This is a genomic window from Brevibacterium picturae (assembly GCF_900105045.1).
Taxonomy (GTDB): Bacteria; Actinomycetota; Actinomycetes; order Actinomycetales; family Brevibacteriaceae; genus Brevibacterium; species Brevibacterium picturae.
The window spans coordinates 1711625-1767429 of record NZ_LT629739.1; the positions used below are offsets into that span (position 1 = coordinate 1711625).

The following is a 55805-nucleotide window of genomic DNA, read 5'->3' on the forward strand; positions in this document are numbered from 1 at the left end:
AACATCGTCAACAATCCGACGTGGATCAGCTCCGGGAGGGAGTAGTGCCAGCCTTCAGCCCACAGGCCCGGGAAGTTCGAGGACGTGGGAGTTGCGCAGCCGCCACCTGAGCACGCTGATGCCCAACCGGGTTCTGTTGTACCCGGTGAGCGGGTCGTAGCCGAGGCAGCGAGCGAGCTGCTCGACTCTGCCCTGCACGGTGCTGTGATGGAGACCGAGGTCTCTGGCCGCCTGCCTGATCGTCGGTGCCTCGAGGACAACACGCACCGTCGACTCCGCCCACGGTGCTTCCATGATCTCGTCGATGCGGGCGGCATCGGGGTCGACAGCGTCGGGCGATTCGGCGAGCAGTTCGACGAGGCCGCCGAAGTTCTCCGCGCGCACGAGGCCCTCCTCGGGAGGACGGCTGAGACGCAGTGCCACCACGGCGGCGCGCAGCGAACGGGGCAGGTCGCCGATCAAGCCGACGGGGCCAAGGCCAGCCGGTGTCACGGCGATGTTCTCAGCTTGGTCGGCGACGATGAGGACCTGCAGGGCGCCGTACTCGCTGGCGACGACATCGGTGGGACCGGCGGGACGTCTGTCGAAGACGGCAAACAACGGAGCGACGAGCACCCGGTACCCGTGTCCGGCCACGAGTCCGAGCCGAACCGCCGCGGCAACCCGCTCCTCGGTGGGCGCGGTGGTGTCCAATGCGAGCGCCACGTCCCGCGGAGTCTCCAGCTGCTGTCGTTCGAATCCGAACCTCACCCCGATGGCCAGGCCGAACCGTTCGAGGATGAGGTCGTCGTTCGGCAGGGCTTGCCCCTCTCTCTCGAGCCAGACCTCGGAGGCATCCGGCAGGACCAGTGCGCTCACCTCGGCGGGGCGGGCACCCGCGCCCGGGCTCCCTGACGGATCGATGCGCAGCTGTCTGCTCCTGTCGCCGTTGCGAAACCCTGCCGGGCAGCCGGCAAGGGCCGCGGCGGCCGCGGCGAGGGCACGGGAATTGACCTCGCCGACCATGAGTTCGTCGAAGCAGGCGATGACGCGCAGGCCAAGACTCGCCTGGGGGTCCAGGTTGGCTATGCGACCCAACAGTTCCTGCACGTCATCGCCTCCTTGCGGGTGTTCGTCTCATCGCGGAGTCGATTCGCACCGCGATGCGAATCAGCCCTTCAGAGCATCGTAGACCGCTGTCTCCATCTCGAGATACCCCCCGACGGATTCGGGGTCTGCGAAGGGGAAGATCTGTGTGGCCCAGTACCCGCCGATCTTGTTCTGTCGGTCGAACCAGTAGTAGAGGTTGGCAAGACCCGCCCATGCGGCGGCGCCGGCCGGGCGTCCGGTCGGGGCGTCCTCCTCGTTGATCATGAACGTGTATCCCCAGGTTTTCGGCATGCCGGGGAAGAATTCCGCATCGTTGGACAAGCTCGGGATGACTCCGGGCAGCAGTTTCACCCGAAGATCGCCGAGGTGGTTCTGCGTGGCCATGTCCACCGTTTCGGGGCGGAGGACGACGGTTCCGTCGTCGGCTGCTCCGTCGTTGAGCCACATCCTGATGAACTTCAGGTAGTCATCGACGGTCGAGAAGAGTCCGTGGCCGCCCATCTCCACCTCCGGTTCGGGCAGCATGAAGTCGGTCGCCGCGAGTTCGCCGTCGGTGCGCTGGTGCATCGTGGCCTGCCGCTCCTGCATCGACGCGGTCGGACGGAAGGTGCTGTCGTCCATGCCCAGCGGTTCGAGGACTCGGGTGCGCATCGCCTCACCCAGAGTCTTTCCGGTGATGCCTTCGATGACCTGGCCGGCCCAATCCATGTTCGACCCGTACTCCCACTGGGTGCCGGGATCGAACAGCAGCGGAGTCTCCAACGCCTTCCTGGTGGCGGTGACGATGCTCGGCTGGCCGTGTTCGCGGGCGAGTCGTTCGTACTTCTCGTTGAAGAAGTCGTAGCCGAAGCCGGCGGTGTGCAGCAGCAGCTGCTTGGTCGTCGGTTCGCTTGCCGGAGCCCGCAGAATCGGGGAGCCATCGACGTCGAAGCCCTCGATGACCTGCACATCGGCCAGGCCGGGGGCATATTCGCGGGCCGGTGCGTCGAGGTCGAGGTCGCCCGACTCCACCAGCTGCAGTGCCACGGTGCCGGTCAGGGCCTTCGTCGTGGAGAAGATCATGAACACGGAGTCCGTGGTCATCGGCTGCGGATCGTCGAGGGAGCGGACTCCTGCAGCAGTGAGACTGATGGTCTCCTTGTCGGTGGTGACTCCGGCGACGACGCCGGGGACCCCGCCGCTCTCGACCTTCTCTGAGGCCACACGAGCAACGGCATCATTGACAGCTCGGTTCTGGGACATGGTTGTGCCTTTCGGTCAGTCGGCCAGGACCTTCTCGATCCAGGCCATTCGGGTGCTGATCATTCCTTGCGCAAGGTGTGTATGGGCGGCGAAGATGTCGAAGGCGTGGAAGCCTCCGGGCCACACGTGCAGCTCCGCTTCGCTGGCGTCGTTCCAGAGGGCCGAGGCGTAGGCGACGGCTTCGTCCCGGAAGATCTCAGCCGAGCCCACGTCGATGTACGCGGGCGGCAGATCGGTGAGGTCGTTGGCACGCGATGGTGCGATGTAGGGCGAGACCGCCTCGGTGCGGAAGTCATCGCCGAGCATCGCCTGCCATCCGGTTTCGTTGCTCACCCGGTCCCAGACGCCGATGCCGTCGAACTGATGGGTCGACGGTGTGATGCCGCGGTCGTCGAGCATCGGGTAGATGAGCAGTTGGCCCTTGAGCTTCGGTCCGCTCCGGTCGCGGGCCGCCAGCGCCATTCCGGCGGCCAGTCCCCCTCCGGAGCTGGCTCCGGCGACGATGAGTCGGTCGAGGTCGACCCCGAGACGCTCGGCATTCTCAGCCGTCCACTCCAGGCTGGCGTACATGTCCTCACGGGCGTAGGGATCCTGGAATTCGGGGGCGAGGCGGTATTCGGGACTGATGAGGATGGCCCCGATGCGCTCGACCCAGTCGAGGTTGAGTCCGAGTGCGCTGAAGCGGTCACCGAACATCAGTCCACCGGAATGGGCGTAGACGATCGTGGGGCGGCGCCCCGTGTCACCCGCGCGCCTGAAGACCGACACGGTGATCGCCTCGCCATGGTGTCCGATCACCTGATGTTCTGAATGTTCGACACTGCGCCCCTTGAGAGTCTCCGCGAGAGGCTCGGACGCATAGGAGATGCGCATGAAATCGATGAGAGACGGGGTGATGGTCGGCGGGAAGACCCCACCGACGACGGACAGACTCGCGGCAAGTTCCGCGTCGAATCGTGACCGTCGTCGTGTCATGTCTCTAAGTATGCAGACTCCGACTCGGTGCCGCTACCGCCACGACAACGCGATTACCGATCCTTCACCCGCCAATTGTCGGGTTGGGTTTCCCAGCCTCGCCTCAGCCCAGTAGCCCCATCACCGACTCCTTGACCTGGAGGACGGCGAGGAAGCCGAACAGCAGGAAGCAGATCGTCAGCAGCACATTCGACACCTCCTTGTTCCGCAGCGCCGCCGGCACCGATGAACGGTTGAGGATGACGAGGAGCGCGATCGCGAGCACGGGCAGGATGAAGGCGCTGATCGCGGCGTAGACGAGGACCAGGGTGACCGGTTTGCCCAGGCCCATGATGACCAGAGTCGCGATGGAGAGGTAGACGATTGTGCCACGGAACTCGACCGACTTCGCCGACATCTCGTGTTCGGGCTTGTCCTGATACGGGAAGCGGCGCAGCACCCGAATGCAGTCGGCGGTGACATAGGCGATGCCGGAGAACCCGCCGAGCACACTGGTGTAGACCACAGCGAGGAAGCTGATGAGGAAGACGATGCGACCCGGTTCGCCGATGCGGGTGACCAGACTGTCGGCAATGGCGAAAAGCGAGCCGTTGTCGGCGATCGTGAACCCCTGCCCATAGAGGATGAAGGCACCAACGGCACTCATCGCCACGGCGAAGACGAACACCAGTGCATAGCTGATGAACAGGTCGATGCGCACGACGGGTTTCCATTCGGCGTCGCGCCAGGACTTCTCGCGGATCCAGAATGAGTAGGCCAGTATTCCAGTGGCCCCGCCGACGCCGCCGATGAGTGACATGACGGTGATGATCGACCCGTTCGGGAAGGTCGGGGCGATGGTCTCGACGGCCACGGCTTGCGCTTCCTGCCCTTGGAACACGGAGATCGCGAGGGCGAGGATGCCGAAGAACATGATGACGCCGAACCCGATCATCGCCTTCTCCACCAGCCCATAGCGTCCGATGCCGACGAGGATCGCAGCCGAGAGCAGGACGACGACAGCGGTCGGCCAGAACGGCAGGACGGGGAAGAGCGCCTGCAGAATGTTCGTCGTCACGGCGATGACCCCGGCGCCGAAGAAGAGGCCGACGAGCAGTTCGGCGATGAGGAACAACGTCGGAAAGAGTCGACCGCCGAATGAGGTCAGGTGCGACAGCAGAGAGCGGTCACCGCTCATCTGGAGCCGGGAGACCGCTTCGGAGAGCACGAACTTGAGGATGATGCCGACGGTGAAGACCCAGATGAGTGCGAGCCCGTACTCGGCCCCGGAATTCATCGTCGTGATCATGTCCGAGGCTCCGACGCTGGCCAGGGCCAGGACGATGCCCGGTCCAATCAGCCGCAGTCGTCCGGTCAATGTTGCCGGCGCCGAGGTGGTGGCGCCCTTCGTCTGCGGTGTGATCTCGGCGGACATAGGCGGGGTGGGGCTCCTTCACGTGTGTTCGTCGACGACGGCACTGGCGTCGTTCGCACGGACGTCGTTCGCTCAGGTGAGTATGGCCGATTTGTGAGATTCCCACGGTCTGGTCTCAGTACCCGGGAAGCCACCCTGCAGCAATGTCGGAGATGCCTGCTTGAGTTCATTCTATCGTTTGGGCCTGGGCTCCGTTGGCAGATTCCGTCTGTATATTCGACGCATGACTGACGCACTCGACAATGGACCGTTCTTCCATGGCACCAAGGCGCAGCTGGAGGCCGGTGATCTCCTGACAGCGGGGTTCAATTCGAACTACCACCCCGAGGTCGTCATGAACCACATCTATTTCACTGCCCTGCCCGATGGCGCCGGACTCGCCGCGGAGCTCGTCGCCCTCAATGAGACCCCTCATGTCTACGAGGTTGAGCCGACCGGGGAGTTTGAGAACGACCCCAACGTCACCGACAAGAAGTTCCCGGGAAACCCCACCCGCTCCTACCGAAGCACTGCACCCTTGCGAATTCTTCGTGAGGTCACCGATTGGAAGCGACTGACCCCAGAGGAACTCCAGACCTGGCGCGACAACCTCGCCAAGCTTGCCCAGGACAAGACTGCCGAGATCATCAACTGAACCGAATCCCTCGCCCGACCATCCAGTATTTTGCCGCAACCATCACGGCCGACGGCACAACAGGAAGGAAAACGACGGAATGCCCCAACGCGTCAGCATCAATCCGCCTGGAATCAGTCACGAGAATCCGATACCCGCCGCCAGCCGCATCGGTCCGTTCCTCGCCTCCGGCGTGCTCACCGGCAAAGATCCCGAGACCGGGGACCTGCCAAGCGACCTGGCCGCTCAGGTGGCCAATGTCTTCACCTAGGTCCGCGGCGTCATGGACATGGCCGGTGGCAGCACCGACGACATCCTCAAACTCACCGTCCACCTCGTCGACTACCGTGATCGGGCTGCGTTGAACGAGGAATGGGAGGCAATGTTCCCCGAACCTCAGAGTCGGCCGGCTCGTCAGGTGATGGCGGCCCAACTGGATCGCGGTGCCCTGATCCAGGCCGACCTGCTGGCAGTCCTGCAGTAACCAGCAGGCTCTCGCGCTGTTTCTCGCCACGCGAGCAGTCCCGACGGCCTCCTCTGCCCGGAGTACAGTGATCCATCGTGAGTGTTGCCGCTGTTCCACATGGTCCGACGCGTCCCCCGTTTCCCGTCTCCGTGGCGGCGTTCGTCAGCAGCTTCGATCGTTTCGCCATCAGCCCCCTCGTCGTGCTCGTCGCCCACGACCTCGGTGCGACTCTCGCCGAGGCGCTGACGATCGCCAGTGCCTACTTCCTGGCGTACGGCATCAGTCAGCCGGTGTGGGGAGTGCTCTCCGACCGCCTCGGGCGCGTCCGGCTGATGAAGGCAACACTTCTTGCCGCAGCCGTGGCGGGAATGGTCGCGACCTTTGCCCCGAATCTGACGATCCTCGTCATTGCCCGAGCCTTGTCAGGTGCATTCTACGGAGCCGTCGTCCCCACCTCGATGACCTATGTCGGGGACACAGTCGCCGAGGCGCATCGGCAGCCCGCATTGACCGATCTCATGGCAGCGATCGCCGTCGGAACCGCCAGTGCCACAGCTCTGGCCGGAGTCCTCGCGCACTTCGCCGACTGGCGAATCGTCTTCGCCATCCCCGCTGTCCTCGCGATCGTCTGCGCCCTCGGACTTCGCAGACTGCCGGAACCACCACGTGAGGAGCAAGGCGGAGTCCTCGCGGCCATCCGAGCCGCGATCACTCATCGGTGGGTTCTCATCGTCATCACCTTGGCTTTCATCGAAGGTGCTGTAGTCCTCGGCGTGCTGACGCTGCTCGCACCGGCCCTGCAGTCACAGGGCATCGGCGCGGCCATCGCCGGCCTTGCCACCGCTGCTTACGGGGTCGGCGTCATCATCACCACCCGCATGGTCAAGGCCCTCAGTCGCCGTCTGAGCATGCCGCGGCTCATCGCCATCGGCGGTACCGCCACGGTGATCGCCTTCGGACTTCTCACCATCCATCTGTCGACGCTGACGGTCATCATCGCAGCACTGCTGCTGGGAACGACCTGGTCCTTCCATCATTCCTCGCTGCAGACCTGGGCCACCGGGGTCCTGCCGCAGGCACGCGGAACCGTGGTGTCACTCTTCGCCGGATTCCTCTTCGCCGGCAGCGCACTGGGCACTGCAGTCGGCGGATCCCTCGGCGAGGACAATCGCTGGACGCTGCTGTTCGCGATCACCGGCATCGTGGCGCTCGCCCTGACACTGATCATCGTGTTCAGTCGTCGCGTCTACGACGGACCGCAGAGGAACTGAGTCGCGAACCTCCAGACTGCCGTGGTCACCGTCCGAAGAACTCCTTGCACGCTCGCCGGACACGCTCAATCGCCTCGTCGTCAATATCCAGGTGCGTGACCCAGCGCAGCTTCCCGTGTGCACTGCCGGTGATGATGTCACGGTCGGCGAAGAAAGTGGAGAAGGCGTCCATATCGACGCCGTCCGGGGACAGGAAGACCATGTTCGTGCGTGCCTCGCCTGCCCCCAGCTCGGGGAAGTCCGCGAAGATCTCAGCCAGTCGTTTCGCCCGGTCGTGGTCTTCACGCATGCGGTCCACATTGCGCTCGAGCGCAAAGATGCCGGCCGCGGCGAGGACTCCAGTCTGGCGCATGCCCCCGCCCAGAGTCTTGCGGATGCGCTTGGCCCGCCCGACCAGTTCCTTCGACCCGACGAGCAGCGCACCCACAGGGGCGCCGAGGCCCTTCGACAGGCACAGCGAGACCGAGTCGAACCGGTCAGCGATCGCCGAAGGATCAGCGCCGGTGGCAACGGCTGCGTTCATGACCCGTGCCCCGTCGAGGTGCGTCGCCAGACCGTGGCTGCGCGCCAGCTCTGTCGCACCCTCGATGTAGTCGGCAGGCAGCGGCAGCCCGTTGAAGGTGTTCTCCAGCGTCAGCAGCCGGGTGATCGGATTGTGGAAATCATCGGGTTTGATCGCCGAGGTGATCGCATCGAGATCGATGATCCCATCGGGCTCGTTGGGCAACGGCTGCGGCTGGACCGATCCCAGCACCGCCGCTCCCCCGCCCTCATCGCGATAGGCGTGTGCGGTCTGACCGACGATATATTCGTCACCGCGCCCGCAGTGGGCCATGAGCCCGGCGAGGTTGGCCTGCGTGGCCGATGGGAAGAAGAGGGCCGCTTCCATGCCCAAACGTTCGGCGGCCATCGATTCGAGCCGATTGGTCGTCGGATCTTCGTCGTAGACGGCATCGCCCACCTCGGCGTCGGCCATGGCCTTGCGCATTCCGGCGGAAGGTCGGGTGACAGTGTCGGAACGGAAATCGCCGTGGGGCATCACTGTGTCGTTCATGCGATCAACGTATCTCACGAGCTCAGCTGGTCTCTGTGCGCGGGCGCGCAACCGGGTGGTTGCTGGCGATTGAGATGCGGTTGAACGCGTTGATCAGCGTCACCGTCCATTCGACCGCAGAGATCTGTTCAGCGGACAGGTACTCGCCGGCCTCGGTGGCGAGCGCATCGCGATCGGCTGCCTTGTCGATGATCGTCAGCGTCTCCGCCAGCAGCAGCGCAGAACGTTCCTGGTCGTCGAAGACCTCGGCCTCACGCCAGGTTGGCAGCAGGTCGAGTTTGAGTTCCTCGACACCGGCTTTCCGGGCCGCCGGCGCGTGGATGCTCAAGCAGGTACGACAGCCGTTGATCTGCGAAACCCTGACGTTGACCAATTCGAGGAGTCCATCGCTCAGGCCCTCAGCGCGGGCAACTTTCCGTGAGGCGGCCGCTGCCTGAATCATGGCCTTGTAGACCTCGGGGTGAACCTTGTCGATGTAGGGACGGTTGACGTTGGCGCGTGACACTCTTCAGGCCTCCCGTTTGATGAGGTCGATGTCGGCACCGGTGGCCTTGCGGAATTGTCCGCCGCGGGCCAGATAGTCGTCACCGGTCTGCTGGAGCTTCGTGACGAACAGCGGGCACACCGGCACCACTGTCACGCCGTGCTCACGACTGCCTTCCAAGGACTGGGCGACCAGCACCCTGGACAGGCCGCGCCCGCCGAAGGCCTCATCGACCTCGGTGTGATGGAAGATCCGCTCCCCGTCGGCTCCGGTGAGGTAGAAGGCGCGACCGGCGTCCGTGCCGGCGGCGTCCCTGATGACGTAGGCGCCGCGGGCTTCATCGTGTTCGACGGTGACGGTCTCGCCGGTTTTGTCCTTGAGTTCTTCACTCATTGCTGAGGCTCCTTGTTCTCGGGTTCGGGCTTCACAAAGGCTCTGGGGGTTCGGGTCAGGATTGGACGTGCGGGGGCGGGTTTCTGCGCGCTTTGATGCGAACGTCGGGCAACCTCGGCGCGGGGAGCCTGGACATGCCCTCGGCGTTGCGACCGGGACCGCCCTTGCCGACGTATCCGTCGACGGCCCCGAAACGCTCGCCTTCGGCCTGCCATTCCTCGCGGTATCGGGCGATCTCCTCATGGGTGCGGCCGATGAAGTTCCACCACATGAGGATCTCTTCGTCGAAGGGTTCGCCGCCGATGATCACGATGCGGGCATCGGCCTCGGCGCGGTTGCTGATGCGCATCTCGGACAGGCCCACACCGGTGTAGCCGAGGGCATTTGTGGGCAGGGGGACGTCTTCGACGGTGATGTCGCCGGAGTCGACGAGGACTCCGTGTTCGAAGCTCTCATTCACTGGCAGGTCGAGCGTGGCACCGGGTCGCAGGCGCACCTCGGCGCCCATGAGCGGGGAATAGGTGGCAACGGGTGAGCGCGTCCCCCACAGCTCGCCGAGGAAGACGAGCATCTCACCACCGTCGAAGGAGGTGACCTCGGGGGCGAAGTGCTCGAAGTCCCTGGCATCCTTGTGGCGCACGGAATCGGGCAGGACCACCCACAGTTGGACGCCGTGCAGTGCCGTGGTGTCCTCGGTCGAGACCTCTGAGTGACAGATTCCGCGGCCAGAGGTCATGAGGTTGACCTCCCCGGGTAGGACCATGCCTGCGTTGCCACCGGAGTCGATATGTTCGACGGTGCCCTCGAAGAGCCAGCTCACCGTCTGCAGGCCCGTGTGCGGGTGCGGGGCGACATCCATGCCGCCCGAGGTCGAGACATCGTCGGGGCCGTAGTGGTCGACGAAGCACCAGGGGCCGATGAGCGAACGCTGGCGCTGCGGCAGGGTCCTGCGCACGGTCATGGCACGCGGTCCGCCCAAGGGAACATCGCGGGCCGTGAGGATCTCGACCGGGGCCCTGCCCTCCTGAGCGCAGTCGGGTCCCGGAAGCCCTCTGGGGCCGCAGACGACCTCTTCCGGCTTCGTCTCCACGTTGCTCATATCGACCCCCACCCTCGCATTCACGATCGGGACACACGTCGAGGCGCAGCGTCCCAGCTCAGACACCGCCAGTCTTGCACATTGTGCTCGGAATGCCAGCGGGGGTCAGGTTGCCGGGGCGGTTGGGCCGAAGCCGCGCAGAGGAGGATTCAGATGTTCTGCTTGACGAATTCGACGTCGGCCTCGGTGGCCCAGCGGTACCGGCCTCCGATGGCGAGGAAGTCGTTGCCATGCTCTTTCAGTCGCTCGGCGAACAGCGGACAGACCGGCACTATTGTGACCATTGTGTCGCTGCTGGTTTTGAGCGCATGGGAGACAAGGATCTTCGCCAGGCCTCGTCCCGAGAATTCGCTGCCGACTTCCGTGTGATACATGATCCTCTCGGTCCCCGGACCGGGACCGGCGAGGTAGTGGGCTCGTCCGGCCACCTCCCCGGAGTCGTCCCTGACCACGAACGCCGAGTTCTGTTCGTCGTGTTCCACGCTTACCTTGGCACCGGTGGAATCCTGCACTGTTTCGGACATGCTCCAGCCTCCTCGAACTACGTCACTTCCATTGTGCACGTCTGGAGCCGGTCTGCCCATCCCTTGTGGTTCGAACGTCGAGCGGAATCCGCTTCCGCCACGGCCACCAGACGTTCCGGCCGATGTCGTGGACGAGTGCCGGGACGACGAGTGAGCGCACGAGGATGGCGTCGAGGAGGACGCCGAAGGTGACGATGAAGGCCAGTTGGAACAGGAACATCACCGGGATGACGGCGAGTGCCGCGAAGGTCGCCGCGAGCACGATCCCCGCCGAGGTGATGACCCCGCCCGTGGCCACCAGCCCTTCCAGCACCCCCTTGCGGGTACCGACCCGCAAGGACTCCTCCCGCACACGCGACATGAGGAAGATGTTGTAGTCGATGCCCAGCGCGACGAGGAAGACGAATGCGTACAGGGGCACCGAGGGATCGGCACCGGGGAAGCCGATGACGTGGTTGAAGACCAGCGCGGAGACTCCCAGCGCCGTGCCGAAGGACAGCACCGTCAGGGCCACGAGCAGCAGCGGGGCGACGAGCGAGCGCAGCAGCAGGATGAGCACGATGGTGATGACGACGAGGATGAGCGGGATCGCCAAGGCCCGGTCCGCCTCGGCGGTGGTGTTCGTATCGAGGTCGACCGCGGTCTCCCCGCCGACCAGGGCCTCGGAGTCGGCCTCGTGGACGACGTCGCGGATGCTCGTGACCGTATCCTCCGCAGCGAGGGAGTCCGCGGGGTCGGTCAGTGTCGCTTCGAGGAGAACCTGACCGTCGACCTCGGTAGGTGCCGGGGGTGAAGGTGGAGGCGTCGAGGTCGAGTCGGGTGCGCCCTGGCCCTGCGGTGCTTGACCTTGCGGTGCCTGCAGCTGCCCGTCATCGTCGATGGCGATCGTCCCGCTGGGTGACTCTTCGGCGACGACGGTCATCGATTCGACCCCGCCGAGGCTGCCGACCGCCTTCGCCGCATCCTCGAGCTGGTCTTTCGCCACCACGATCTGTGTGGGTGAGCCGGATCCGCCCGGGAAATGCTCGGACAGCACATCTTGGCCATCACGGGCCTCGGAGTCGCCGAGGACGAAGTCGCTCTGCGCGATGCCCGAGGCCTTGAACTGGGGGAACGCGATGAGCGGGAGGGCAAGGAGGACGACGAGACCGATCCAGATGATGCGCGGACGCTTAGCGACCACCTCGGCGATGCGAGTCCACAGACCTTTCTTCGCTGGTGCGGAGCTGGTTGTGCGCACCTGCGGGCGGAAGGGCCAGAACACGGCCCGGCCGATGACCATCAGAGCCGCGGGCAGGAATGTCAGCGCCGCGAGCATCGCCACCAGAATGCCGATCGCCGCCACCGGGCCGAGCGCACGAGTCGAGGCCAGGTCGGTCAGCAGCAGAACCAGAAGACCGGCGATCACGGTCCCACCAGAGGCCGCGATCGGCTCGACGACGCCCTTGAACGCAGCCAGTCCGGCTCTGACTCGATCCCGTTCGGTCAGCAGCGCATCACGGAAGCGGGCGACCACAAGGAGGGAGTAGTCAGTGGTGGCGCCGACGACCAGGATGAACAGAATGCCCTGAACTTGGCCGTTGATGAGCAGGATTCCCGCATCCGCGAGGTGCCAGATGACGAAGATCGAGGCCGAGAGCGCCGCCACCGAGGTGAACAGAACGATGACCGGCAGCAGAGGCGAACGGTAGACGATGATGAGGATGACGAAGACCGCGATGAGCGCGACGAGCAGGAGTATGCCGTCGATGCCCGCGAACGCCGAGGTGAGATCCGCGGAGAATCCGCCCGGACCGGTGACGTACACATCCGCCGAGGTGGGCATGGAGTTGGCGTCGCCGGTGGGGCTGTCAGCGGCAGTCGCGATTGGGAATGTTCCAGCGATGATCGAGCGGATCTGCTCGACGTCATCGGCCGTGGTGTCTGTCGAGACCGGGAGGATGAGTTCGAGCGCATCGCCGTCCTCGGAGGGGATGACCGGCGAGGCGTCGGCTGCCAACAATCCCTCGTCGTCGAGTCTTTCGGCCAGGTCTTCGAGGTCAGTCGTACTGTCCTTGCTCAGCCCGTCCTTGTCTTCGAGTACGACGATGGCCGGGACATAGTCGAGGTCACTGAACTGGTCGATGAGCGCCTGAGCCTTCGTGGACTCGGCCGATTCAGGCAGGAAGGAGGACCGGTCGTTCGTGGCGACCTCGGAGATCTTGCCGAAGTAGGGGCCACCGACTCCTGCAATGGCCACCCACGCGACCAAAAGGACGGCGAAGAGTGCGATGAGAGAGCGACGTGCGGGAATGGGTGCGCGCTGCTTCGTGGGCTGAGCCGAGTCGACGGGGATTTCGGATTCGGGCCGGTGCGGCTCCGGAGGGGTGCTCGTGAGCAGGTGGCGGGGCATGTTCTCAGAGTACGCCAGTAGTCGACCTCGGAAATTCCTCCGAAGCTCATCACTTGGGTATTGAACCATTGGTACAGTACCAGTATGGACACAACAGCACAGGCACCGCAGACAGCCAATGCCCGTTCTCTCCTACTGCCCTATACTCTGACGCTCATAGCCGCCATGATCATCATCCAGTTCGTCGTCGCACTGACCGGCGGTGCAGTGACGATCCTCGCCGGCGCCCTCACCGCGGTCGTCGCCATCGGCATTGCGGTATGGATCGTGATCAAACGCCGGAAGCTGCTGCATGTGCGGTTCGGACTCGTGATCGCCCATGTCATCGCCTATGTCGCAGTGACGACATCCTTCAACGCCCACGCCGTCGTCCGTGCAGTGGTCGCCGGCAGCGACAACGATGTCCAGGCAGTGGCGCACTCACTCCTCGGCTCCTCGTGGTTCGGAGCAACCTTGGTGATGAGTGCGGTTTGGGGCCTCGGACTGCTCATTCACCTCCTCGGCTCGGTGCTCGGCCGCGGCTGGGAGGACTGAGGTGGCATCGCAGCATGGCGACGCGACAGAGCCGCTCACTGAAAGCGAAGAGTGGCTGAGCCATAAGGTCGACAGCTGGGTCGAGACCTACAAGAAGTCAATGCTCACACCGGTCACACTGACCATCGTCGCCGAGCATCAGCCGATCGGAGTCGCCGCCATTGCTGAGAAAGTCACCGCTGCCACCGGCTGGCACGTGACCGAGCGCGGTCTTTACAGGACCCTCAAACGGCTGCAGGATTCTGGGCTCCTGGCCAGTGCCGATACCAGCGCCCCGAGGACGGGAGCGAAACGGAAGGACCTCTCGCTCACGCCTCTCGGGACGCGGTATCTTGCCGGGATCGCGGAGAATCTCGTGGACTTGCCGGGTGGTGTTCCCGGCAAGGAGTGTACTACCTCGCCTGCCGCCCCCTCGCCCATAGAGCCAGCACCCCATCAACAACAAGGAATCCCAGCACACTGATCCCCACCATCGGCAGGAATACCCCGATCGCCACAGCCGAAAGCACAACCGCAGCCACCGACCACCAATGTGCGTTGGCCAGCGCACCACGAACAGGCGTGACGCCGAAGTTCCGGCTCGGATCGTGCTTCGGTCGGCGCTGCCACCACATCACATAGCCCCACACGACCATCGACGCGATCCCAATTGCTAGGCCGACGAGCACGATCTGGCTGGCCAGACCGAACATCGTTCCCATGTGCAGGTCGACGCCCCACCGCGCCAGCTTCGAGGCAAACCCGTAGTCGGAGAAGTCGACACGATCGGTGATCTCCATGGTCTCGGCATCGATCGCCAGGGCATCGATCTCCGTGGGGAAGCTGCGCTGGATCTCCTGGACCACCCAGGCCGAATCATCATCGGCCGGCGGCAGGATCTCAACGAGGCCAGTGTTGACGTTGATGTCGCGTGCCATAGCCAGGGTCATGTCGAAGTCCGCGGGATCGACTCCGGAAGTATCCGACGCATCCGTGCCACCATGACCCGCGTGGCCTTCGTGCCCGGTGTGCCCCTCATGTCCAGCGTGACCGCCGACGTCCGACTCCCCCGCCGAACCACCGCCGGACTCGGCGGAGCCTCCACCCAGTTCCGTCGAGACCGCTGGCGTCGACCAATCCAGTGCCGCTCGCAGCTTCGTCACATTGTCTCCGCCTAGCTGGGACCAGGTGATGCCGGTTGCTGACAGGAACAGCATCCCGATCGCGGCCCACACCCCCACCGAGGCGTGCCAGGAGAATGTGCGGCGCAGCCCCTTGTGCTTCATCGACGGCCGCAGCAGCGCAGTGGCCTTCCTTGCCCGCCGGGCGCGCATTACCCACAGGCACAGTCCGGCGACCGCGATGATGCCCAGCCAAGACGCGGCGATTTCGCTGTAGTACCGCCCGAAATTGCCGAGGTGGAGGCTGCCGTGCAGCTGATCGACCCAGGTTCGCAAGGGCAGGGATCCCGAGGTTCCGTACACGGTCAGGTCCCCCTTCACCTCGGCGGTGGTGGGGTCGATGAAGATCGCCCGGGATTCGCTCTCGCCCAGGTTCGGGTCATCGAACATCACCCGGGTCGTGGCGCCGGGTTTCGGTGCCGGGCGCACCGCGCTGATGGCCTCCGCTCCCCCGGTGTAGGTCGTGGCGGCCGTGACCTGGTTAGCCAGCGGCAGGGCGGGGCCCGTCGCCGAGGTGGTCAGTTCATCCGCGTAGACGACCTTTTCGATCTGCGGGCTGATTGCGTACAGGGCGCCGCTGAGTGCGGCGATGAGAATGAAGGGACCGACGAAGATCCCTGTGTAGAAGTGGAGTCGGCGCAGGAGTTGGCCGAGCCAACTGGTGCCGCGCGGTCGCGGATGGTCCTGCCGGTTTTCGGGCAGGGATGACAGAGGTGTGGTCATGGTGAAGCTTTCTGTGAAGAGCGCTCGGCGAACCTGAAATTTAGTCAGGCGAGCGCGCGCCAGCGGATTTCCGCCGACGCTGAGGTCAAAGATGGTGGGGTCAGAAAGCTGCCACGGGTGGTCCTCTGGTGAGGACAGGAGAACGGAGAACACCGAGGTAGCGAGGGAGAATTCGGGCGACGCCGAGGTGGGGCTTCGGTCCGTTCGGAACCGGCATCGGTCGAACCGCAGTGGGCAGGAGCGCGTGGATGACGAGTCGGAGGAAACTGCCGATCTTCGCCGGCAGCGCTTCCGACCAATAGATCATGGCGATTGTGAGGACAGCGGCGACGAGGTGTGCCGACAGCATTCCCGGTGACGCGTGCGCATGCATGCTGGCCCCGGCATCTGACGCGAAGACGGATCCGGACATGGCCTTCGGACCCGAATGGTGCATCGCATGTCGCTCAAGTGCGTTCGCAGGACTGTGGCTCCCAGTCATCGGAGCAAAGACTGAGAAGAGCAGGTGGAAGAGCGACTGGCTGACCAGCACAGACAGGGACAGTCTGGGCAAGGAAAGTCTGCGACCGGCGAGCAGAACGCAGACCAGCATCGACAGTACCAAGGGCACCACGACGCCCATGGTTGAAGGCAGCGCGCCGCCGCCGATCATGTGGGAGGCCAGTGCCACGAACGTGGCGAAGACAGCGGCCGCGATTCCCCGCAGAGAACGCTGGTGCCTCAGTCCACGCTGGTACTGCGGCGCATGCAGGTCCTCCGGCTCCGAGCTCACAGGGAACATTCTCACACAATCGGCGGGCCCACCTCGGCGATGGCGGATTTGCTGGAAATCACCGGAACGCCGACTCGTTGGCTTCCAGTCGAGGAACCGCGACTCCGAGGCGACGGGCGTCGGCGAGGACATCGCGAGGGTAATCTGCCTGCGCCTTGTAGTTGTTGTGTCCGGTGTTCTGGGCCTGGGTCATGATGAAGGTGAACAGGTTGTCGCCGGTCAGCAGCTTCTGCATAGCGAAACCGATGACGCTGGCGGGGATGAATCTTGCTGCTGCTGCGCCGAACCGTGAGGTCCCGCCTTTCGCTGTGAGGACGGGGATCATCTCTCGGATGAGACGGACGACTTCTTTCAGTGCGGGGCGCGATCGGACGAGTGCGTCGAAGCTTCCCATCCGCAGCCATCCGACCATGATTCCGGCGTCGAGGATGAAGTGGAACCAGAGCCAGCTGCGGAAGTCTGCGATGTCGGAGATTGAGAATTCGGCGTCCGTGAAGAGTTCACGGACGACGCGGTGCCGGTCGGTGCGGCTCGACCCGTCGATATCGCCGAGGAAGATGCTTTTGACGAATCCACCGTGCAGGGTGCTGACGTCAAAGCCACCTCCGCCACCAGGGTATCCCCACGTGACCTGCTCGCGGGGCAGCCGCGAGATGGCAGCGGCAGGGTCGGCCCAGACGTTGTTGAAGATGAGGATTGTGGCTCGGCCGACTCGGGGTTGGAGGAAGTCGACTGCGCTGTCCAGCTGGTCGTGGTTGACGCTGACGATGATGAGGTCGTAGTCGTGGTCCGGTTCGAGGTCCTCTCGCAGCGTGATGGGCCAATTCTCCTGAACCGGCTTCCCTTTACTAGAGGCACGGCCGTCCCTGATGTCCACGTCGACCGAGGAGCCGAAGTCGGCGGCACGTCCGGGGCGCACATAGAAGTCGACCTCGTTCCCTGCCTTCTCCAGGGCCCATCCGTACAGTGTCGAAATGACTCCGCGGCCGAACATCAGAATCTTCATGTCTGCGTCTCTTCTCTGCGCCGTTCGGCGCTCGTCAACTATCCACAATATGTGGAAGGTGGTTTCCACTTACATGTAGATTAAGCAGTGATTCCATCGCCGCATTCCGTTTTTCCGGAAGTGAGAGAAGAAATGGCCGAAACGACTCAGATCGAAACTCAACAAGTGCCCGCGCAGAAGCTGCGTGCGGATGCCGCCGACAACAGGGCACGTATTCTCACGGTGGCTCGGGAACTCTTCGCCGAACGCGGCATCGATGTGCCAATGACGGCGATCGCTCGCCGAGCAGGGGTGGGCGCGGCAACCTTGTTCCGACGCTTCCCCGACCGCCGGTCCCTGATCACCGAGGTGTTCGCCACCCAGCTCACTCATTGCGAAGCGGTCCTCACCAAGGCTGCGGCCGATCCTGACCCGTGGCGCGGATTCTGCTCATTCGTCAAAGCTCTCGGCCGGATGCAGATCGAGGACCGTGGGTTCACCGAGGCGTTTCTCTCGGCATTTACCGAGGGTCAAGGAATCGATGAGAAGCGCATGCATGCGGAAGCCGTCTTCGCCGACCTGGTGGAACGTGCTCAGAAGGCAGGTAGGCTCCGACCTGACTTCGACCCCAGCGATCTCATGCTGATCTTCCTAGCCAACGGCGGCGTCAGCGAGGCTCCGCCCGAGCATGCCCAGGACCTTTCGCGACGACTCATCGCGTACCTGGTCCAGTCGTTCGAGTCACAGGGTTCCCCAGCCACTCGGTCGTTGCCGACCCCGAGCCGCATGGGGCTGGGCGAAGTGTTCACAGCGGCTCAGTCGCACTAGCCGCGGAAAACGCTCACATCTCTTCGTGGGTCAGCGGGTCTCTGCCCTTCATCCGACCGCGCTCAAGACCGGAGATGGCATCCACCTCGGCGGGGGTGAGGTTGAAGCCGAAGATATCGGCGTTGAGCTTCTGCCGGTCGGGGTTGGCCGACTTCGGGATCGACAGGCTGCCGACTTCGAGGTGCCAGCGCAGGACCACCTGAGCCGGCTCGACTCCGTGGGCAGCCGCCGCCTCGGCGATGGGGGCTTCGTCGAACAGACCCTGGTCGCGGTACAGCGGTGACCAGGATTCCGTCTGGACGCCGATGGATCTGTGGAATTCGATGAGCTTGCTCTGCGGGAAGTAGGGGTGGAGTTCGATCTGGTTGACCGCCGGTGTCACGCCGGTTTCGTCGATGAGCTCCTGGAGCATCGCCTCGGTGAAGTTCGAGACTCCGATCGAGGTCACCAGTCCGCGTTCGCGCAGTTCGATGAGGCCGCGCCAGGTGTCGACGTACTTGCCGACGCTCGGGTTGGGCCAGTGGATGAGGTGGAGGTCGAGGCGCTCGAGTTGGAGCCTGGCCAGGGATTCCTCGGTGCTGGCGATCGTTTCGTCGAAGCCGTGGTGACGGCCCGGGACCTTGCTGGTGATGAAGAGTTCGTCCCGGCCGACTTTGGAGTCGATGACGGCTTGGCCGACTTCGCGCTCGTTTTCGTAGTTGACTGCGGTGTCGAGGAGTCGGTAGCCGTTGTCGATGCCGGCGATGATCGCGCCGACGCCCTCGGCATCGTGCATGGCGTAGGTGCCGAGGCCGATCTGCGGGACGCTGGCCCCGTCGTTGAGTTCGAGGGTCGGAATCGCTGAGCTGTGCTCTGAAGTGGACATGCCCCAACCCTATGACCGCTGAGGTGGTTCCGGCCAGGGGCTGGAAAACCTACATTGAACCGTCAATTCAATTCGCAGATCTGTCATTGGAGTCAATGGCTGAAGAATCTATTCAGCCCCTCACGCAGTCACGTCTTTGTATAGATTGTGGAACACATCTTTTAGTTCTTTGACTGCTTCGAAAGCTGGGAACGCGGCAGAAGCACTTCCCAACAGCAAATTCGCCCACCGCCATACTGAAGCGAGAGATTTTCGGGTGCCGTCGTTCAGAAACCAGCGGGCTGCCCTACGCCAACCGGCGGTTTTCAGCTCTAAATCTGCTCCCACTAGACCTGCTTTTTCCAGCTCCTCAGCGTCTGATTGGAGCAGCCCTTTTAGGATTCCGCGGCGAGAGTTGTGATAGTTGAAGCTCTCTCTAAGCTTGGACAAAATAGCTTGATCAACCGCACCCGAGTTCCCGTCTACTGCCCTGCCGGCGGCATGCTCGTTATCTAGGACTCTCCGGTGATTCCGGAATGCCCGCCCGGCGACTGGCGAAACCTGCTCACCTTTTTCTAAATGGATCACGACAGCTTCCATCAGATCCATGACTTCATCCAAAAACTGATCCAAATCCCCTGTAATCTGCTCCGATTCAAGCAAGCGGTCCAAGCTGTTCTCAACCACGTCTACGGCCCTCCCAATTCAACTGTTGAATATGAACTACGCACTGCAAGCGTTTCATTGCATATAGCAACTCATGACTATCTAGTTCCGTCATTTTGACTTGTAAGTTTATACAATACTCACCCAGTCACGGGTTCCAGTGTGATGCTGGGTCTTGCATCTAGTTGGGCATTGTCTGTCAATGCCAGGTGGTTCGCCGCTCACATATCAACGGGTGTGCCGCTTCAGACGACTGTGCCCTGTGGAGTTTTTCCGTCGAGGACATCGATGATGGCTTGAGCCGCCGCGACCCCGGCGCGTTCGCGTGCCTCCAGCGTCTGCCCGGCGAGGTGGGAGGTGATGACGACGTTGCTCATCGTTCGCAGCGGGTTGTCCTCGACCATGGGTTCGCGTTGCAGAACGTCGAGTCCGGCGCCGGCGATCTCGCCTGTCTTGAGCGCTTCGACGAGAGCAGCTTCGTCGACGAGGGAGCCGCGTGCAGTGTTGATGAGGATCGCCGAGTTCTTCATCGCAGAGAGGCTCGCGGCGTCGATGATCGGGTCACCCTTGCCCGCTCTGCTGTGGAGAGACAGGTAGTCGGCGGCTTTGATTGTCGTGTCGAAATCGGCGAATTCGATGCCCGATGACTGCTCGGAGTCGGGGTGGGCTGTGGAGACGAGGACTCGCATTCCCAGCGCAACACCGAGGGCAGCGATCGCTTTGCCGCTGGGTCCGTATCCGATGACGCCGAGACTCTTGCCCCGCAGTTCGGTTCCGGCCTCGCGTGGCCATCCGCCGTCGTCCACTCCAGCCAGCACGGTGTTGAGTCGGCGAGCGCAGGCGAGCATGAGTGCGAGCGCCAGCTCGGCGACGGCGTGGTGGTTGACCCCTGGTGTGTTGCACACGCGGATGCCGAGCTCGGCCGCCGCATCGATGTCGACGTTGTCATAGCCCACCCCTGCCCGGGCGATGACCTTCAGCATTGGGGAGGTCGCGAGCATGTCACGCGCGACCGGTTCACTCGCAGCGATTGCACCGACGGCTCCTTCGAACAGAGCCAACTTCTCTTCGTCCGTGCGAGTTCCGCCCGCCGGCGAGTAGACCGGTTCGAGGCCGCGATCTCGCAGCATCGTGTCGACGGTGTCGCCCGGGCGGAGGTAGTCGGTGGTGATGACGATGCGGTTGTTCATGTGTCCGAGAATATCCGGCCTCTCGCTGGCCGCGTCACAGTACCCAGCTGGCGGACGAGGGGTTGCCTAGTCCTTCGCGGGCAGTTCAGTCTTTCACGGACAATTTGCGGACAAGACCGGCAGGTGCCGTATTCCGGTAGGAGTCGGTGAGCAGGTCACTGAGGTCATCATCGTCGAGGGTCTCGAGTTCCAAGCCGATCCAACCGGTGGGACCCAGGTACATGGGAACGAAGGCATCCGGTCGCTCCATCAGCACCTCGGCGTCCATCGGATCGGGCAAGATGAGCAGCGCTTGCGGATGCTGCTCCATCCCACCGGTGACGAGCTTCCGAGTGCCTCCGAAGTGCGCGAAGATCTTCTTCGTGAAGAACGCGGGCCGCCCATGCGAGGTCTTCTCCTGCGCCTCGGGAAGGCTCAGCGCGGCCTTTCTCAGGCGGGCCAACTGCGGGTCATCGTCATCGAACATCTGCGGATGCGCCATGAACCCACTTTATTAGCGGTCACGGTCACGGGCTAGGGACGGAGCCGAGCCGAGCGCTCAGGCGTGGCCCTCACTGGTGTACGTGTCTTTGAGGACGGCGTCTGAATCCTCCGATTCATCGACGTAGAAGCGCTCTGCGACATCTTGCTTCTCGTACATATCAAGGTATTCGTCCGCGATCTTATCCGGCGAGAAATAGGTGCCTTCTTCGATCACTCCGGCGATCGACAGCATCCCCGCGTACACGCCCTGGTCCGATAGTTCTTCGTGGAGGCAATGAGCGTAACTGCGCAGTCCTGACTTGCCGATGCTCAACGTGGTGAGGATCGGTGTCACGGTCAGTTCGGAAGCTCCACCGCCGGTGAAGAAGATCGCCCCCTGCTGCCGTTCGACCATTTCGGGAATCACCTGCTGTGCGCTGGAGATTCCGCCGATGATATTCACCTGCATGTGCTGATTCGCAATGTGGGCCGTGGTCTCAGCGGCGGACATCGGGGCGATCACACCGGCGTTGTAGATGAGCACATCAATGGGGCCGAACGTTTCTCGCACCTGTGCGAATGCATCCGCGATCTGTTGTTCGTTCGTGACGTCGGCAGCGAAGCCTGCGCTCTTGATATCCATCTCAGACAGGGAGGTCTGGAATTTGTCGAGGCTGTCTTGACTCCTGGCGATCAACGCCACGTTGAAGTCCTTCTTGCCGAACTTCTCAGCAAGGCTGAGGCCGAGCCCTGGTCCTGCTCCCACAATCACTAAAGTGCTCATCTATCAATCTCTCTACGGTGCAGAATCTGCGGCATGTGCCATTCATCGCCAACCCTGATTCTGGGCGGAATATTCCACTTGTTGCAGTGCTCGGTTACTTCACAACCCCAAGCACCTCGTTGAGAGCTTCCGTCGCCGAGGGGTGGGTGTAGATCGTGTCGCGCAGCTCGGTGGCGGTGACATTGTGGCGCATCGCCAGGGCCACGGTGTTGATGACCTCCTGCGAGTGCACGTGGACAAGAGCGGCGCCGAGGATGTGGTCAGTTGCCCCATCGACGACGAACTTCACGATGCCGCGCGGGTCGCCTTCGATCTTCGCCCTGGGTGCTGCGGCAATGTCGGCCATCGCCTTTGCTCCGACCTTGACGTCATAGCCCTGCTCGCGGGCGGCGTCTTCACTCAGCCCCACACGTGCCACGGGCGGGGTGAGGAACACCGTGTACGGCACGGCGCTGCGGTCCGCGGTCGTCCGCTTGCCTTCGCCCAGCAGCTGATCGGCGAGGATCCGATTGTCATCAAGGGAGATGTAGGTGAACATCGGTCCGCCGTTGACGTCACCGACGGCAAAGACGCCCTCGGCCGAGGTGCGCAGGTGATCGTCGACGGTGATGAAGCCGCGCTTGTCGGTCTCGATGCCGGCCTTGCCCAGCCCCAGCCCCTCGTTTGTCGACGCGCGGCCGACGGCCAGGAGGACCGCCTCGGCGTCGATCTGCTTCTCTTCGCCACCGACCTCGTAGGTCACGGTGGCCTGATCGGTTCCATCGGCGACGGCGGTCACGGATGCTTCGTTGATGATCGTGACTCCGTCATCGGCCAGGGACTGAGCGACCACCTCGGCGACGTCGGCATCCTCATTGGCCAGCGGACGCTCGCCCCGGTCGAGGACGGTGACCTCGGAGCCGAAGTGAGTGAACATCGACGCGAACTCAAGTCCGATGTACCCACCGCCGACGACGACCAGGCGCTTGGGGAACGGGGTGACGTGCTGCAGGGCCTCCGAATCGTAGATGCGACCGCCGAGCTTCGCCCCGTCGATGGGTGGGATGTTCGCGAGCGAGCCGGTGTTGACGACGACGGTGTCCGCGGTGATCTGCATGGTGTCGTCACCGCCGGTGACGAGGACTTCGCGGTCGCCAGTGAACTCGGCACGACCGGAGACCAGGAGAACTGAGTCGAGGTCGTCGAGCATGGAGAAGTTCGTCTTCCGCATCGCCCCGGTCAATGTGTCGCGGCGCTTCACAGCCTTCGCGAAGTACTCGTCAGTGTCGTCGTCATCGCGTTTGTTCTCCGCGTCGTGGACCAGGATCTTCGTGGGGATGCAGGCGATGTTGATGCAGGATCCCCCGATCACGGCATCCGACTGCTCGACGACGGCGACGCGCTTGCCGGCTCTGGCCATGGTCCCGGCCAGGGTCTTTCCACCCTTGCCCCAGCCAATGACGAGGAGGTCTACGTGCTCGTGCGAATCGACGTCGTGATTGTGCTCGGCCATGATCGGTCCTTTCCAGCAGACGATGCGTTGGTTGTGAGCCTACTCCGGAGCGGTCAACCTCAGATGTCGCCGAGGTTGGTCGACGTCAGGGCCATCGAGCTGGGGTTTCCCCGGGTGGAGTTCATCGTGAAGCTGGCCTTCCACGGGAGGTAACGGTCGTCCGAGGACTCGATCAGTGCGCCCGCGCCGGTGAATGCCCGACGCCGGACCCGCAGCAACGGTGTGCCGACGGGAACCTCGAGCAGTGCGGCATCGTCTTCGTTGGCGCCGATCGCATCGATGGTTCGTGAGGTGCGGCTGATGTCGACGCCCTGGTCGATGAGTTCCTGGTAGATCGACCCGGAGTCGGTATCGAAAGCGAGGACGTGGCGCCCGAACTCGAGGGGATAGTTCAGGCGCTCGACCATCGTGGGCACATCGTCCATGAGGCGGAGCCGGAAGACGGAGACGACCGGGTCACCGTCTGGGATCCGCAGGCTCGCGGCCAGCGACTTCTCGGCAGGCCTGCGGGTGACCCACTGGGTGCGCTGGCCTGGCACGATGTCGGCATTGTGGCACCACTGGGAGAAGGAGATGATGTCGTCGAAGGACTGGGTAGGCACATTGTCCAACACGACCGTCCGACGTCCGCGACCCGAGGAGATCAGCCCTTCGGTCCGCAGTGTCGACATCGCCTGTCGAACCGGGCCGCGGGAGCTGGTGAACTTCCGGGTCAGCTCGGCTTCCGAGGGCAGTTCGTCGCCAGGCTGGAAATACCCCTCGCGAATCGCTGTTCGCAGATAGTGGGCAATCTCGTCGTACTGCTGTCGCGTGCGCTGCTGAGTCATGTGTGCTGGCCTCGTCGGGGTCGGGGATGGGGACACGTGCTTCCAACTGTGCTGCCGTGGTGCTGTGCTGCTCGAGGTCGTCGTGCTCTCCGATCGGCGGCGTCTCTTCCTTCCTATTCGGGGCGAATGAACCGGGAGTGCCGGCCGAGAAGCGCAACGTCACGTTCAGGTGAACAATCGCCAAACTTGTACATACATGTGTTCATCGTACGACAACAAGCGACCAAGATGGGGGAATGTCGAAAACTGATCTCATCATCGTAGGTTCCGGAATCCTGGGCCTGGCCACCGCATTCCGCGCACACCGTCAGGGCCGCAGCGTCCGTGTCATCGACCGTTCCGCCCGCCCCGTGGGCTCATCGATCCAGAACTTCGGGCACGCCTGCTTCACCGGGCAGGCCGACGACTCTCAGGATCTGGCGATGGCGTCTCGAGACGGCTGGCTGGAAGCCGCCGCCGCGACCGGGATCTGGGCGGCAGAGACCGGGTCCTTCATCCCCGCCATGACCGAACCGGAACTGCGCGTCCTCCAGGAGTTCGCCGATCACCGGGGTCCGGATCAGGCGACGATGCTCTGCGCCGAGGAGGTGGCGGCGGCCATCGGGAACCCGAGCCTGGGCGCCATCGGTGGGGCTCATCTGCCACTGGACATGCGCGTCGACCCACGCGAGGCCGCTCCAGCCCTCGCCAGTTGGCTGGCCGGAGAGGGTGTCGAGTTCACATGGAACACCACCGTCACCGAGGTGGCCGACGGCACCGTGTCCACCAACCGCGGCGATGTCCACGGTGAGCAGGTCGTCGTCTGCCCCGGCTACCAGCTCACCTCCCTGTTCCCGGAGATCGCCGAGGCGCACGGGGTGCGAATCTGCACCCTGGTGATGTCCTTGATCGAGCGACCGCAGCGAATCCCGAGCGGGTTCGCCATGCTCACGGGCACCTCGCTGGCCCGCTACGACGGGTTCGCCGCCATGCCGGGAGCATCGGCACTGCGTGAGGATCTGACGGAGCGGGAGCCGGGGCTCGTCGACGTCATCGCCAACCTCATGGTCACCGATATCCCCGGCGGACTGCTTATCGGCGACTCTCACGCCTATGACCTCAGCCCCGAACCATTCATCGACGCACGCGTCGGGGATCTGCTGCTTAATCGCGCGACCAGCATTCTCGGCATCGATGAACCCGTGGTTCGCCAACGGTGGCTGGGCCAGTATGCCGACAGCACCGAGACGAACCTGATCCTCGAGCGCCCTGACGCGCGAACGACGGTCGCCGTGGTCACCTCGGGGATCGGGATGACTCTGTCGTTTGGGATCGCGGACCGCATCCTCGGCGAGGAAGCGGGCGCCTCGCAAACGAGACCGGCACCACATTCACAGTCCCTCGCCCCAACCGCCGATGAAGTTGTCATGTCCGATCAGTGAACAGGATCGAATTGTATAGACATGTTGTTTCGAGATGTCGAAGAATGAAACCAAGCGATCACCCCGACCACTCGAAAGGCAGGCCGCCCATGGCCCTGTTCCCACGCTTCCGCTCCCGCACCGTCCGCTCACTCACGGCCGCAGCGCTCGCACTCCCGCTGCTCGCCGCTTGCGGTTCCTCCGGCGACGACGGCGACACCATCACCTTTGCCGCAGTCCCCGCCGAGTCATCGTCCACGTTGGAATCGACCTTCGAAAACGTCACCGCACTGCTCGAGGAGGAGACCGGCAAGACGGTCGAGTTCCAGAATGCCTCCGATTATGCAGCGGTGATCGAAGGAATGCGGGCCGGCCAGATCGATGCCGCCTCGTTCGGTCCGTTCGCCTATGTCATCGCCAAGGACTCCGGCATCGACATGGAGCCCGCGGCTGCTCCGACGAGCGATCCGAAGAAGGATCCGGCCTACACCTCGCTTGCCTACGTCAAGAAGGGCTCGGACATCAAGGGCCTGAGCGATCTCAAGGGCAAGAAGGTCTGCTTCGTCGACAAGGCCTCCACCTCGGGCTACCTCGTGCCGATGAAGGGGATCATGGATGAAGGTCTCGACATGGAGAAGGACATGGAACAGGTCCTGACCGGCGGTCATGACGCCTCGCTGCTGTCCCTGGACTCCGGCGAATGCGATGCGGCCTTCGCCCACGACACCATGCTCAAGACGCTCGAGGAATCCGACCAGGTCAAGCCCGGCAGCCTGGAGCCCGCATGGGAGTCCGAGCCCATCACCGAGGACCCGATCGCTGTCAACAACGAGTCTATGGACCCTGAGCTGGCCAAGCAGATCACGACCATCCTGCGTGAGAAGGCCAACGTTCCGGCCATGGTCGACGCCGGCATCTGCTCCTCCGAGGACGACTGCGTCCTACCTGAGGAGATCGAATACGGCTACAAGCCCGTCGAGGACTCAGACTTCGATTCCATCCGCGACATCTGCGATGCCACCCAGGCAGATGCCTGCAAGAACGTCGGCTAGGAGACGCACTCATGACCACTGAACTCCAGCGAGAGATCGACGATATCTACTCAGTCCAACTCGACCATGTGACAAAGGACTTCGGCGGCGGAGTCCTCGGACTCGACGACGTCAACGTCGGCTTCCGCACCGGCCGGGTCACCGTTCTGCTCGGCCTGTCCGGATCGGGCAAGTCGACGCTGCTGCGCCACATCAACGGCCTGCACTCCCCCACCTCGGGCACGGTGCGTGTCCTGGGCCAGGACGTGAACTCGGTGGGGAAACGAGGGCTGCGGGAGCTGCGCCGGAACATCGGCGTGATCTTCCAGTCCTTCAACCTCGTCGGCCCCATGTCTGTGTTGGAGAATGTCTGCGCCGGGCAGCTCGGTTCACTCAAGGGACCGCGCATCTCGCTGATGATGTACCCGAAGTCGGTGCGCCGCGAAGCCATCGAGAAGCTCGACCGGGTCGGCTTGGCCGATCGTGCTTATCAGCGTGCGGATACACTCTCCGGCGGTCAGCAGCAGCGCGTGGCCATCGCCCGGGCGCTCATGCAGCACCCGACGGTTTTGCTGGCCGATGAACCGGTGGCCTCGCTCGATCCCGTCTCCGCGCTCGACGTGATCAACCTGCTGCGCCAGATCGCCGAGGAGGACGACCTCACCGTCATCGCCTCGCTCCACCAGGTTCAGCTCGCCATCGAGTTCGCCGATCGGATCATCGGCCTGCGCAACGGCCAGGCGGTCCTCGACCGCACCACGCAGGGCCTCAGTGCTGAAGAGGCTTCGACGATCTATTCGAGTGTCTCCGGCATGGACATCTCCGACGCCGAGGCTGGGGCAGGTTCCGCATCCACGTCCACTTCCGATTCCGATTCCGTCCGCACCCCGATGTCGAGCGGTGTCACCCGCTGATGTCCATGCTCACCGAGGCCCCACCTGAGGTTCGCGAGGTCCCAGTACGTCCGCGTCCGGCCGGGTCCAGCCTCGCCGCCGCGCTCGTCATGATCTCCTTGGTCGTCGGGGGCGTGTGGTCCGTCGGTGCGCTTGGCATCGATATTGCGACGATCGTCGATTCCTTCGACAATGCGGTGAACTTCTTCGCCCGCATGTTCCCCCTCGACTTCCCACCTGTGGCAGAGACCCTCTCCCTGGTGTTCGAGACCTTGGCCATCGTCTTCCTTGCCACGCTCCTCTCGGTCGCACTCTCCGTTCCCGTGGCTCTAGCTGCGGCCAGACCGACTCGGTGGGGTGTCACCTCGCAGTGGGTTGCTCGCGCACTGACGGTGCTGGCTCGGGCAGTCCCCGATTTGGTGCTCGCGATCATCTTCCTGCGCATGTTCGGGCTCGGAGCCACGGCCGGCATCATCGCCATGGGCATCCATTCGGTCGGCATGATCGCCAAACTCTACGCCGACGCGATCGAAGAACTCGACGACGGCCCACGCGAGTCCGTGGAGTCCCTCGGCGGCAGTCGCGCACAGCAGATCATGGCGGCCATCCCCCAGACCCTGATGCCCCAGCTCATCGCAACGGCGCTGCACAGGTTCGACATCAATCTGCGCACCTCGGTGCTGTTGGGTTATGTCGGCGTGGGCGGCATCGGATTGGCGATCGCCGATTCTCTGCGGACGCTGGACTATCAGCGGGGCATGGCTCTGGCGGTGCTCGTCCTGCTGCTGTGCATCGGCCTCGAGCTCGTCTCCGGCGCTATTCGCGCTGCGCTGATGAGATCGGCTGGGCAGAGGATCACCGGAGGCACCTGGGTCGATCGGCTGCTCAACCACGGCCGCGAGTCCGGTGTCAACGATCTCCACCTGACACCACCGTGGAGTTCGGCCCGGATCAGACGCTTCCTCTCAATCGCACTGATCGTGGTCTTCACTGTCGCTGCCCTGTGGCGCGTGGATGTGTCCTGGTCGGCACTCGCGCAGGGGATCCTCGACCTGCCGCAGACCCTGGCACTGTTCTTCCCGCCATCGGCCGGCGGGTCCATGTCCAACCTCTTCGAACAGCTGCTGGTGACGATCCAGATCTCGCTCGCGGCCACGCTCATCGGTGCTGTTCTCGCACTGCCGATCGGCATCCTCGCTGCCCGCAATGCCGTGGCGAATGCCTATGTGCACCAGACGTTCAGGGTGATCATCGTGATCGTGCGCGGCATTCCCGAGCTCATTCTCGCGATCATCTTCGTCGTCATCTCCGGTCTGGGCGAGGTCGCCGGCACGCTGGCTCTGTCCATCGGGGCGATCGGCCTGCTCTCGAAGCTCATCGCCGATTCGCTTGAGGAGACGGACACTCAGGTGCAGGAGGCGATGCGGGCCACTGGTGCCAGCGAGGCACAGGTGTTCTTCTCGGCCACACTGCGCCAGGCGGCACCGGCCTTCGTCGCCCACACGATGTACCTACTCGACAACAACATCCGCTCGGCCACGCTCCTCGGAGTCGTCGGCGCCGGAGGCATCGGGTTCCTGCTGCTCAATGCCTCGCGCGTCAACCAGTTCGATGTGGTCACCATGGTCCTCATCCTCATGGTTGCCGTCGTCCTGGCCGTCGAAGCGCTGTCGATGTGGCTGCGCAAGGCCGTGCGCTGACGCCCAGCCATTCGCTGGTGCCCAGCCGTCAGCTGGCGCTTCTGCGTTTTCACATACCCCGTTTCACATACCCGACCCAACACACTCTGTCCCAGTTAAGAGGAGAAACAGCATGATTGAACTCGCCATCTTCGACATGGCCGGCACCACCATCGACGACCGTGACGAGGTCTACCGCGTTCTGCGGGAGGCCACGGAACGCGAAGGTGCGAACTACACGGACGAGGTGTTTCAGAAGTGGATGGGCACGGAGAAGAAGTGGGCGATCGAAAATCTGCTCCGCCTCGGCGGTGTCGAGGTCGATGACGAACTCCATGAGAAGACCTGGGAATGGTTTCGGCAGGAACTGCGCCGCACCTACACCGACAATCCGCCGAAGCCGCTGCCCGGGATCGAGGAGGCGCTGGCGACTCTGCGCGAGCAGGGCATCAAGGTCGCTCTGACGACCGGATTCGCTCGGGAGATCGCCGACCTCATCTTCACCTCCATGGGATGGCAGCAGGGCGAGACCTTCGACGCCTCCTCCTGCGGCGACGAGGTCGAGGCCGGACGGCCAGCACCCGACATGATCGAGACGGTCATGAAGGAACTCGGTGTCGAAGACACGGCCGCGGTCGTCAGCGTCGGCGACACCTCGGCGGATGTGCAGTCGGCGCTGCGTGCCGGAGTCACCGCGGTGGGTGTGCTCACCGGCCACCTGAGCCGGAAGGACTTCGCGGCCGAAGGTGCCCACCTGGTGCTCGATTCCGTTACGGGGCTTCCCGATGCATTGGTCGACCTGCCAGCTTCGGATGCAACCTCGGCCCCGGTGAACCAGTGACGGCGGAGGTTCAAACGCAGGCTCAAGCACAGTCACCGGTTCAGGCTTCCCCGGCCGACACCTCGGCGGATGCTGAGGTCTTCGCGGACACGGTTGAAGCCGTCGTCTGGCTCGGCGGGGATCAGTTCGAGACCCAGTCCTTCGACCGCCCTGAACTGGCCGAGGGTGAGAGCCTCATTCGCCTGACCACCGCCACCGTCTGCGGCTCGGATCGGCACACCGTGCGTGGGCGTCGGCCAGGAGCATGCCCCTCTGTGCTCGGGCACGAGGGTGTCGGCGTGGTCGAGGATTCGCGGGCTGGGCTCCCGCTTGGCCAGCGTGTGGTCTTCTCGGTCACCTCGGTGTGCGGGACCTGCGAGAACTGCGGGCGCGGGCTCAGCGCAAAATGTCAGTCGGTGGCCAAGGTCGGGCACGAATCCACCGACAGCGGGTGGGCACTATCGGGCACCTACGCCTCCCACATCCACCTGCCGGCCGGCGTGGCAGTCGTCCCAGTGCCGGATTCTGTGCCAGACGCCGTGGCCACCACGGCAGGGTGTGCTGTCGCCACCGTCATGGCGATGCTCGAGGCCGCCGGTGACCTGCGGGGCCGTCGAGTCTTCGTCAACGGACTCGGAATGCTGGGGCTCACCGCGGTGGCCGCCGCGCAGTCCCGCGGTGCCGCCGAGGTGCTCGCCTTCGATCCGACGCCGCAGCGCCAGGACCTTGCCCTGTTCGCCGGGGCGAGCACGATCCTGGAAGAGGAGGTGCCGACAGACGTCGATGTCGCCCTCGAGCTCTCCGGCACCACCGCTGGCGTGGAGACCTGCGTGGCCAGCCTGGGAACCGGCGGGACCGCAGTTCTCGCCGGAAGTGTGAGTCCCGGACCGAACATCGAGATCAATCCCGAACAACTTGTGCGAGGGTGGCGCACCATCACCGGTGTGCACAATTTCGAACCACACCACTTGCAGGAAGCCGTGGACTTCCTGGCCGCAGACGGCGGGAACATGCCGTGGGACCGCATCCTCGGCGGCCCGATCGGACTGTCGGACCTGGCGCGGGAATTCGCCGAGCCCAGCAGCGGACTGCGGACGGTGGTCGATATCGAGGGGTGACTAGCCTCGCGCCGTCGCCAGATCCTCCCGGAACGCGCGGCCGGCAGCACCGATATCCCCCGCCGAGGTGATGAAGCGGAATCCCTGTTCCTTCCGAACCTTGGCTTCCGTACCGTCACCGCAGTGGATGCCTGGGACGATGCCGGCTTTGTCGGCTGCTGTGCGTATCCGCACGAGCGCCTCGGCGTGGGCGTCATTGGGCTGACCGGGCAGTGCGTCGACGGCGAAGGCGAGGTCGGCGGGACCGACGTACACGCCGTCGATGCCTGGGACTTCGCAGATCTTCTCGACATTGGCCAGACCCTCCTTGTTCTCGATCATCACGAACAAGAGCGGACGCTCGTCTCGGGTGTCCTGGACCGCCTTGTGCATGAGTTCGGCGGTCGGACCCCAGGAGCGGTCACCGCCGCGGCTCGGGTAGTCGAGCGCGGAAACGGCAGCTTCGGCCTCGGCGACGTTGGACACGAGCGGAACGATGACGGCTTCGACGCCAGCGTCGGCGAGCATGCCGATCTCGGTGAAGCGGTTCGCCGAGACCCTTGCCGTGACCAGGGCGGATCCACTGGCCCGGATGGCATCGGTCAGGCGCAGAACGTCGGTCGGGCGCGTGAAACCGTGCTGCATGTCGAGGCACACATAGTCATAGCCTGCGGCCGATCCGACCTTCGCCAGCTCCTGGCTCGTCGACATCATCCACAGCCCGTTGTAGATCTCTCCGGCGGCGAGGCGAGCGCGATGCGATTCCAATGCTTGAGTCATATGTGCATCGAATCACACGCGGCTCACCGACGCCAGGGATGCCCGGCATCCGGATGAACCCCGGGCTGCATCAGATTCAGGCTCGGCCCACGAGCTCGTCGAGAGCTTCGAGGATGTGGCGATAGGGCTTCCCCGTCGCCCGGGTCATCCCGATCTCACACGTCCTGTTCGTCGACGCGTGAATGTCCGCGCCGATCGACTCAACCTCGGCGGCTTCGTCCTTCGTCGCCGAAGCGGTGAGCTCGGGATGGAGCATGCCCCGGTCCCCTGCGAAGGCACAGCAGCCCCAGGAATCGGGCACGCTGACCTCCTCCGCGATGGACCCGGCGAGCGCGCTCAGGTCCTCGTTGATTCCCAGCTGGGTCGACGAACATGTCGGATGGAGGGTGATCGAGAGCAGACGGTGTTCGGTCGAGAGTGCTCCGCGATCTTGCAGCGCAGGGAGCAGAGTCTGCGTGGCGAAGGCCACGGCGTCGATGATCTCGAAATCCTCCGCTGCGTCCTTGTCGGTCGACTCGGTCGCGTCGCCGAGGAGCACACGCAGTCCCTCTGTACAGGAGGACGCATCGCAGACGACGGGGATCCGTCCGCCATCGGTGGCCGCCCACAGCTCTCTGCGCACATACTTGCGCATCGTGGCATATCCCTCGGCCATCCCCTTCGACTTCCACGGGGTGCCGCAGCACAGAGAGGGAATGCCCCGCGGCGTACGCAGCGAGATCCCTGCTCGTTCGCACAGGCGGCGGAAGGCACCGGCAACCCCATCACCTCTGCCGCCGTCTTCGGGCCCGAACATCGTGTTCGTGCAGCTGGAGAACCACACGACGTCCGGATTCGACGCCGAGACGGCCACACGCTTAGACCCTCCGGCCGGAAGATCAGCGGAGTAGCTGGGCACAGTGTCATCACCCAGAAGTCTGCGACCGATGCCCGTGGCCGTCGCGGGAAGCTGCGCAGGCATCGCCTTCGCGGAGCTCAATGCAACTCCCCCAACAGAGCTGACCAGCCCCCACGCTTTGGCGGCAGTGTTCCAGCCCGTCTCTTCGATCGCGTTCGTGTTCTCCTGCCGCAGCCTGCGCACAAGATCCCCGGTGTTGATGAAGACCGGGCACGCCGTTTGGCACATGCCGTCGACGGCGCAGGTGTCGACCCCGTCGTAGTCGTATTCACTGCGCAGGGTCCGGGTCAGCTCCTCGTCCCCTGCCGCCTCGGCGCGGGCGATCTCGCGTCGCAGAACGATGCGTTCGCGCGGGGTCAGCGTGAGATCGCGGCTGGGACACACGGGTTCGCAGTACCCACATTCGACGCAGCGGTCGACCTCCGCCTCGGTGGTCGGTGTGGTCTTGAGATCGCGCAGATGCGCCTTCGGGTCGTCGCTGAGCAGGACACCCGGGTTGAGCAGGGACTGCGGATCGACCAGCTCCTTGACCCGTGTCATCACTGCGTAGAGATCGTCACCGACCTGGCGCCTGACGAACGGTGCCATGATCCTCCCGGTGCCGTGTTCGGCCTTGAGCGTTCCCCCACGTGAGAGGACGAGGTCGACCATCTCCTCGGTGAATGCCGCGTACCGACCGAGGTCGAAGTCCTCGCCGCCGGTTCCACTCCCGAATTCCTCGGTGATCATGAAGTGGATGTTGCCGTCCTTCGCGTGCCCGAAGATCACGGCATCGGCGTAGTCGTACTGGTCGAACAGCTCGCTCAGAGCAGTGCAGGTCTCGCCGAGGCGGTCGACCGGAACCGCGATGTCCTCAAGCAGTGCCGCGGTGCCCGAGGGACGGTTGCCGGCGACGGCTGTGAACAGCCCTTTGCGGGTGTGCCACAGCGCCGATCGCCGTCGCGGATCGATCGTGAGCTCGGCTGGTCGGCTCAGTGAGAATGCGTCGAAGACCGGCAGCGCCGCAGACACGACCCGGCCGAGGCCTTCCTCCGTCTCCTCCTGGAATTCGACGAGCAGGGCGCAGTGCGAGTCCACGTCGAGGTCCCGGATCTCTTCTGGGCACTTCTCGTCTCGCTGGGCGACCCGCAGACTCGTGGCGTCGAGGAGCTCAACGGTGGCAGCACCGGTGGCGATGATCTCCGGGAGCACCGAGGTGGCCGTGGGCAGATCGTCGAAGACGAGCAGACCTGTCGAGGCGTGGGCCAGCAGCGGCACGGTGCGGAAGGTCGCCTCGGCGACGAAGGCGAGTGTCCCCTCGCTGCCGATGACCAGATGTTCGAGGATGCGCACCGGGTCATCGTGGTCAAGGAACGAGTTGAGGCCGTAGCCCATGGTGTTCTTGATGGAGTGGAGCTGCGTGATCCGCGCGACCGCCTCGGTGTCGGCCCGGATCCGATCTCGGAGTTCGGCCAGACCCGCGTGGATAGCTGGTTCCCGTCTCCGCAGCTGCCCATCAGCGTCTGCCGCCGAGGTGTCGAGAACGGTTCCGCTGGGCAGGACGAGCACGGCCGAGTCAAGCGTCTGATAGGTGTTCGCTTCGATCCCGCAGGCCATGCCGGAGGAGTTGTTGGCGACGACTCCGCCGATGGTGCAGGCGATCTCGCTGGCCGGGTCCGGCCCCAGTTTGCGCCCATGCCGCAGCAGCCGCGCGTTCACAGCCCTGACCACGGCCCCGGGTCCGCAGCGGACCCGGGCACCGTCGTCGAGGACGTCGATGTCCCTGAAATGCCTTCTCGTGTCGACGAGCACCCCGTCCGAGACGGACTGCCCGGACAGGCTGGTCCCACCGGAGCGGAAGGTCATCGGCACCCCGCTCCGCCGCGAAGCCGAGAACAGTGCCGCCACCTCCTCACGGTTCCTCGGCTTCACCACGGCCTGCGGTGTCAGCAGGTAATGGGAAGCGTCGTGTGCGGCGGCCAGCCGGTCGCTGGCGCGGGTGCCGACCTCATCGGCTGCGGCCCGCAGATGATCGATGAGTCCCGTGTCGGCGGGAGAAAGCAGGGACATGTGGTTCCTTCCTAAAGCTGCTGAGTCCGCAGCTGTTCGGCGATGTATTCGGCCTGCCGGATCGCCAGTGCGACGATGGTCAGAGTCGGATTGGCCGCCGCGCTTGAGGTGAAGACCGAACCGTCGGAGATGAAGAGGTTCTTCACATCGTGGGAGCGACCCCATTTGTCGACCACGCCGTCCTCAGGTCGTTCGCTCATTCTCGCGGTGCCCAGATTGTGCGTCGACGGATACGGCGGTGTCCGATGCGAGGTCTGCGCCCCGACCGCCCTGTAGACGCTCTCACCTGCAGCGTAGCCGTGTTCACGCATTGCCAGGTCGTTGACGTGATCGTCGTAGTGGACGTTCGGTACGGGAAGACCATGCTGATCCTTGACCGTGGTGTTCAGTGTGATCCGGTTGGACTCCTGCGGCAGGTCCTCTCCGACGATCCACATGCCGGCCGTGTTGAGGTAGCGATCCATGAGCGCGGCGAAGTCAGGACCCCAGGCACCGGGCTCGACGAATGCCGACATGAAGGCCGGGCCCAGTGCGATCGTCTCCATGTAGTAGCCTCCTGCGAATCCGCGGTCGGGATCGTGGATCGACTCATCGGCGATGACGCCGGCCATGGTCTCGCCCCGGTACATTCGCACGGGCTTGTCGAAGTGCCCCCACACTGTCCCGGTGAGGTGGCGCATGTAGTTGCGTCCCACCTGGCCCGAGGAATTGGCCAGACCATCGGGGAAGCTCGGCGTCGCCGACAGGAGCAGGAGTCGAGGTGTTTCGATCGAGTTGCCGGCCAGACACACCAGCTTGGCGGCCTGCCGCTGCAGGTTGCCGTCCCCGTCGAGGTAGAGGACCGCATCGGCATTGCCCTGGGAGTCGTGGGTGATCTGCACGGCCTGAGAATCGGGACGAAGATCGAGCAGTCCCGTCTCTTCTGCTCGCGGAATCTCACGGACCAAGGTCGACCACTTGGACTTGTTCTTGTCTCCTTGGAAGTTGAATCCGTCCTGGATCGAGGCCGGTCGGCCGTCGTACTCTTCGGCGTTGGTGGCATAGGGGCCGGTGGCGTAGTAGCGGTATCCGACTTCCTTGGCGCCGTTGGCAAAGACCTTGTAGTTGTTGTTCGCCGGCAGGGGCGGACGTCCGTGGACGTGAGTCGAACCCATCGATTTCTCGGCTCGGTCGTAGTACGGAGCCATCTCTTCGAGCGTGATCGGCCAGTCGAGGAGATTGGCTCCCTCGATGCGTCCATAGGCGCTGCGGGCACGGAACTCATGATTCTTGAAACGCGGGGTGGCTCCGGACCAGTGGGTCGTCGTGCCTCCGACGGCCTTGACGATCCATGCCGGCAGGTTGGGGAAGTCCTGCGCGATTCGCCATGATCCTGTCGTCGTCCGCGGATCCAGCCAGGCCATCTGGTTGAACGCTTCCCATTCGTTGTTGACGTAATCGTCATGTCCCAGATGGGGACCTGCTTCGAGGACGACGACGGGAATTCCCTTGGCCGTCAGCTCATACGCGAGGGTGCCACCTCCGGCGCCTGACCCGATGATGACGACTGCCTCGTCGTTCTGGTCGATGCTGTAGCCGGTGACACTGCCACCGGACGCTGGTTTCGCTGCCATCATCTCTTCACCTCGCCCATGTCGGCCTGCTCAGCGCTCGGCTGATTCGTCGATTCGTCTGCCACGTTGACCGTCTGCGGTCCCAGGTGCGCACCCGGGCCGAGTTCCGGCAGGTCCTCGCCTTCCGGATAGAGGATGCGCGGTTCGGGCAGCCAGTCCAGATCGTTGAATCCTCGATTGACATAGCCGCCGAGGTCGAACGACGGTCCTTGGTATCCCAGGATCTCCCACACCTCTTCGTCGTCGTAGAGGCCGAGTGCCGCGGTGCGGCGAACGAATCCGAAGAACTCCGTGCCTTCGACCCGGCGCAGCACCCGCAGGGCTTCGTCGTCATTGAGTGAGCAGAAGCTCTTGTCCGAGAGCTGATCAAGTGACTGCAGACCCTGGATCAGTGCCACCCGGAACCAGGTCTCAGCGTCGGCTTCGACGAGGATCTTGTCGGCGGTCCGTTCATAGGGTCCATCGGGAAAATTCTCATGTGGAAACGCCACACGCAGAACTCTGACGAGTGTTCGCCGAGCTTCATCGGTCATCTCCATCGCATTCAGCGACGGAAATTTGGCGGGGAATGCCATCTGGTGCTCCTTTGCTCCTCTTCTGGTGTCCCGGTGCTGATGTCTCGCTGGTCCCGGGCACCTTTGCCGAACCGGTCACAAGCAACCTATGTGATCCGTGACACCAGCCGCTATCCTTATTCTCGCGAGGCGATAATCATAGGAGCGCAAATGTCGAACAGTGCAGTCATCCATCGGACCTTCTCCGTGCTCGAGGCGGTGTCCGCTTCCGGCAGCGCCTCGGCGAAGACCGTGGCCGACCGTCTGGAGATCCCTCTTCCCACGGTGTATCGCCTGCTCCACGAACTCGAAGACTGCAACTACCTCGCCTATCTCAAGGAAGACAAGTGCTTCGAGCTCGGGCCGAAGTGCTTTGAACTCGGCCTCTCCTTCCAGCAGCGTCTCGTTGCACCGCACCCCATCCGCCAGATCACCGATGAGCTGCATCGCAGCTTGGGCACGGCCGCCTATTTCGCGATCTATCGCGGGTCGGACATTCTGCTCACCTACTCCTCCGACTGCGAGAAGCATCCGCGGCTCCGTCCCTTGCGCTTCGGCTTCCATGAGGCTGCCCACGCGACCGCCTTCGGCAAGATCCTGCTCTCGGCCATGCCCGAGGCCCAGCGCACCGAGTACCTCGATGCGCGTGGGATGCAGGTGCTCACTCCGCATACGATCGTGCGGCGAGATCTCCTCGACATCCATCTGGAAGAGGTGGCCACCAGGGGCATCGCGTGGGAGCACGACGAGTTCCTGCCACGGCAGACCTGCGCCGCGGTTCCCGTCCGCAACGGCACCGGCATGCAGGTCGGAGCGATTGCTGTGAGCACCCCGTCGAGCAAGGCGAACGGACGCATGAAAGTACTCGAGTCGACCCTGCGTCAACATGCCGGACTGTGTTCGAGGTATCTGCGTAGCGGCACCCGCCGAGAGGCCTCCTGAGGCACCCATTTCAGTTTCTCATCACATGAGAACGCCCGTGTTCTCTTCGGTCCGTTCCCACACAGACTGATCTTGCTCACTCAAGGACGAGACGTGAAGGGGTACAACTATGAACACGACCAACAGCATCGCCGTCGTCACAGGATCAGCACGAGGAATCGGACAGGGCATCGCACAGCGCCTCGGCGCCGATGGACATCACGTCATCGTGGCCGACCTTCCCACAATGCAGGAGGGGGTACAGGAAACGGTATCGACCATCGAAGCCGCCGGCGGCAAGGCCACCGGAGCCGAGGTCGACGTCACCGATCAGGCCTCGGTCGAAGCACTGGTGGCCACCGCCGTCGAAGTGGGCGGAAAGCTCGACGTCTTCGTGGCCAATGCCGGCATCGCCCAGGTCGAACCCCTGATCGACTATTCCAAGGAGGATTTCGAGAAGATCCTCAACGTCAACATCACCGGCGTGTTCCTGTCCTACCAGGCCGCTGCCAAGCAGATGATCGAACAGGGCAACGGCGGAAAGATCATCGGCGCGGCGTCGATCGTCGCCTTCCGCCCGTTCGCACTGCTCTCACCCTATTCGGCCACCAAGTGGGCTGTGCGAGGACTGACGCAGGGCGCCGCGATGGAATGGGCGAAACACGGGATCACCGTCAACGCCTACGGACCAGGCATTGTGGGAACCTCGATGTGGGATCTCATCGATGAGAAGCTCGGAGAACAGGAGGGATTGGCCAAAGGGGAAGCAATCAAGAAGTACGCGGGAGACATCCTCCTCGGACGTGTATCGGTTCCCGAGGATGTCGCGAACCTCGTATCGTTCCTCTCCAGCGAGGACTCGGACTACATCACCGGCCAGACCATGCTCGTCGACGGCGGCATGCAGTTCTCCTGAGACACACCGCACCTCAACCAGCACCAGTGTCGGCGAAGACCCCGCCGACCCAATCAGCTACGAAAGGATCCACATGATTTTCATCGTCGTCAAGTTCCAGGTCAAGCCCGAGAAGGCCGAGGAATGGCCGCAGATCACCAAGGAGTTCACCGAGGCGACGCGAGCCGAGCCGGGAAACAAATGGTTCGACTGGTCACGCAGCCTCGACGACCCCAATGAATACGTGCTCGTCGAAGCCTTCGATGACGACGCTGCCGAAGCGCACGTGAAGTCCGACCACTTCCAGAAGGCGACCGCAGACGGCGGACCGATGAACAGCGCCCTCGTGTCCACTCCGAAGATCATCTCTCGCCAGATCGACGGCGAGGGCTGGGACGAGATGGGAGAGCTTCAGGTCGACTGACCCCTGCTGGTCTCCCGGCACGGAGCCCCGACGCCCCTGTGTCGGGAGATCAGGCTCGGGCCTTCACCTCCGGCAGGTAGCCAGCTTGCTTCTCCACCCACTCATCGAGGATCGCAGCGCGCTCGTCGAATTTCGCCGTCGGGAATGAAAGACCAGCGGTGGGAACACTGGCGCCAAGTTCCACGAGGAGCGGCCTCAGTGTGAAATCCACGGCCAGCTGATGTGCGGGCGAACCGATGGTGAAGACCGGGATCGCAGTGACGCCGTGCAGTCCACCGGCGTCGAAGCGGTCAACAAACGCCTTGAGCAGGCCGGTGCAGCTCGCCTTGTACGTGGGCGTCGCGATCACGGCGTAGGTCGAAGTCTGCAGCTGGTCGGTGAGCGCGCTCAGCTTGGACGACTCCCACTCGAAGATCTCATCGGTCACCTCGCCGAACTCAATGGTCGAACCGGTATCCGCGCCGGTCAGAGCCGCGATGCGCTCCGCAAGATCTTCGGCGATCTGACGCGTCCTCGATCCGGGATTGGGGTTGCCGACGACTGCTGTGATTCGTGATCCCATGGGTGTTCCTCTCCTCACATGCTCACCGGCTGGAGGCGATGATGAGCACAACACTAAGAGGGGCCGGCAGAGGCAGCGGGATCACTGTTCATCTGACGTCATGCGCGATGCTTCTCGCACCGTACTCGGACCCATCGCCGGATCGGGCATGGCGCTCTACATGGCGGGGGGCCGCACCCGAGCAGCACCTCATGCCCCACCACCCCTCATTCAGACCGACGTGCCCCCAGCGCCAACCGCGCGATATCCCTGAGAACTGCGAACTCTTCGCTATCCTCGAGCAGCGTCTTGAGCTCGACCGCGGCCTGACCCAGCACGGTCCGGTAGACGCCGGCGACATTGTCCGGCTCCCGGGTCAGAGGGTAGGACACACAGAGGGCGAGGATGGCTCCACCGACGGTGAAGGCCACACTCGCCGAGGCGGTCCCCTTCACGCGTGCCTGCTTCGTGGCGTAGAACTCCTGCGGGTTGCCCGGCCCGCACAGCGCCAGCGCGGCAGAGCCGCCGTCGACGAGAGGGAGGACGGTGCCGACGCTGCGGGAGACGCGGAGTTCATGGTCGGCTTCGACGTTGCGTACGCACACTCTGTCCTCGCCGACGCGAACCCACAGCTGCACCGATTCGCTGGTCAGAGTCCGCAGGTGTTCGAGCACCGAATTCGTCGTCGCGATGCTGCGACGGCCTGGGAACGGTCCCAGACGCAGCAGTCCATTGGTGTCGCGGACGATGAACCGGTGGGTGCGCAGATCGGCCAGGAGCCGATAGGTCGTGGACTTGGAGTAGCCCAGGCGACGGCATACCTCGGCAGCGGACATCGGGGTGTCCTGCAGTGCCGTGAGGATCGCAGCACTGCGATCGATGACGCCGATCTCCTTCGCCGAGGTGTCAGAGATGTCAGTCATGGAGCTCTCCCTCATGAAACCTTCCATTCGTTCTCTTGAATCATCTGTCCCTTCACCCCACACTCACATCGGCCAGCAGCTGGCGCCGACGGACCCACCAGCGGAAGATGACCGGACCGACGATGCCCAGGACCATCAGAATGACGATCGACAGTGACACGGGCCGGGTCAGCAACGGCATGAACGATCCGCCCGAGATCTGGAGCATGCGCCGGAAGTTGTCTTCGAGCAACGGCACCAGAACTAGGGCCAGGATGGACGGCGCCAGTGGGATCTCACCTTTGTCCATGAGATAGCCGATGACGCCAAAGATGCCGAGCAGCATGAGTCCGAACAGGCTGAATTCGATCGCGTAGGCGCCGATGCCCACGAGGACGAGAATCGAGGAGAACAGAATCTCCTTGGGCATCTTGAGCAGTTTGACGAAGAGTCCGACGAGCGGCAGGTTGAGGATGATCAGTGCCACGTTGCCGATGTACATGCTGGCGATGATCGTCCAGATCAGTCCCGAGTCGTCGCGGAAGATCAGCGGTCCCGGCTGCAGCCCGTACATGGTGAACACGAACAGCAGCAGCGCCGTGGTCGCGGATCCTGGGATGCCGAGGCTGAAGAGCGGGATCATCGCTCCTCCGACACCGGCGTTGTTCGCAGCCTCGGGCCCGGCGACGCCTTCGATGGCGCCCTTTCCGAACTCGTCCTTCCGCTTCGAGATCCGCTTCTCCATGATGTAGGACATGAACGAGGCCAGGGACGGTCCGACTCCAGGCAGGATGCCGATGAAGAAACCGAGCACCGAGCCGCGAGCCCAGGGCATGGATGATCGCTGCCAATCCTGCTTCGTCATCCATCTGTCGTTGCCGAAACTCTGGATCTCATCCTTGGCCCCGCGTCCCAGAGCGAGGTTGCGGATCGCTTCGGGGATGGCGAAGAGCGCCATCGCGAAGATCGTGAAGTCGATCCCGTCGGAGAGCAGGCTCATGCCGAAGGTCTGGCGCGGCAGGCCCGTCTGGAAGTCGAGGCCGACGAGTCCCACGGCCAGTCCGATGAAGATCGAGATGAGCGCCTTGGCCCGCGATCCCGACGACATCGTCGACGCCAGCAGCAGAGCCGTTGCCATAAGCAGGAAGTATTCGGTGGAGCCGAAGACGTTCGCCAGTTTCACCAGCACCGGGGAGAGGAATGTCAGCCCGATGATCGCCAGGGTGCCGGCGAGGAATGAGCCGATCGCGGCGGTCGCGAGTGCGGCCTTGCCCCGACCTCGGCGAGCCATCTCGTAACCTTCGATGGCGGTCACCGCACTGGCGATCTCACCCGGTGTTTTGATGAGTGTGGCGGTGATCGAGCCGCCGTACATCGAACCGTAGTAGATGCCGCACAACAGGATCAGTCCGTGCACCGGCTCCATGCCGAAGGACACCGGAATGAGAATGGCGATCGCGGAGATCGGTCCGATGCCCGGCAGCACGCCCACGACGGTTCCCAGCAGCACGCCGAGGAGGGCGAAAATCAGGCTGAGAGGCTCCAGCGCCGAGGCGAAGCCGCCGCCCAGATCGATGAGTGTGTCCATGTTCGCCCCCTATCCCAGGATTCCGACGGGCAGATACACGGCCAGCCCGTAGACGAACGCAATGTAGATGACGACGGAGAACAGCACCGAGAAGATGAGGTTGCGCACCCACCTGTGAGGGGCATAGATGCTGGTCATCGTCATCAGGAAGGCCGCCGTCGAGAGCAGGAAGCCGACCGGGATGAGGATTCCGAGGTAGACGAAGAAGAGCGCGAACTGCAGCACGACCTGCTTCGATTTCGGCTCTTCGGGAGCGTCGATGACGGCCCCTGTGCGCTCGTCTCCCGAAGCCGGATCCGCAGAAGCGTCATCCACCGAGGTGGCTCCGTGTTCCGCATTAACACACGCCGAGGTTGTCCCATCGATCCCGCCGCCCGCCGGGGCAGCCCCACCAGGGGCCACCTCGGCGAGCTTCCGGCTCCGGTACAGTGCCTGACCGGCGAGGAAGAGGCCGAGCACGATGAGCGCAACACCCACGATCGCGGGGAAGGTCGCCGGAGTGATGATGTTCCTCGTCTCCTGGATCCAGAACGTCGCAATGTAGTAGACCGTGCCGACGAGCGTGACGGCGATGCCGGTGATGACATCACCTCGCCGTGCCGGACTCAACGTCTTCATTTGCTGGTGCCCAGGTCGGTTTCCTTGACGCCCTCCTCAACGGTGGCGGCGGCCTCGTCGGCGTACTTCTGGGCGTCGTCGCCGGTGAGGAACTCGGGAGCCCACTGGTTCTTCTCGACCGTGTCCTTCCATGTGGCCGAGTTGCTGACCTCTTCGAGCGCCTTCGCCCAGTAGTCGACGGCTTCCTGCGGCATCTCGGCCGGGCCGTAGACGCCTCGCCAGTTGCCCAGGGTCACGTCGTAGCCGGAATCGGCAGCGGTGGGAACCGAGTCATACGGAGCCGCGAGCGGCTCCTTCGCGAAGGTCAACAGCGGCTTGATGTCACCGGATTCCAACACGGAACGGAATTCGCTCAGCCCGGCAATGGCGACCTTCGCATCGCCGTTGAGCATCGCGGTGGTCTGCTCGCCGCCGCCCTCGTAGTTGACGAAGTTGATGTCGACCGGGTCGATGCCGGCTTCCTTGGCGAAGAGTGCAAAGGGCAGCGTGTCATCGCCGGAGGCGGCCACGGTGACCTTCTGCGGATCTTCCTTCAGCGCCTTGACCAGGCCCTCGACGTTTTTGATGTCACCGTCGTCGGGGGCGACGACCATGAAGTCCTCGACGTACATGGTGGCGATGAGTGTAGTGTCCTCCGGGCCGAATTCGCACAGCCCGCGGGCCTTCATCGTCTGGCTGGCCAGCGAGGTGATCGCGATCTGGTCGTCCTTGCCCTTCTCCTGCTGCATCATCGACGTCATCCACATGCAGCCCGTACCGCCGGGCTGGTTCTTGACCGGAAGCGGCGTAGAGACGATCTCTTCCTTCTGCAGGGCCTCGACGAGGGCGCGTGCCGTGGTGTCCCAGCCGGAGCCGGGTTCGGCCGGAGCGCTGACCGTGACCGGGCCCGTCGGGTAGTCGCCGCCCTCTCCCGGCGGCTGAGCCTTGTTGCCGCAGCCCGTGGCCACGAGCGCCAGTGATGCGAGCACCGCGCCTACCGTGAGTGCGGGTCTCAGTGCCCGTTTCCTCCCCCTCGCCGAGGTGGCCCGTCCTTGTCCTGTGATCGCCGTTGACCGCATTGCTTCTCCTTCGAATGCAACTGTCATCTTCATTTTTCCAAGGTCTGTGGTGGTGCAGTTGTGTGCTGAGGTCCGTGGTCGTGCTGAACTCTGCGGTGCTACTGGGACTGCGTCTTCGACTCGCCGACGTCGGTATCTGAGTCGATCGGCTCAGTCTGTTCAGCGGCATCCGGTGGGCCGTCACGGTAGCGGATGTTGTGCTCTCCGGGTCTGGGCACATCGCTGCGCAGCCCCAGCCGACGGCCGCCGAAGGTCAACGGCAGCAGGGGAACATCGACCTGGTCTCCGCTGGGCAGCCCCGTGCTGGCCAGAGCCCCGGAGGCGACGAGGTGGGCGTCGGTGGTGAGATCGGCGGGGGTGTTCACGGGAGCGACCGGCAGTCCCCTGCGCGTGCACTTCTCCTCGATCTCGGCGAGGTCGAGCCGCGAGAGTGCCGCCTGCAGCTGCGTGTGGATGCGATCGCGCTGGTCGACTCGCCCCTGGTTCGTCTCGAGCTCAGGATCACCGGACAGGTGCCTCAGATCGAACTCATCGCAGAGATCATGCCATTGGCCGTCGCTGACGGCGGCGACGAAGATCTGATCATCGTGCTTGTCGCGGAAGATGTCGTAGACGGCCCAGGTGGCTCTGCGGGTGGGCATCGGCCGCAGCGGTTCCCCGCTGAGCTGAGCCTGTGCCATGTGCGTGCCGACGAGGAAGGCGTTGTTCTCGAACAGGGCCGAGTTGATGACCTGTCCTTCCCCAGTGCGCTCACGCACACGCAGTGCCGAGAGCACACCGATGACACCGAACATGCCGCCCATGATGTCGTTGACGCTGGCGCCTGCCCGCAGAGGCTGTCCGGGCGGACCGGTCATATAGGCGAGCCCGCCGAGCATCTGCACGACCTCGTCGAGGGCGGTGCGCTGACCGTAGGGCCCGGCCAGGAAGCCCTTGAGGGAACAGTAGATGAGGCGGGGATTGCGCTGCGCGAGTTCGTCATAGCCGTAGCCCATGGATTCCATCTTCCCGACCCGGAAGTTCTCGAGGAGAACATCGGCGGAATCGATGAGGGACAGGGCGACGTCGCGGTCGGCCGCCTCGGCGATGTCGAGTTGGACGGAGCGCTTGTTGCGGTTGAAAGCGGGGAACAGCCCCGAGCCGGATCCGGGCAGATAGCGGGTCTTGTCCCCGGCTCCGCGCGGTTCGACCTTGATCACCTCGGCGCCCAAGTCGGCGAGGATCATTCCGCAGCTGGGACCCATGACCATGTGGGAAAACTCGATGACGCGGATGCCCGCCAGCGGCAGAGTCTGGGCGTCGACGGTGGAGGATTCAGCCTGGTCACGCATGGAATGCCGCCGGGACAGCGGGGATCGCGGACAGACTGGAGGTCAGTTCGTGGCCGACGGCGGCCGTCAGCGGATCCCTGACTGCTGAGAGTGCTTCAACGTCGACGCCGGTGGCCACGCCTTCGCGATGGAGAAGGTGGACGAGGTCGTCGGTGCCGATGTTACCGGCCGCACCTGGGGCGAAGGGGCAGCCGCCCAGTCCGCCCATGGCCGCGTCGAAGTTCGAGACTCCCAGATCGAGTGCGGCGATGACGTTGGCCATGCCGAAGTTGTACGTGTCGTGAAGGTGCAGGCTCACCGGTTTGTCAGGGAATGCCTCCATGACCGCCGAGGTGTTCCTGGCCACCAATGAGGGGTTGGCGTTTCCGATGGTGTCGGCGACCCCGATGCCATGTGCCCCGGCATCGACGAAGGGGCGCAGTACCTCGACGAGGTGGTCCGGGTCGGTGATGCCGTCGAAGGGGCAGATGAAGCTGACCGCAGTGGTGATGTCGAAGCGAACGCCGTAGTCACGGGCGAAGGCCGCAGCTTCGAGGAGACGATCGGTGGCCTGAGCGATCGGGGCGTCGGAATTCGCCTGCGAATGGCCCTCGGAGGCGGAGAGGACGAGCTTGATGTTCTTCGCTCCGGCGTCGACGGCGCGCTGGGCGCCCTTGAGGTTGAAGACGAGCGTGAAGAAGTCGACGCCCTCTGCCTCGAAGAGCTGGAGGCGCTGCAGGACTTCGCCGGTGTCGGCCATCTGCGGGACCTTCTTCGGATTGACGAAGGATCCGACCTCGATCTCCTTGAGGCCCGCGGCGATGAGCTGCTCGCCGAGTGCGACCTTGGCGTCGGTGGGAACGATGGCGTCTTCGATCTGCAGACCGTCGCGCAGAGTCGTGTCGAGAATCGTGACCGATGTGGGCCGAACCATGGTGAGAGCTCCTTCGTTGACCTGCCTCATTCCCGACCAGCGGGACGAGAACGGCTTCACGCTTCCTCGCATGTTGCCGTCTGCCCTCACCATAGTTGCCCTCAGCATCCCTGCGGTGAGCGCGGACGCGAACTGCTCGCTATGTGAGAATTACCAATGAAGCGAAGACGATCACTCCCGGCTAATGGGACATGACGTTTCTGCTCTTCAGACGTGTGTAGTCAGTCTCATGTGTGTAGCCAGTCGGGCGGGCGGGTGTTCAGTCACGTTCGGGCCGCTGGACTCCGAGCTGCTCGAGCACTTCGTCGGTGTGCTCGCCCAAGTCCGGGCCGAGGTGGTCGATCGGGATCGATGAACCGCCGATGACCGGAGTGATGCCGGGGAAGGCGACATCGGACAAGGTCTCTTCTCCGGTCGAGACATCGAGGTGCTGAATCATGTCGCGTGCGGCGAGCTGCTCGTCGGCGACGAGGTCTTCGGCGGTGTAGATCGGGCCGGCGGGAACTCCAGCTGTCTCCAAAGCGTCGACAACCTCGGTGACATCGCGCTGCGCGCACCAGGCGCCGATGGCCTCGTCGAGCTCCTCGCGCCGCTCCCATCGAGCTGCGTTGGTCTGCAGCTCGGGGTCCTCGCCGAGGTCGGGACGGTCGATGGCGTCCATGAGGCGTTTGTAGATTCCGTCTCCGTTGCCGGCGATGACCACGGACTTTCCGCCGGCGCAGAGGTAGCCGTTCGACGGGGCGATGCCCTCCATCCGGCCTCCGGTGCGCGTGCGCGTCTCGCCGAATGCGGAGTAGTCGGGGACGAGAGATTCCATTACGGAGAACATGGCTTCGTTCAATGCCACGTCGACCGTGCGATCGGCCAGCGAACCCCTGCCCTCGAAGCTGTGATCGGAGCCGACGACCGCCTCGGCGGCACCGGTGATCTTCTGGCGTTGACGATCGAAGAGCATCATCACGGCACCGAACGCGGCCTGCATTCCGGCGATGGAGTCACCGATCGACACGCCCACGCGCACCGGGGGACGGTCGGGGTCGCCGACGAGTTCCCGGAACCCGGAGTAGCCCTCGGCCACGGCGGCGAATCCCGGGCGTTCGGACATGGGTCCGGTCTGGCCGAAGGCGGAGATGCGGACGAGGATGATGTCGGGATTGGCCCCTTCGAGGACCTCGGGGCCCAGACCCCATTTCTCGATGGTCCCGGGACGGAAATTCTCGAGCACGATGTCGCTGCGGCGCACGAGCTCGAGGGCCGAGGCCCTGCCTTCCTCCGAGCGCAGATCGAGCACAACGGACTTCTTATTGCGATTGATGGTGCGGTAGAGCATCGAGGTGGTGCCTTGCTTGAGGCGCCAATTGCGCAGTTCGTCGCCGGTCTCGGGGCGCTCGATCTTGATGACCTCCGCGCCGAAATCGGCAAGCATGCGGCCTGTAGTGGGTGCCGCGATGTAGTTGCCGAGTTCGAGGACTCGCACACCGGTCAGTGGAAGACGACGTGCTGTCATCTCGATGCTCCTGTTCGTCGATCGGTCTCGGATCTGGCTGCCGGCAGGTGCCGGGGTGAGGCGGCTTGTCCCTGGTCGGGCTGGCTTGTGCCGACCGCTCTCATTCCCCGCTGGTCAATGCCGAGTCACGCCTGTGTGCAATAGTGCCAGGTCGGCGAGGTGAACTGCGACATTTCGGTTTTCAGGACGCCGTCTCAACGATGGTTCTCAGTGTGCGCCTGCTGACAGGATGACTGACCGAATGTTGGAATCGATGACCCTATCTTGTTGAAACGTCATTCACTGCGACGGTCTTCTCAGAGATTCCTGTGAAGATCGCCAGGAAATGAACAGCCTCTGAGACTTGAGCCAATTTCGCGCAATTTTCCTTGCTCCCCCTTGTGTCAAGACTTTTGATGTTTGAGACTGTCAACCAAGCCGCAGGACGCGGCCGTACGTCATCAACAAGGAGTGAATTATGTCGGAAGACTACGGACAGGGCAACGAGAACTTCGGCGGCGGCGACCAGGAGCAGGGCGGCGGCTTCGGCGGCGACCAGCAGCAGGGCGGCGGAGACTTCGGCGGCAACGAAGGCGGCCAGGAACAGGGCGGCCAGCAGGGCGGCGGAGACTTCGGCGGCGACCAGCAGGGTGGCGGCTTCGGCGGTAACGAAGGCGGCGACCAGGGCGGCTTCGGCGGCGGCGACCAGCAGGGTGGCGGCCAGGAGCAGCAGGGCGGCGGAGACTTCGGTGGCGACCAGCAGGGTGGCGACCAGGGCGGCTTCGGCGGCGGCGACCAGCAGCAGGGCGGCGGAGACTTCGGCGGCAACGAAGGCGGCCAGGAACAGGGCGGCTTCGACCAGGAGAACTGATTCTCTCAGCCTGAAAGCTTGATACAGCACAGTGGAGGGGCGGTGATATCACCGCCCCTCCACTGTGCTGTTGCATTGCCGCCGCGCGGGCTGCGCGGCGCATCGCATCAGGTCGGTCACTGCGTGACAGACACGACCTGCCGGTGCTGGCCGAGGCCGTCGATGTCCATTTCGACGACGTCGCCATCGGTTAAGTACGGGAACTTCCCCGACATCGCCACACCCTGCGGTGTGCCGGTGAGGATCACGTCGCCGGGCTCGAACGGCATCGTCTGGCTGAGCTGATGGATGATCTGCCCGACGTCGAAGATCAGGTCGCTCGTCGACGAATCCTGTCGCACCTCGCCATTGACCCAACTGCGCAGTCGCAGTGACTCGGGCTCCACCTCGGCGGCGGGCCTGATCCACGGGCCCAGGGGCGTGAAGCCGGGGAGATTCTTCCCCTTCGACCACTGACCGCCGGATTCGTCGATCTGGAATCGGCGTTCGGACAGGTCGTTGCCCAGGACATAGCCAGCGACGTGCGAATACGCGTCCTCCGCCGAGGCGACTCTGAAGGCTCGGGTGCCAATGACCAGTCCCAGCTCGACCTCCCAGTCGGCCTTCGTGGCATAGGGCGGCAGTTCGAGTTCATCGTAGGGGCCGGCGATCGTCGAGGGCATCTTGAAGAAGACGACAGGTGCTTCGGGCGGTTCGGCTCCTGCTTCTCGGGCATGCGCTGCGTAGTTCATGCCCACGCACACCACTGCCGAGGGGCGCGAGATGGGCGCACCGATGCGCCGATCCTCCGCTCCCTCAAGGGGCTTGAGTGCACCTTGATCCAGTGCAGCGCGAACTTCTCCGATGCCGTCGTCGGCAAAGAACTCCGAGTCGATATCTGTGGTCAGGGGGCGCAGGTCGTAGTGGACGTCCTTGTCGCGCACTACTGGGATTTCGTGGCCGATGGGGCCCAAACGCAGCAATTCCATACGGTTCCTCTCGTGTTCGTCAGGCTTGCGCATTCGGCCGTCGTTGGACGAATGTGCAGTGCAAGCCTGAGGTCCCCACGGTAATGGCGTCTCGCATCGTAAGTTGGAATCGTTCAAGTATTGGACGTCTGTTTTGTGGATGGTCGCACATCTTCTTCCGCACTACGGAAAAGGCGGCCTGCCCACCCGCATCGCCACCCTCCTGTCTCGGGGTTTCCCAGCCCCATTCCCCTGTCGACTTCTCCCGTCGACTCAGACGGCCGAGGCCGTGTAGTCCGACTTCGCCCGCCGGGGCACGACGACGATGGGGACCGGAGAGTGCTGCAGGATCCGCATGGCGTGGCTGCCCAGCGACACACGCTTGAGTGCCCCGAGACCGGAGGAGCCGAGCATCATCGCTTCGGGATCTTCCCACTCCACGGCTGTCAGCGCACTCGCCCAATCCGGTCCAGTCCCGATGGCGACGTCGGTCTCGCCGGGCTTGATCTGGAGCTGATCGATCGAGCACAGGATCTCGTCGGTGTCGCGCCGGATCACCTTTGCCCATTCGTCGATGACACCGGACTCGACGTCGAGTCCCACACCCGCCGCCGAGACCACCCGCGACCGGGGCGCGAAGGAAGCGATGCGGAAAGGCACGCCGGACTCGGCAGAGACCATCGCTGCCCCGAGAATGAGGTCCGCCGAGGTGGACGAACCGCTGTATGCGGCAGTGATCCTCCGCAGGCGAGCGCCCGGTGCCGCCCGGTATCCCACGGGCGCCAGCGCCACCGGCAGGCTGGCGCTGTGCAGCAGCCCAGTGGAGACCGAGCCCAGTGCGATCCGCCCCGGTTTCCCATCGGCGGCGGGACCCACGACGAGCCGGTAGGCATTCTCCTTCTGGCACATCTCGAGCAGCCCCCGTCGCGATGAACGGGCACCGTGGATGACGCATTCGGACTCGATGTCATCGGGAAGGATCGCCCGCACATCGTCCAGGGCAACCTCGGCGACACTGCGCAGCTTCTTCTGGTACTCGCTCTCGAAGTGTACGGGACTCATCGGAAAGGCAGCGGAATCGATGGCCGCCGCGACGAGTCGGTGCCCGTAGGACCGCGCGAGCACGATTCCCAGTTCTACTGCAGCCCTATTGTCCTGACCTGGTGCGATGCCGACGACGATGCTCATTGGTTTCCTCCTGTGGAATCGGATCCGTCCATGCTGTCATGTGCTGCCCGCTGTTTGCCGAGCACCGAGTTCTTACGGCCGACGATGAAGTACAGCCCAAGGATGACTGCAGTCCAGATGAGGAAGACCACGATCGTAATGACCTGGAGGTTGCTGATGATCCACAGGCAGCCGATGATCGCAAGCACCGGCAGGACCGGGTAGAAGGGCACCTTGAAGCCGCGCTCGAGGTTGGGTTCGCGCACCCGCAGGATGATGACGGCCAGGGACACGACGACGAAGGCGACGAGGGTGCCGATGCTCGTCATCTCGGCGAGGAAGTTCAGTGGGATGAACCCGGCCAGGATGGCGATGACCACGGTGACGACGATCGTGCCTTTGACCGGGGTGAGCGTGCGCGGATTGACGTCGCCGAAGAGCTTGGGCATCATCCCATCACGCGACATCGTGAACAGGATGCGGGTCTGGCCGTAGATCGAGACGAGGGTGACGGAGAAGATCGAGATCACGGCGCCGGCGGCGACGACGGTGCCGGGCCACTTGGCACCGACGATGTTCTCGAGGATCGCCGACAAGCCGGCGCTCTGTCCTTCGAACTCTTGCCAGGGCTGAGCCGACAGTGCTGCGATGGCCACCATGACGTAGACCGTGGTGACGATGAGGAGGGCCGCGATGAGTGCCCGGGGCATGGTCTTCTTCGGGTTCTTCGTCTCATCACCGGCGGTGGCGACGGCGTCCATTCCGACATAGCTGAAGAAGATCAGGCCGGAGCCTGCCACCACTCCGGAGAAGCCGAAGGGCGCGAAGTCCGCGAAGTTGTCGACGTTCCAGCCGGTGACTCCGACAAGCACGAAGAAGAGGAGGACGCCGATCTTCGTGCAGACCATGATGGTGTTGATGACGATCGATTCGCCCGTGCCGCGGACCAGGAGGAAGCAGCACATGGCCAGCAGCAGGATGGCCGGCAGGTTGACGACCCCACCTTCTTCCGGGGCGTAGGCCAGAGCGTGGGGAATCTCGAACCCGAAGAGGTTGAAGAGCAGCTGGTTGACGTACTGAGACCAGCCGACGGCGACCGCGGCACCCGCGACGCCGTACTCCAGGAGGAGACAGGCGGCGACCCCCATCGCCGGCAGCTCGCCGAGCGTTGCGTAGGCATAGGAGTATGAGGAGCCGGACACCGGCACGCTGCCGGCCAGTTCCGCGTAGCAGATGACCGCGAGGCCGGCGACGAGTCCGGCGATGACGAAGGACCAGATCACCGCCGGCCCGGCCACCGGCACCGACTCGGAGAGGATGAAGAAGATGCCGGTGCCGATGGTCGATCCGACGCCGATCATGGTCAGAGAGAACAGGCCGATCGTACGCTTGAGGTCACTCTCCGGACTCTCTCCCTGCTGTGGGACGGGCTTCACCCGGAACAGCTGCTGTCGCAAAGTTGCCATTGTCATTCTCCAGACTTCGTCGTCTCTCCTGCCAATGAGCACCGGGGCTGTCGATCATCGGTGATGACCGCCCGTCCTGATCCGGCACTTTCGATACAGCGACCATACGACAGTCCTGCCTCGCCGAGGTGGTGCACGGCAGAATTCGCGTCCGCGGAATTCGTTGTCCCCCCACGTTTAGGACCCGCCCAGGGGGCACATCCGCACTGACCAGTCGCGTTGGCGAACGCCTGCGAAAAACATTATTCAATGCAATGGTTGAATACATGTTTGTGTCGGCCTATAGTGATACTCAACCAGACGGTTGAATACAGATCGGAGGTTCTGTGTCAGACCAACTGACAAAGGTGTTCGCCGCCCTGGCCGACCCCACACGCCGAGACATGGTGGCCAGGCTGAGCGTCGCCGACGCCACGGTCAACGAGCTCGCCGAACCCTACGACGTGAGCCTCCAGGCCGTGTCGAAACACCTCAAGGTGCTCGAGGATTCGGGGCTGGTCACTCGCACCCGGGAGGCCCAGCGCAGACCGGTCCACCTCGAAGACAATGTGTTCGATCTGATGACCAAATGGATCGAGAGATACAGACAACAGGCAGAAGAACGCTACCAACGCCTCGACGCGGTCCTGGAAGCAATGAAGGACGCGGACAAGGACACGATGAATACGGACTCTGCCGCCGCCTCAGCGAGGGAATCCGAGAACGCATCGCAGACAGCTGGTGCACCGACACATCAATCACGCAAAGGAGCATGACATGACCACCACAGACACCGATTATTCGACCCTGAAGCTCGACGTCCCCGACGGAAGCCAGGCGTTGTCGATCACTCGGGATTTCGCCGCATCCCCGGACAAGGTGTTCCGGGCACACACCGACCCCGAACTGTTCGTGAAATGGTGCGGACCGGACACGATCACGAACAGGATCCGCGAGTGGGATGCGACCACGGGCGGGCACTGGAGCTACCTGGCCAGCGACGACAACGGCGAGTACGGATTCTTCGGCTCCTTCCACGAGGTGCGGGAGAACGAGCGCATCGTCCAGACCTTCACCTTCGAAGGCTTCCCCGATGCCGTGAGCCTCGAAATCCTCAGGCTCACCGACCTCGGCGATGGACGGACCCGTCTGAACTCGACGTCGATCTTCGACTCGGTCGAATCCCGCGACGGCATGGTCGCCTCGGGCATGGAACACGGTATTCGCGAAGGCTACGACAAACTCGAGAGGATGCTCGCTGCGGGACTGTGATCGTCAGCGGCGAACTTGTCCCATAAGCTCGATGGCATGACCGAGACATACGACAGCCTGATCGCACCTGCCGAAGACGACATCGACCGCTACGATCCGGAAGCGCGCCGCTGGTTGACAGGTGCGATCAAGGCAGTCCAATCGGATGCCAAGCGATCCTCTGACACGCACCTTCTGCACGTGCCCCTGCCTGCCGAATGGGGGATCGACCTCTACCTCAAAGACGAATCGAGCCATCCCACCGGATCCCTCAAACATCGTCTGGCCCGGTCACTCTTCCTTCACGCTCTGTGCAACGGTTGGATTCGCTCCGGTCGTCCCGTCGTGGAGGCCTCCAGTGGTTCGACTGCAGTCTCCGAAGCGTACTTCGCACAGCTCATCGGCGTTGACTTCATCGCCGTCATGGCTCGGTCCACCAGCGCCCAGAAGATCTCCCTCATCGAGTTCTACGGCGGCACCTGCCATTTCGTCGACAACGCCAACGAGGTCTACACAGTCGCCGCTGATCTGGCTGCGGAGTCCGGCGGTCACTACATGGACCAGTTCACCTATGCCGAACGAGCCACGGACTGGCGCGGCAACAACAATATCGCCGAGTCGATCTTCGATCAGATGTCGAGTGAGACCTATCCTGAACCGTCCTGGATCATCGCCACCGCCGGCACGGGCGGCACCTCGGCGACCCTGGCCAGATACGTTCGCTACACCGGCCGGGCCACCGGCATCTGTGTGGCCGATCCTGACAATTCAGCCTTCTTCGCCGGATGGCGCGACCATGATCCGGCGGCGACGACCGATCAGGGATCCCGGATCGAGGGCATCGGACGACAGCGGGTCGAGGCCAGCTTCATCCCCTCGAGCATCGATCGGATGATGCATGTTCCAGATGCTGCCGCCATCGCCTCCATCCAGCTGCTCGAGAAACTGATGGGGCGTCGCGCCGGGGCGTCGACCGGCACCGGCCTGTGGGCCGCATTCCGCATCGTGTCGCAGATGAAGGCGGCCGGGCAGAGGGGAAGTCTGGTGTCGCTGATCTGCGACCCCGGCGAGCGCTACCTCGACAAGTACTATTCGCCGGAATGGCTCACAGAGGCAGGGATCGACACGATCCCCTACCGGGAACGCCTCTCGGAATTCATTGCCAGCGGTCGCCTTGGCTGAACTCGGCTAGGCGTATTGAGCCGTTAGGCCGGCCTGTCGGCCATCATGGCAAAGTACGAATCTCGGCTGCGACGGACGTGCTGTCCCATCACCTCGGCGGCCTTCGTCTCCTGCCCGGCATCGATGGCTGCGATGATGTCGCGGTGTTCGGGCCACGCCTGCGGTCCTCGGCGTGTGACGTTGAGGGAGTAGAGCCATTCGATCTTGCCCGAGATCTGGCGCAGGAGGCTGACGAAGGAGAGGCTGCCGCTGAGTTCGGCGACTGCGAAATGGAAGCGCATGTTGAGCACCGCGAGATCTTCGTAGCGTTCCTGCCCGATGACGATGTCACCGGCGGCGAGGATCTCGTTGATCTCCTTGCGAATCATCCGCCAACGCTCGTCCGGGGCCTCACCGTTGCTCTGCTGCGCTGCGCGCTTCGCGGCTCTTTTGGCGGTCGCGGATTCCAGGACGATGCGAATCTCGAACAGATCCTCAGCGTCCTCGATCGGTGACGGGGCGACCATGCTGCCGCTGTAGGGCCGCGACTCGACGAGCCCCTCGGCTTCAAGGGACCGAAGCGCCTCGCGAATCGGGATGCGTGAGACCTCATACTGCTTTGCCAAGGCCGCCTCGCGAAGCTTGCCGCCAGGAGGATGCACACCCGTGATGATGTCATGGCGGATCTTCGCGCCGACGTTGACGCTGCTCGACGTCGAGTGGGCGGATGACGATTTGGAAGCCCCGGCCACCGAGTGCGCACCGGGCGTCGCGGCAGCATTCGACGGCGAAGAGGCGTCAGACGGCGAGGAATCGGGGTCAGGCATTGAGCAGACCAGCCCCCGGCACGGCGGCCAGCAGCTTCTGTGTGTACTCCGCTGCCGGACGGTCGATGACGTCTCTCGTTGCGCCGGCCTCGACGACTTCTCCGCTCTTCATCACAACCACATCGTCTGCCAAGTTCGCGACAACTGCAAGATCGTGCGTAATGAACAGACAGCTCACACCCAGTCCCGACTGCAATTGGCGCAGCAACTCGAGGATCTGCTCCTGCACCAGAACGTCAAGTGCCGACACCGCCTCATCGCAGATGAGCAGTTCGGGTTCGCTGATCAGCGCCCGGGCGATCGCTATCCGCTGGCGCTGCCCGCCCGAGAGGTCGGCCGGTCGGCGTTCGAGCATTGAGGCA

58 protein-coding genes (2 of these 58 running past the window's edge) are annotated in these 55805 nt (G+C 63.8%); 21 read left to right on the forward strand and 37 right to left on the reverse strand.

The genetic code is table 11. The features are described 5' to 3' along the window. A protein-coding gene (locus BLT92_RS08015) for an aldo/keto reductase (RefSeq protein WP_092104692.1) crosses the window boundary here: on the forward strand, positions 1-45 show its 3' end. Its footprint begins 978 nt before the window's first position; 45 of the gene's 1023 nt are visible here — the last part of the coding sequence; its start codon lies beyond the left edge, outside the window; it ends in the stop codon at positions 43-45. A 9-nt stretch (positions 46-54) separates the two neighbouring features. Here BLT92_RS08015 and BLT92_RS08020 read toward each other — a convergent pair whose 3' ends face one another. The 4 genes from BLT92_RS08020 to BLT92_RS08035 all read right to left on the reverse strand — a co-directional run bounded on the left by BLT92_RS08020 (position 55) and on the right by BLT92_RS08035 (position 4720). Then, positions 55-1089: a helix-turn-helix domain-containing protein gene (locus BLT92_RS08020; protein WP_092104694.1), complete on the reverse strand. Its 1035-nt coding sequence runs from the start codon at positions 1087-1089 to the stop codon at positions 55-57. Between the two features lie 60 nt (positions 1090-1149). Further along, the gene (locus BLT92_RS08025) at positions 1150-2331 is read right to left on the reverse strand and encodes a methyl acetate hydrolase AcmB (RefSeq protein WP_092104696.1); all 1182 of its coding nucleotides are present in this window, start codon (positions 2329-2331) and stop codon (positions 1150-1152) included. Positions 2332-2346: 15 nt separating this feature from the next. Continuing rightward, complete coding sequence (locus BLT92_RS08030) at positions 2347-3306, reverse strand: alpha/beta hydrolase (protein ID WP_092104698.1); 960 nt, start codon at positions 3304-3306, stop codon at positions 2347-2349. Between the two features lie 103 nt (positions 3307-3409). Next, a complete protein-coding gene (locus BLT92_RS08035; RefSeq protein WP_092104700.1) occupies positions 3410-4720 on the reverse strand; it encodes an Nramp family divalent metal transporter in 1311 nt (436 codons plus the stop codon). 223 nt (positions 4721-4943) lie between these two features. Between BLT92_RS08035 and arr the strand changes: the two genes are divergently transcribed. From arr to BLT92_RS08050, 4 genes are all read left to right on the forward strand, one after another. Next, complete coding sequence (gene arr, locus BLT92_RS08040; RefSeq protein ID WP_092104702.1) at positions 4944-5354, forward strand: NAD(+)--rifampin ADP-ribosyltransferase; 411 nt, start codon at positions 4944-4946, stop codon at positions 5352-5354. Positions 5355-5433: 79 nt separating this feature from the next. Beyond that, positions 5434-5604, forward strand: a complete 171-nt coding sequence (locus BLT92_RS20600; protein WP_009882174.1) for a hypothetical protein — start codon at positions 5434-5436, stop codon at positions 5602-5604. Between the two features lie 12 nt (positions 5605-5616). Beyond that, positions 5617-5817: a RidA family protein gene (locus BLT92_RS20605; RefSeq protein ID WP_172802573.1), complete on the forward strand. Its 201-nt coding sequence runs from the start codon at positions 5617-5619 to the stop codon at positions 5815-5817. 77 nt (positions 5818-5894) lie between these two features. Next, positions 5895-7070, forward strand: coding sequence for an MFS transporter (locus BLT92_RS08050; RefSeq protein ID WP_231939087.1), 1176 nt, complete (start codon positions 5895-5897; stop codon positions 7068-7070). A gap of 25 nt (positions 7071-7095) precedes the next feature. Here the strand turns inward: BLT92_RS08050 and ltaE are convergent, their stop codons facing one another. The 6 genes from ltaE to BLT92_RS08080 all read right to left on the reverse strand — a co-directional run bounded on the left by ltaE (position 7096) and on the right by BLT92_RS08080 (position 13016). Then, positions 7096-8124: a low-specificity L-threonine aldolase gene (gene ltaE / locus BLT92_RS08055; protein ID WP_092104706.1), complete on the reverse strand. Its 1029-nt coding sequence runs from the start codon at positions 8122-8124 to the stop codon at positions 7096-7098. A 22-nt stretch (positions 8125-8146) separates the two neighbouring features. After that, on the reverse strand, positions 8147-8629 hold the full coding sequence (locus tag BLT92_RS08060; protein ID WP_092104708.1) for a carboxymuconolactone decarboxylase family protein: 483 nt from the start codon (positions 8627-8629) through the stop codon (positions 8147-8149). Positions 8630-8632: 3 nt separating this feature from the next. After that, complete coding sequence (locus tag BLT92_RS08065) at positions 8633-9001, reverse strand: GNAT family N-acetyltransferase (protein ID WP_092104710.1); 369 nt, start codon at positions 8999-9001, stop codon at positions 8633-8635. Positions 9002-9056: 55 nt separating this feature from the next. Then, positions 9057-10100: a pirin family protein gene (locus BLT92_RS08070; RefSeq protein WP_092104712.1), complete on the reverse strand. Its 1044-nt coding sequence runs from the start codon at positions 10098-10100 to the stop codon at positions 9057-9059. Positions 10101-10249: 149 nt separating this feature from the next. Next, a complete protein-coding gene (locus BLT92_RS08075; RefSeq protein ID WP_092104714.1) occupies positions 10250-10624 on the reverse strand; it encodes a GNAT family N-acetyltransferase in 375 nt (124 codons plus the stop codon). 22 nt (positions 10625-10646) lie between these two features. Beyond that, entirely contained in the window at positions 10647-13016 is a 2370-nt protein-coding gene (locus BLT92_RS08080) for an MMPL family transporter (protein ID WP_092104716.1), read from the reverse strand. An 84-nt stretch (positions 13017-13100) separates the two neighbouring features. Between BLT92_RS08080 and BLT92_RS08085 the strand changes: the two genes are divergently transcribed. After that, positions 13101-13550 (forward strand): hypothetical protein, encoded by a 450-nt coding sequence (locus BLT92_RS08085; protein ID WP_092104717.1) that lies wholly within the window; start codon positions 13101-13103, stop codon positions 13548-13550. A 1-nt stretch (position 13551) separates the two neighbouring features. Then, the gene (locus BLT92_RS08090) at positions 13552-14013 is read left to right on the forward strand and encodes a PadR family transcriptional regulator (RefSeq protein WP_231939088.1); all 462 of its coding nucleotides are present in this window, start codon (positions 13552-13554) and stop codon (positions 14011-14013) included. Here BLT92_RS08090 and BLT92_RS08095 read toward each other — a convergent pair. The 3 genes from BLT92_RS08095 to BLT92_RS08105 form a co-directional block, all read right to left on the reverse strand. Continuing rightward, complete coding sequence (locus BLT92_RS08095) at positions 13943-15433, reverse strand: PepSY-associated TM helix domain-containing protein (RefSeq protein WP_092104719.1); 1491 nt, start codon at positions 15431-15433, stop codon at positions 13943-13945. The two genes, BLT92_RS08090 and BLT92_RS08095, sit on opposite strands and share 71 nt — an antisense overlap. A 100-nt stretch (positions 15434-15533) precedes the next feature. Continuing rightward, a complete protein-coding gene (locus tag BLT92_RS08100) occupies positions 15534-16205 on the reverse strand; it encodes a hypothetical protein (RefSeq protein WP_092108978.1) in 672 nt (223 codons plus the stop codon). A 58-nt stretch (positions 16206-16263) separates the two neighbouring features. Beyond that, the gene (locus tag BLT92_RS08105) at positions 16264-17211 is read right to left on the reverse strand and encodes a ketopantoate reductase family protein (protein WP_092104720.1); all 948 of its coding nucleotides are present in this window, start codon (positions 17209-17211) and stop codon (positions 16264-16266) included. A gap of 132 nt (positions 17212-17343) precedes the next feature. Between BLT92_RS08105 and BLT92_RS08110 the strand changes: the two genes are divergently transcribed. Next, complete coding sequence (locus BLT92_RS08110; RefSeq protein ID WP_092104722.1) at positions 17344-18018, forward strand: TetR/AcrR family transcriptional regulator; 675 nt, start codon at positions 17344-17346, stop codon at positions 18016-18018. Between the two features lie 13 nt (positions 18019-18031). Here the strand turns inward: BLT92_RS08110 and BLT92_RS08115 are convergent, their stop codons facing one another. The 7 genes from BLT92_RS08115 to BLT92_RS08145 form a co-directional block, all read right to left on the reverse strand. Then, positions 18032-18883, reverse strand: coding sequence for an aldo/keto reductase (locus tag BLT92_RS08115; protein WP_092104724.1), 852 nt, complete (start codon positions 18881-18883; stop codon positions 18032-18034). A 120-nt stretch (positions 18884-19003) separates the two neighbouring features. Beyond that, positions 19004-19549, reverse strand: coding sequence for a hypothetical protein (locus BLT92_RS08120; RefSeq protein WP_092104726.1), 546 nt, complete (start codon positions 19547-19549; stop codon positions 19004-19006). A gap of 224 nt (positions 19550-19773) precedes the next feature. After that, on the reverse strand, positions 19774-20718 hold the full coding sequence (locus tag BLT92_RS08125) for an NAD(P)-dependent oxidoreductase (RefSeq protein ID WP_009882153.1): 945 nt from the start codon (positions 20716-20718) through the stop codon (positions 19774-19776). An 85-nt stretch (positions 20719-20803) separates the two neighbouring features. Continuing rightward, entirely contained in the window at positions 20804-21199 is a 396-nt protein-coding gene (locus tag BLT92_RS08130; RefSeq protein ID WP_092104728.1) for an MmcQ/YjbR family DNA-binding protein, read from the reverse strand. 57 nt (positions 21200-21256) lie between these two features. Continuing rightward, on the reverse strand, positions 21257-21964 hold the full coding sequence (locus tag BLT92_RS08135) for an SDR family NAD(P)-dependent oxidoreductase (RefSeq protein ID WP_172802574.1): 708 nt from the start codon (positions 21962-21964) through the stop codon (positions 21257-21259). A 94-nt stretch (positions 21965-22058) separates the two neighbouring features. Then, positions 22059-23456, reverse strand: a complete 1398-nt coding sequence (locus BLT92_RS08140; protein WP_092104732.1) for an FAD-dependent oxidoreductase — start codon at positions 23454-23456, stop codon at positions 22059-22061. A gap of 59 nt (positions 23457-23515) precedes the next feature. Next, entirely contained in the window at positions 23516-24283 is a 768-nt protein-coding gene (locus BLT92_RS08145) for a GntR family transcriptional regulator (protein WP_092104734.1), read from the reverse strand. A 236-nt stretch (positions 24284-24519) separates the two neighbouring features. Here BLT92_RS08145 and BLT92_RS08150 point away from each other — a divergent pair, with 236 nt between their 5' ends. From BLT92_RS08150 to BLT92_RS08175, 6 genes are all read left to right on the forward strand, one after another. Further along, entirely contained in the window at positions 24520-25704 is a 1185-nt protein-coding gene (locus BLT92_RS08150) for a TIGR03364 family FAD-dependent oxidoreductase (protein WP_231939089.1), read from the forward strand. A 44-nt stretch (positions 25705-25748) separates the two neighbouring features. Next, the gene (locus BLT92_RS08155) at positions 25749-26735 is read left to right on the forward strand and encodes a phosphate/phosphite/phosphonate ABC transporter substrate-binding protein (protein ID WP_197679688.1); all 987 of its coding nucleotides are present in this window, start codon (positions 25749-25751) and stop codon (positions 26733-26735) included. Between the two features lie 11 nt (positions 26736-26746). Further along, on the forward strand, positions 26747-27628 hold the full coding sequence (phnC, locus tag BLT92_RS08160) for a phosphonate ABC transporter ATP-binding protein (RefSeq protein ID WP_009882142.1): 882 nt from the start codon (positions 26747-26749) through the stop codon (positions 27626-27628). After that, positions 27628-29307 carry a phosphonate ABC transporter, permease protein PhnE gene (gene phnE / locus BLT92_RS08165; protein ID WP_092104736.1) on the forward strand — a complete coding sequence of 560 codons (1680 nt, stop codon included), beginning with the start codon at positions 27628-27630 and terminating at the stop codon, positions 29305-29307. The genes phnC and phnE overlap by 1 nt, the downstream gene beginning before the upstream one ends. Before the next feature lie 112 nt (positions 29308-29419). Then, a complete protein-coding gene (locus tag BLT92_RS08170) occupies positions 29420-30127 on the forward strand; it encodes a phosphonatase-like hydrolase (RefSeq protein WP_092104738.1) in 708 nt (235 codons plus the stop codon). Then, positions 30124-31224 (forward strand): alcohol dehydrogenase catalytic domain-containing protein, encoded by a 1101-nt coding sequence (locus BLT92_RS08175; RefSeq protein ID WP_092104740.1) that lies wholly within the window; start codon positions 30124-30126, stop codon positions 31222-31224. Before BLT92_RS08170 ends, BLT92_RS08175 begins: the two co-directional genes overlap by 4 nt. Here BLT92_RS08175 and BLT92_RS08180 read toward each other — a convergent pair whose 3' ends face one another. The 4 genes from BLT92_RS08180 to BLT92_RS08195 all read right to left on the reverse strand — a co-directional run bounded on the left by BLT92_RS08180 (position 31225) and on the right by BLT92_RS08195 (position 37118). Further along, positions 31225-31983, reverse strand: a complete 759-nt coding sequence (locus BLT92_RS08180; protein WP_069599239.1) for an HpcH/HpaI aldolase family protein — start codon at positions 31981-31983, stop codon at positions 31225-31227. It lies immediately after the preceding gene. Between the two features lie 76 nt (positions 31984-32059). Continuing rightward, positions 32060-34930 (reverse strand): FAD-binding and (Fe-S)-binding domain-containing protein, encoded by a 2871-nt coding sequence (locus BLT92_RS08185; protein ID WP_092104742.1) that lies wholly within the window; start codon positions 34928-34930, stop codon positions 32060-32062. A gap of 11 nt (positions 34931-34941) precedes the next feature. After that, the gene (locus BLT92_RS08190; protein WP_092108981.1) at positions 34942-36543 is read right to left on the reverse strand and encodes a GMC family oxidoreductase; all 1602 of its coding nucleotides are present in this window, start codon (positions 36541-36543) and stop codon (positions 34942-34944) included. Further along, positions 36543-37118, reverse strand: coding sequence for a hypothetical protein (locus BLT92_RS08195; protein WP_092104744.1), 576 nt, complete (start codon positions 37116-37118; stop codon positions 36543-36545). Before BLT92_RS08195 ends, BLT92_RS08190 begins: the two co-directional genes overlap by 1 nt. Positions 37119-37268: 150 nt before the next feature. On the opposite strand from BLT92_RS08195, the gene BLT92_RS08200 reads away from it, so the two are divergent. The 3 genes from BLT92_RS08200 (at position 37269) to BLT92_RS08210 (ending at position 39337) form a co-directional block, all read left to right on the forward strand. Then, positions 37269-38039 (forward strand): IclR family transcriptional regulator, encoded by a 771-nt coding sequence (locus BLT92_RS08200; RefSeq protein ID WP_172802575.1) that lies wholly within the window; start codon positions 37269-37271, stop codon positions 38037-38039. Between the two features lie 109 nt (positions 38040-38148). Continuing rightward, the gene (locus BLT92_RS08205; RefSeq protein ID WP_092104746.1) at positions 38149-38934 is read left to right on the forward strand and encodes an acetoin reductase; all 786 of its coding nucleotides are present in this window, start codon (positions 38149-38151) and stop codon (positions 38932-38934) included. Positions 38935-39007: 73 nt separating this feature from the next. Then, complete coding sequence (locus BLT92_RS08210; protein ID WP_092104748.1) at positions 39008-39337, forward strand: putative quinol monooxygenase; 330 nt, start codon at positions 39008-39010, stop codon at positions 39335-39337. Between the two features lie 49 nt (positions 39338-39386). Here the strand turns inward: BLT92_RS08210 and BLT92_RS08215 are convergent, their stop codons facing one another. The 8 genes from BLT92_RS08215 to BLT92_RS08250 form a co-directional block, all read right to left on the reverse strand. Continuing rightward, on the reverse strand, positions 39387-39899 hold the full coding sequence (locus BLT92_RS08215) for an NADPH-dependent FMN reductase (RefSeq protein ID WP_092104750.1): 513 nt from the start codon (positions 39897-39899) through the stop codon (positions 39387-39389). A 206-nt stretch (positions 39900-40105) separates the two neighbouring features. Further along, positions 40106-40801, reverse strand: a complete 696-nt coding sequence (locus BLT92_RS08220; RefSeq protein ID WP_231939090.1) for a helix-turn-helix domain-containing protein — start codon at positions 40799-40801, stop codon at positions 40106-40108. Positions 40802-40853: 52 nt separating this feature from the next. Then, positions 40854-42368 (reverse strand): tripartite tricarboxylate transporter permease, encoded by a 1515-nt coding sequence (locus BLT92_RS08225; RefSeq protein ID WP_092104754.1) that lies wholly within the window; start codon positions 42366-42368, stop codon positions 40854-40856. A gap of 9 nt (positions 42369-42377) precedes the next feature. Beyond that, positions 42378-42986, reverse strand: coding sequence for a tripartite tricarboxylate transporter TctB family protein (locus BLT92_RS08230; protein WP_092104756.1), 609 nt, complete (start codon positions 42984-42986; stop codon positions 42378-42380). Then, positions 42983-44044, reverse strand: coding sequence for a Bug family tripartite tricarboxylate transporter substrate binding protein (locus tag BLT92_RS08235; protein ID WP_092108986.1), 1062 nt, complete (start codon positions 44042-44044; stop codon positions 42983-42985). The genes BLT92_RS08230 and BLT92_RS08235 overlap by 4 nt, the downstream gene beginning before the upstream one ends. Before the next feature lie 98 nt (positions 44045-44142). Further along, positions 44143-45375 (reverse strand): CaiB/BaiF CoA transferase family protein, encoded by a 1233-nt coding sequence (locus BLT92_RS08240; protein WP_092104758.1) that lies wholly within the window; start codon positions 45373-45375, stop codon positions 44143-44145. Next, positions 45368-46288: a hydroxymethylglutaryl-CoA lyase gene (locus BLT92_RS08245; RefSeq protein WP_092108989.1), complete on the reverse strand. Its 921-nt coding sequence runs from the start codon at positions 46286-46288 to the stop codon at positions 45368-45370. Before BLT92_RS08245 ends, BLT92_RS08240 begins: the two co-directional genes overlap by 8 nt. 259 nt (positions 46289-46547) lie before the next feature. Further along, positions 46548-47795, reverse strand: a complete 1248-nt coding sequence (locus BLT92_RS08250) for a CaiB/BaiF CoA transferase family protein (RefSeq protein ID WP_092104759.1) — start codon at positions 47793-47795, stop codon at positions 46548-46550. A 457-nt stretch (positions 47796-48252) separates the two neighbouring features. Here BLT92_RS08250 and BLT92_RS20395 point away from each other — a divergent pair, with 457 nt between their 5' ends. Beyond that, positions 48253-48645 (forward strand): hypothetical protein, encoded by a 393-nt coding sequence (locus BLT92_RS20395; RefSeq protein WP_157691392.1) that lies wholly within the window; start codon positions 48253-48255, stop codon positions 48643-48645. Positions 48646-48761: 116 nt separating this feature from the next. On the opposite strand, the gene BLT92_RS08260 is transcribed toward BLT92_RS20395, so the two are convergent. The 3 genes from BLT92_RS08260 to BLT92_RS08270 all read right to left on the reverse strand — a co-directional run bounded on the left by BLT92_RS08260 (position 48762) and on the right by BLT92_RS08270 (position 52225). After that, positions 48762-49613, reverse strand: coding sequence for a fumarylacetoacetate hydrolase family protein (locus BLT92_RS08260; protein WP_092104763.1), 852 nt, complete (start codon positions 49611-49613; stop codon positions 48762-48764). Between the two features lie 252 nt (positions 49614-49865). Then, the gene (locus tag BLT92_RS08265; protein ID WP_092104764.1) at positions 49866-50780 is read right to left on the reverse strand and encodes a universal stress protein; all 915 of its coding nucleotides are present in this window, start codon (positions 50778-50780) and stop codon (positions 49866-49868) included. Further along, a complete protein-coding gene (locus BLT92_RS08270) occupies positions 50777-52225 on the reverse strand; it encodes an APC family permease (protein ID WP_092104765.1) in 1449 nt (482 codons plus the stop codon). Before BLT92_RS08270 ends, BLT92_RS08265 begins: the two co-directional genes overlap by 4 nt. A 326-nt stretch (positions 52226-52551) precedes the next feature. On the opposite strand from BLT92_RS08270, the gene BLT92_RS08275 reads away from it, so the two are divergent. From BLT92_RS08275 to BLT92_RS08285, 3 genes are read left to right on the forward strand one after another with little or no spacing between them, the layout of a single operon-like run. Continuing rightward, positions 52552-52980, forward strand: a complete 429-nt coding sequence (locus tag BLT92_RS08275) for an ArsR/SmtB family transcription factor (RefSeq protein ID WP_092104767.1) — start codon at positions 52552-52554, stop codon at positions 52978-52980. 1 nt (position 52981) lies between these two features. Then, positions 52982-53476, forward strand: coding sequence for an SRPBCC family protein (locus tag BLT92_RS08280; protein ID WP_092104768.1), 495 nt, complete (start codon positions 52982-52984; stop codon positions 53474-53476). Positions 53477-53512: 36 nt separating this feature from the next. Beyond that, complete coding sequence (locus tag BLT92_RS08285; RefSeq protein ID WP_092104770.1) at positions 53513-54637, forward strand: PLP-dependent cysteine synthase family protein; 1125 nt, start codon at positions 53513-53515, stop codon at positions 54635-54637. Between the two features lie 23 nt (positions 54638-54660). Here BLT92_RS08285 and BLT92_RS08290 read toward each other — a convergent pair whose 3' ends face one another. Together BLT92_RS08290 and BLT92_RS08295 are read right to left on the reverse strand one after the other, a co-directional pair. After that, the gene (locus tag BLT92_RS08290) at positions 54661-55443 is read right to left on the reverse strand and encodes a GntR family transcriptional regulator (RefSeq protein WP_231939091.1); all 783 of its coding nucleotides are present in this window, start codon (positions 55441-55443) and stop codon (positions 54661-54663) included. Further along, positions 55436-55805: the 3' end of a dipeptide ABC transporter ATP-binding protein gene (locus BLT92_RS08295; RefSeq protein WP_092104772.1), read on the reverse strand. 1343 nt of this gene lie beyond the right edge of the window; only the last 370 of its 1713 coding nucleotides appear in the window; its start codon lies beyond the right edge, outside the window; its stop codon occupies positions 55436-55438. The genes BLT92_RS08290 and BLT92_RS08295 overlap by 8 nt, the downstream gene beginning before the upstream one ends.

Coding starts and splice junctions, on each gene's coding strand:
- BLT92_RS08200 (WP_172802575.1), top strand. CDS start 37,269: ATGTCGAACAGTGCAGTCATCCATCGGACCTTCTCCGTGCTCGAGGCG.
- phnE (WP_092104736.1), top strand. CDS start 27,628: ATGTCCATGCTCACCGAGGCCCCACCTGAGGTTCGCGAGGTCCCAGTA.
- BLT92_RS08155 (WP_197679688.1), top strand. CDS start 25,749: ATGAAACCAAGCGATCACCCCGACCACTCGAAAGGCAGGCCGCCCATG.
- BLT92_RS08105 (WP_092104720.1), bottom strand. CDS start 17,211: ATGAAGATTCTGATGTTCGGCCGCGGAGTCATTTCGACACTGTACGGA.
- BLT92_RS08070 (WP_092104712.1), bottom strand. CDS start 10,100: ATGAGCAACGTGGAGACGAAGCCGGAAGAGGTCGTCTGCGGCCCCAGA.
- BLT92_RS08220 (WP_231939090.1), bottom strand. CDS start 40,801: ATGACTGACATCTCTGACACCTCGGCGAAGGAGATCGGCGTCATCGAT.
- BLT92_RS08215 (WP_092104750.1), bottom strand. CDS start 39,899: ATGGGATCACGAATCACAGCAGTCGTCGGCAACCCCAATCCCGGATCG.
- BLT92_RS08260 (WP_092104763.1), bottom strand. CDS start 49,613: ATGGAATTGCTGCGTTTGGGCCCCATCGGCCACGAAATCCCAGTAGTG.
- BLT92_RS08145 (WP_092104734.1), bottom strand. CDS start 24,283: ATGACTCAGCAGCGCACGCGACAGCAGTACGACGAGATTGCCCACTAT.
- ltaE (WP_092104706.1), bottom strand. CDS start 8,124: ATGAACGACACAGTGATGCCCCACGGCGATTTCCGTTCCGACACTGTC.
- BLT92_RS08085 (WP_092104717.1), top strand. CDS start 13,101: ATGGACACAACAGCACAGGCACCGCAGACAGCCAATGCCCGTTCTCTC.
- BLT92_RS08130 (WP_092104728.1), bottom strand. CDS start 21,199: ATGGCGCATCCGCAGATGTTCGATGACGATGACCCGCAGTTGGCCCGC.
- BLT92_RS08035 (WP_092104700.1), bottom strand. CDS start 4,720: ATGTCCGCCGAGATCACACCGCAGACGAAGGGCGCCACCACCTCGGCG.
- BLT92_RS08280 (WP_092104768.1), top strand. CDS start 52,982: ATGACCACCACAGACACCGATTATTCGACCCTGAAGCTCGACGTCCCC.
- BLT92_RS08025 (WP_092104696.1), bottom strand. CDS start 2,331: ATGTCCCAGAACCGAGCTGTCAATGATGCCGTTGCTCGTGTGGCCTCA.
- BLT92_RS08210 (WP_092104748.1), top strand. CDS start 39,008: ATGATTTTCATCGTCGTCAAGTTCCAGGTCAAGCCCGAGAAGGCCGAG.
- BLT92_RS08030 (WP_092104698.1), bottom strand. CDS start 3,306: ATGACACGACGACGGTCACGATTCGACGCGGAACTTGCCGCGAGTCTG.
- BLT92_RS08075 (WP_092104714.1), bottom strand. CDS start 10,624: ATGTCCGAAACAGTGCAGGATTCCACCGGTGCCAAGGTAAGCGTGGAA.
- BLT92_RS08205 (WP_092104746.1), top strand. CDS start 38,149: ATGAACACGACCAACAGCATCGCCGTCGTCACAGGATCAGCACGAGGA.
- BLT92_RS08135 (WP_172802574.1), bottom strand. CDS start 21,964: ATGAGCACTTTAGTGATTGTGGGAGCAGGACCAGGGCTCGGCCTCAGC.
- BLT92_RS20395 (WP_157691392.1), top strand. CDS start 48,253: ATGTCGGAAGACTACGGACAGGGCAACGAGAACTTCGGCGGCGGCGAC.
- BLT92_RS08225 (WP_092104754.1), bottom strand. CDS start 42,368: ATGGACACACTCATCGATCTGGGCGGCGGCTTCGCCTCGGCGCTGGAG.
- BLT92_RS08170 (WP_092104738.1), top strand. CDS start 29,420: ATGATTGAACTCGCCATCTTCGACATGGCCGGCACCACCATCGACGAC.
- BLT92_RS08195 (WP_092104744.1), bottom strand. CDS start 37,118: ATGGCATTCCCCGCCAAATTTCCGTCGCTGAATGCGATGGAGATGACC.
- BLT92_RS08245 (WP_092108989.1), bottom strand. CDS start 46,288: ATGGTTCGGCCCACATCGGTCACGATTCTCGACACGACTCTGCGCGAC.
- phnC (WP_009882142.1), top strand. CDS start 26,747: ATGACCACTGAACTCCAGCGAGAGATCGACGATATCTACTCAGTCCAA.
- BLT92_RS08095 (WP_092104719.1), bottom strand. CDS start 15,433: ATGACCACACCTCTGTCATCCCTGCCCGAAAACCGGCAGGACCATCCG.
- BLT92_RS08115 (WP_092104724.1), bottom strand. CDS start 18,883: ATGTCCACTTCAGAGCACAGCTCAGCGATTCCGACCCTCGAACTCAAC.
- BLT92_RS20600 (WP_009882174.1), top strand. CDS start 5,434: ATGCCCCAACGCGTCAGCATCAATCCGCCTGGAATCAGTCACGAGAAT.
- arr (WP_092104702.1), top strand. CDS start 4,944: ATGACTGACGCACTCGACAATGGACCGTTCTTCCATGGCACCAAGGCG.
- BLT92_RS08190 (WP_092108981.1), bottom strand. CDS start 36,543: ATGGCAGCGAAACCAGCGTCCGGTGGCAGTGTCACCGGCTACAGCATC.
- BLT92_RS20605 (WP_172802573.1), top strand. CDS start 5,617: ATGGACATGGCCGGTGGCAGCACCGACGACATCCTCAAACTCACCGTC.
- BLT92_RS08290 (WP_231939091.1), bottom strand. CDS start 55,443: ATGCCTGACCCCGATTCCTCGCCGTCTGACGCCTCTTCGCCGTCGAAT.
- BLT92_RS08270 (WP_092104765.1), bottom strand. CDS start 52,225: ATGGCAACTTTGCGACAGCAGCTGTTCCGGGTGAAGCCCGTCCCACAG.
- BLT92_RS08110 (WP_092104722.1), top strand. CDS start 17,344: ATGGCCGAAACGACTCAGATCGAAACTCAACAAGTGCCCGCGCAGAAG.
- BLT92_RS08230 (WP_092104756.1), bottom strand. CDS start 42,986: ATGAAGACGTTGAGTCCGGCACGGCGAGGTGATGTCATCACCGGCATC.
- BLT92_RS08180 (WP_069599239.1), bottom strand. CDS start 31,983: ATGACTCAAGCATTGGAATCGCATCGCGCTCGCCTCGCCGCCGGAGAG.
- BLT92_RS08185 (WP_092104742.1), bottom strand. CDS start 34,930: ATGTCCCTGCTTTCTCCCGCCGACACGGGACTCATCGATCATCTGCGG.
- BLT92_RS08235 (WP_092108986.1), bottom strand. CDS start 44,044: ATGCGGTCAACGGCGATCACAGGACAAGGACGGGCCACCTCGGCGAGG.
- BLT92_RS08065 (WP_092104710.1), bottom strand. CDS start 9,001: ATGAGTGAAGAACTCAAGGACAAAACCGGCGAGACCGTCACCGTCGAA.
- BLT92_RS08240 (WP_092104758.1), bottom strand. CDS start 45,375: ATGCGTGACCAGGCTGAATCCTCCACCGTCGACGCCCAGACTCTGCCG.
- BLT92_RS08125 (WP_009882153.1), bottom strand. CDS start 20,718: ATGAACAACCGCATCGTCATCACCACCGACTACCTCCGCCCGGGCGAC.
- BLT92_RS08150 (WP_231939089.1), top strand. CDS start 24,520: ATGTCGAAAACTGATCTCATCATCGTAGGTTCCGGAATCCTGGGCCTG.
- BLT92_RS08265 (WP_092104764.1), bottom strand. CDS start 50,780: ATGAGCATCGTCGTCGGCATCGCACCAGGTCAGGACAATAGGGCTGCA.
- BLT92_RS08140 (WP_092104732.1), bottom strand. CDS start 23,456: ATGGCCGAGCACAATCACGACGTCGATTCGCACGAGCACGTAGACCTC.
- BLT92_RS08285 (WP_092104770.1), top strand. CDS start 53,513: ATGACCGAGACATACGACAGCCTGATCGCACCTGCCGAAGACGACATC.
- BLT92_RS08080 (WP_092104716.1), bottom strand. CDS start 13,016: ATGCCCCGCCACCTGCTCACGAGCACCCCTCCGGAGCCGCACCGGCCC.
- BLT92_RS08250 (WP_092104759.1), bottom strand. CDS start 47,795: ATGACAGCACGTCGTCTTCCACTGACCGGTGTGCGAGTCCTCGAACTC.